Source organism: [Lactobacillus] rogosae, assembly GCA_900112995.1.
In the GTDB taxonomy this organism is placed as follows: domain Bacteria; phylum Bacillota; class Clostridia; order Lachnospirales; family Lachnospiraceae; genus Lachnospira; species Lachnospira rogosae.
On record FONU01000003.1, the window covers coordinates 57,672 to 115,342 of the forward strand.

Annotated in this window: 51 protein-coding genes, 2 pseudogenes and 1 riboswitch (2 of these 54 cut by a window edge); of the genes and pseudogenes, 48 read left to right on the forward strand and 5 right to left on the reverse strand. The window is 36.3% G+C overall.

The window, feature by feature from the left end; translation table 11 throughout:
- The 10 genes and pseudogenes from BM157_RS00265 to BM157_RS00300 all read left to right on the forward strand — a co-directional run.
- Window positions 1-1,582, forward strand: the 3' portion of a protein-coding gene (locus BM157_RS00265; protein ID WP_022502910.1) for an ATP-binding protein. Its footprint begins 77 nt before the window's first position; the window shows 1,582 of its 1,659 coding nt (coding positions 78-1,659); its start codon lies beyond the left edge, outside the window; it ends in the stop codon at window positions 1,580-1,582.
- A 136-nt stretch (window positions 1,583-1,718) separates the two neighbouring features.
- Window positions 1,719-2,420, forward strand: a pseudogene (locus tag BM157_RS13165) (amino acid ABC transporter substrate-binding protein); the annotation flags it as partial.
- Window positions 2,421-2,573: 153 nt separating this feature from the next.
- Window positions 2,574-3,203, forward strand: a pseudogene (locus tag BM157_RS13170) (amino acid ABC transporter permease); the annotation flags it as partial.
- A gap of 15 nt (window positions 3,204-3,218) precedes the next feature.
- A complete protein-coding gene (locus tag BM157_RS00275; RefSeq protein WP_090139467.1) occupies window positions 3,219-3,983 on the forward strand; it encodes an amino acid ABC transporter ATP-binding protein in 765 nt (254 codons plus the stop codon).
- Between the two features lie 43 nt (window positions 3,984-4,026).
- Complete coding sequence (locus BM157_RS00280) at window positions 4,027-4,929, forward strand: LysR family transcriptional regulator (RefSeq protein ID WP_055175564.1); 903 nt, start codon at window positions 4,027-4,029, stop codon at window positions 4,927-4,929.
- Between the two features lie 137 nt (window positions 4,930-5,066).
- Window positions 5,067-5,807, forward strand: coding sequence for a CpsB/CapC family capsule biosynthesis tyrosine phosphatase (locus BM157_RS00285; RefSeq protein ID WP_022502906.1), 741 nt, complete (start codon window positions 5,067-5,069; stop codon window positions 5,805-5,807).
- 284 nt (window positions 5,808-6,091) lie between these two features.
- On the forward strand, window positions 6,092-7,030 hold the full coding sequence (cysK, locus tag BM157_RS00290) for a cysteine synthase A (protein WP_022502905.1): 939 nt from the start codon (window positions 6,092-6,094) through the stop codon (window positions 7,028-7,030).
- 253 nt (window positions 7,031-7,283) lie between these two features.
- Complete coding sequence (locus BM157_RS12840; RefSeq protein WP_055175558.1) at window positions 7,284-7,577, forward strand: ion transporter; 294 nt, start codon at window positions 7,284-7,286, stop codon at window positions 7,575-7,577.
- A 167-nt stretch (window positions 7,578-7,744) separates the two neighbouring features.
- Window positions 7,745-7,864 (forward strand): hypothetical protein, encoded by a 120-nt coding sequence (locus BM157_RS13175; protein WP_349191425.1) that lies wholly within the window; start codon window positions 7,745-7,747, stop codon window positions 7,862-7,864.
- 103 nt (window positions 7,865-7,967) lie between these two features.
- Window positions 7,968-8,663: a hypothetical protein gene (locus BM157_RS00300; protein ID WP_022502903.1), complete on the forward strand. Its 696-nt coding sequence runs from the start codon at window positions 7,968-7,970 to the stop codon at window positions 8,661-8,663.
- 265 nt (window positions 8,664-8,928) lie between these two features.
- Here the strand turns inward: BM157_RS00300 and BM157_RS00305 are convergent, their stop codons facing one another.
- Window positions 8,929-10,296, reverse strand: coding sequence for an MATE family efflux transporter (locus BM157_RS00305; protein ID WP_055175553.1), 1,368 nt, complete (start codon window positions 10,294-10,296; stop codon window positions 8,929-8,931).
- Window positions 10,297-10,789: 493 nt separating this feature from the next.
- On the opposite strand from BM157_RS00305, the gene BM157_RS12845 reads away from it, so the two are divergent.
- The 3 genes from BM157_RS12845 to BM157_RS00315 all read left to right on the forward strand — a co-directional run bounded on the left by BM157_RS12845 (window position 10,790) and on the right by BM157_RS00315 (window position 13,269).
- Window positions 10,790-10,936, forward strand: a complete 147-nt coding sequence (locus tag BM157_RS12845) for a hypothetical protein (protein ID WP_156331050.1) — start codon at window positions 10,790-10,792, stop codon at window positions 10,934-10,936.
- Window positions 10,937-11,332: 396 nt separating this feature from the next.
- Window positions 11,333-12,307 carry an SGNH/GDSL hydrolase family protein gene (locus tag BM157_RS00310; RefSeq protein ID WP_147581232.1) on the forward strand — a complete coding sequence of 325 codons (975 nt, stop codon included), beginning with the start codon at window positions 11,333-11,335 and terminating at the stop codon, window positions 12,305-12,307.
- A 17-nt stretch (window positions 12,308-12,324) separates the two neighbouring features.
- Window positions 12,325-13,269, forward strand: a complete 945-nt coding sequence (locus tag BM157_RS00315) for a M15 family metallopeptidase (RefSeq protein WP_022502900.1) — start codon at window positions 12,325-12,327, stop codon at window positions 13,267-13,269.
- A gap of 94 nt (window positions 13,270-13,363) precedes the next feature.
- Here the strand turns inward: BM157_RS00315 and BM157_RS00320 are convergent, their stop codons facing one another.
- Window positions 13,364-14,242, reverse strand: coding sequence for a LysR family transcriptional regulator (locus BM157_RS00320; protein ID WP_070101782.1), 879 nt, complete (start codon window positions 14,240-14,242; stop codon window positions 13,364-13,366).
- Between the two features lie 110 nt (window positions 14,243-14,352).
- On the opposite strand from BM157_RS00320, the gene BM157_RS00325 reads away from it, so the two are divergent.
- Window positions 14,353-14,928, forward strand: a complete 576-nt coding sequence (locus BM157_RS00325; RefSeq protein ID WP_022502898.1) for a chromate transporter — start codon at window positions 14,353-14,355, stop codon at window positions 14,926-14,928.
- Window positions 14,925-15,488: a chromate transporter gene (locus BM157_RS00330; RefSeq protein ID WP_022502897.1), complete on the forward strand. Its 564-nt coding sequence runs from the start codon at window positions 14,925-14,927 to the stop codon at window positions 15,486-15,488. The genes BM157_RS00325 and BM157_RS00330 overlap by 4 nt, the downstream gene beginning before the upstream one ends.
- Before the next feature lie 8 nt (window positions 15,489-15,496).
- Here the strand turns inward: BM157_RS00330 and BM157_RS00335 are convergent, their stop codons facing one another.
- Window positions 15,497-16,516 (reverse strand): DUF5050 domain-containing protein, encoded by a 1,020-nt coding sequence (locus BM157_RS00335; protein ID WP_022502896.1) that lies wholly within the window; start codon window positions 16,514-16,516, stop codon window positions 15,497-15,499.
- A gap of 135 nt (window positions 16,517-16,651) precedes the next feature.
- Here BM157_RS00335 and pheA point away from each other — a divergent pair, with 135 nt between their 5' ends.
- The 22 genes from pheA to BM157_RS00445 all read left to right on the forward strand — a co-directional run bounded on the left by pheA (window position 16,652) and on the right by BM157_RS00445 (window position 43,781).
- The gene (gene pheA / locus BM157_RS00340) at window positions 16,652-17,779 is read left to right on the forward strand and encodes a prephenate dehydratase (RefSeq protein ID WP_022502895.1); all 1,128 of its coding nucleotides are present in this window, start codon (window positions 16,652-16,654) and stop codon (window positions 17,777-17,779) included.
- Window positions 17,780-17,876: 97 nt separating this feature from the next.
- A riboswitch (ZMP/ZTP riboswitch) is annotated at window positions 17,877-18,007 on the forward strand.
- A gap of 175 nt (window positions 18,008-18,182) precedes the next feature.
- Window positions 18,183-18,896, forward strand: coding sequence for an IMP cyclohydrolase (locus BM157_RS00345; protein WP_022502894.1), 714 nt, complete (start codon window positions 18,183-18,185; stop codon window positions 18,894-18,896).
- 83 nt (window positions 18,897-18,979) lie between these two features.
- Complete coding sequence (locus tag BM157_RS00350) at window positions 18,980-20,161, forward strand: phosphoribosylaminoimidazolecarboxamide formyltransferase (RefSeq protein ID WP_055306431.1); 1,182 nt, start codon at window positions 18,980-18,982, stop codon at window positions 20,159-20,161.
- A 276-nt stretch (window positions 20,162-20,437) separates the two neighbouring features.
- A complete protein-coding gene (locus tag BM157_RS00355; protein ID WP_090139469.1) occupies window positions 20,438-22,327 on the forward strand; it encodes an OPT family oligopeptide transporter in 1,890 nt (629 codons plus the stop codon).
- A 13-nt stretch (window positions 22,328-22,340) separates the two neighbouring features.
- Window positions 22,341-22,706, forward strand: coding sequence for a PqqD family protein (locus tag BM157_RS00360; RefSeq protein ID WP_090139471.1), 366 nt, complete (start codon window positions 22,341-22,343; stop codon window positions 22,704-22,706).
- A gap of 201 nt (window positions 22,707-22,907) precedes the next feature.
- Window positions 22,908-23,816 (forward strand): quinolinate synthase NadA, encoded by a 909-nt coding sequence (gene nadA / locus BM157_RS00365; protein ID WP_090139473.1) that lies wholly within the window; start codon window positions 22,908-22,910, stop codon window positions 23,814-23,816.
- Between the two features lie 76 nt (window positions 23,817-23,892).
- On the forward strand, window positions 23,893-25,203 hold the full coding sequence (locus BM157_RS00370) for an L-aspartate oxidase (RefSeq protein ID WP_090139475.1): 1,311 nt from the start codon (window positions 23,893-23,895) through the stop codon (window positions 25,201-25,203).
- Window positions 25,204-25,315: 112 nt separating this feature from the next.
- Window positions 25,316-26,173 (forward strand): carboxylating nicotinate-nucleotide diphosphorylase, encoded by an 858-nt coding sequence (nadC, locus tag BM157_RS00375; RefSeq protein WP_090139478.1) that lies wholly within the window; start codon window positions 25,316-25,318, stop codon window positions 26,171-26,173.
- A gap of 19 nt (window positions 26,174-26,192) precedes the next feature.
- Entirely contained in the window at window positions 26,193-26,741 is a 549-nt protein-coding gene (locus BM157_RS00380; RefSeq protein ID WP_090139480.1) for a transcription repressor NadR, read from the forward strand.
- Between the two features lie 83 nt (window positions 26,742-26,824).
- Window positions 26,825-27,649, forward strand: coding sequence for a Cof-type HAD-IIB family hydrolase (locus BM157_RS00385; RefSeq protein ID WP_090139482.1), 825 nt, complete (start codon window positions 26,825-26,827; stop codon window positions 27,647-27,649).
- A 330-nt stretch (window positions 27,650-27,979) separates the two neighbouring features.
- The gene (gene gltX / locus BM157_RS00390; RefSeq protein ID WP_022502885.1) at window positions 27,980-29,635 is read left to right on the forward strand and encodes a glutamate--tRNA ligase; all 1,656 of its coding nucleotides are present in this window, start codon (window positions 27,980-27,982) and stop codon (window positions 29,633-29,635) included.
- Between the two features lie 120 nt (window positions 29,636-29,755).
- Window positions 29,756-30,238, forward strand: coding sequence for a preQ(1) synthase (queF, locus tag BM157_RS00395; protein WP_318255699.1), 483 nt, complete (start codon window positions 29,756-29,758; stop codon window positions 30,236-30,238).
- A gap of 305 nt (window positions 30,239-30,543) precedes the next feature.
- Entirely contained in the window at window positions 30,544-32,679 is a 2,136-nt protein-coding gene (locus BM157_RS00400; RefSeq protein ID WP_022502883.1) for a methyl-accepting chemotaxis protein, read from the forward strand.
- A gap of 209 nt (window positions 32,680-32,888) precedes the next feature.
- Window positions 32,889-33,578, forward strand: coding sequence for a PAQR family membrane homeostasis protein TrhA (gene trhA / locus BM157_RS00405; protein ID WP_055306436.1), 690 nt, complete (start codon window positions 32,889-32,891; stop codon window positions 33,576-33,578).
- A gap of 129 nt (window positions 33,579-33,707) precedes the next feature.
- Window positions 33,708-34,469, forward strand: coding sequence for a formate/nitrite transporter family protein (locus BM157_RS00410; RefSeq protein WP_022502881.1), 762 nt, complete (start codon window positions 33,708-33,710; stop codon window positions 34,467-34,469).
- 49 nt (window positions 34,470-34,518) lie between these two features.
- On the forward strand, window positions 34,519-36,255 hold the full coding sequence (locus tag BM157_RS00415; RefSeq protein ID WP_055175529.1) for an ABC transporter ATP-binding protein: 1,737 nt from the start codon (window positions 34,519-34,521) through the stop codon (window positions 36,253-36,255).
- Between the two features lie 102 nt (window positions 36,256-36,357).
- On the forward strand, window positions 36,358-36,861 hold the full coding sequence (locus BM157_RS00420; protein ID WP_022502879.1) for an NUDIX hydrolase: 504 nt from the start codon (window positions 36,358-36,360) through the stop codon (window positions 36,859-36,861).
- A 149-nt stretch (window positions 36,862-37,010) separates the two neighbouring features.
- Entirely contained in the window at window positions 37,011-38,741 is a 1,731-nt protein-coding gene (locus BM157_RS00425; protein WP_318255700.1) for an ABC transporter ATP-binding protein, read from the forward strand.
- A gap of 1 nt (window position 38,742) precedes the next feature.
- A complete protein-coding gene (locus tag BM157_RS00430; RefSeq protein WP_022502877.1) occupies window positions 38,743-40,560 on the forward strand; it encodes an ABC transporter ATP-binding protein in 1,818 nt (605 codons plus the stop codon).
- Window positions 40,561-40,640: 80 nt separating this feature from the next.
- Window positions 40,641-42,191: a cardiolipin synthase gene (gene cls / locus BM157_RS00435; RefSeq protein ID WP_022502876.1), complete on the forward strand. Its 1,551-nt coding sequence runs from the start codon at window positions 40,641-40,643 to the stop codon at window positions 42,189-42,191.
- Window positions 42,192-42,316: 125 nt separating this feature from the next.
- Window positions 42,317-43,186 (forward strand): NUDIX domain-containing protein, encoded by an 870-nt coding sequence (locus tag BM157_RS00440; protein WP_090139483.1) that lies wholly within the window; start codon window positions 42,317-42,319, stop codon window positions 43,184-43,186.
- Window positions 43,187-43,217: 31 nt separating this feature from the next.
- Window positions 43,218-43,781: a nitroreductase family protein gene (locus BM157_RS00445; protein ID WP_055175524.1), complete on the forward strand. Its 564-nt coding sequence runs from the start codon at window positions 43,218-43,220 to the stop codon at window positions 43,779-43,781.
- A gap of 323 nt (window positions 43,782-44,104) precedes the next feature.
- Here the strand turns inward: BM157_RS00445 and BM157_RS00450 are convergent, their stop codons facing one another.
- Complete coding sequence (locus BM157_RS00450; protein ID WP_090139485.1) at window positions 44,105-45,433, reverse strand: MATE family efflux transporter; 1,329 nt, start codon at window positions 45,431-45,433, stop codon at window positions 44,105-44,107.
- Between the two features lie 143 nt (window positions 45,434-45,576).
- Here BM157_RS00450 and thiE point away from each other — a divergent pair, with 143 nt between their 5' ends.
- The 11 genes from thiE to BM157_RS00500 all read left to right on the forward strand — a co-directional run bounded on the left by thiE (window position 45,577) and on the right by BM157_RS00500 (window position 57,064).
- Entirely contained in the window at window positions 45,577-46,836 is a 1,260-nt protein-coding gene (gene thiE / locus BM157_RS00455; protein ID WP_022502872.1) for a thiamine phosphate synthase, read from the forward strand.
- A gap of 22 nt (window positions 46,837-46,858) precedes the next feature.
- A complete protein-coding gene (gene mnmA, locus BM157_RS00460) occupies window positions 46,859-47,926 on the forward strand; it encodes a tRNA 2-thiouridine(34) synthase MnmA (protein ID WP_090139487.1) in 1,068 nt (355 codons plus the stop codon).
- Window positions 47,926-48,075, forward strand: coding sequence for a hypothetical protein (locus BM157_RS12850; RefSeq protein WP_022502870.1), 150 nt, complete (start codon window positions 47,926-47,928; stop codon window positions 48,073-48,075). The genes mnmA and BM157_RS12850 overlap by 1 nt, the downstream gene beginning before the upstream one ends.
- A 112-nt stretch (window positions 48,076-48,187) precedes the next feature.
- Window positions 48,188-49,375: a cysteine desulfurase NifS gene (nifS, locus tag BM157_RS00465; RefSeq protein ID WP_022502869.1), complete on the forward strand. Its 1,188-nt coding sequence runs from the start codon at window positions 48,188-48,190 to the stop codon at window positions 49,373-49,375.
- A 358-nt stretch (window positions 49,376-49,733) separates the two neighbouring features.
- The gene (locus tag BM157_RS00470) at window positions 49,734-50,099 is read left to right on the forward strand and encodes a CidA/LrgA family protein (protein WP_022502868.1); all 366 of its coding nucleotides are present in this window, start codon (window positions 49,734-49,736) and stop codon (window positions 50,097-50,099) included.
- A complete protein-coding gene (locus BM157_RS00475; protein ID WP_022502867.1) occupies window positions 50,092-50,784 on the forward strand; it encodes an LrgB family protein in 693 nt (230 codons plus the stop codon). The genes BM157_RS00470 and BM157_RS00475 overlap by 8 nt, the downstream gene beginning before the upstream one ends.
- Before the next feature lie 99 nt (window positions 50,785-50,883).
- Window positions 50,884-51,456, forward strand: a complete 573-nt coding sequence (locus BM157_RS00480; protein WP_090139489.1) for a cytidylate kinase-like family protein — start codon at window positions 50,884-50,886, stop codon at window positions 51,454-51,456.
- A gap of 176 nt (window positions 51,457-51,632) precedes the next feature.
- On the forward strand, window positions 51,633-53,225 hold the full coding sequence (locus BM157_RS00485; RefSeq protein WP_022502865.1) for a potassium/proton antiporter: 1,593 nt from the start codon (window positions 51,633-51,635) through the stop codon (window positions 53,223-53,225).
- Window positions 53,226-53,249: 24 nt separating this feature from the next.
- Window positions 53,250-53,921 (forward strand): YoaK family protein, encoded by a 672-nt coding sequence (locus BM157_RS00490; protein ID WP_022502864.1) that lies wholly within the window; start codon window positions 53,250-53,252, stop codon window positions 53,919-53,921.
- A gap of 10 nt (window positions 53,922-53,931) precedes the next feature.
- The gene (locus BM157_RS00495; protein ID WP_090139491.1) at window positions 53,932-55,761 is read left to right on the forward strand and encodes an ATP-dependent helicase; all 1,830 of its coding nucleotides are present in this window, start codon (window positions 53,932-53,934) and stop codon (window positions 55,759-55,761) included.
- Window positions 55,762-55,876: 115 nt separating this feature from the next.
- Complete coding sequence (locus BM157_RS00500) at window positions 55,877-57,064, forward strand: AI-2E family transporter (protein WP_090139493.1); 1,188 nt, start codon at window positions 55,877-55,879, stop codon at window positions 57,062-57,064.
- A gap of 168 nt (window positions 57,065-57,232) precedes the next feature.
- Here the strand turns inward: BM157_RS00500 and BM157_RS00505 are convergent, their stop codons facing one another.
- Window positions 57,233-57,671 carry the 3' portion of an L-lactate dehydrogenase gene (locus BM157_RS00505; protein WP_172678507.1) on the reverse strand. It continues 506 nt past the right edge of the window, so only the last 439 of its 945 coding nucleotides appear in the window; its start codon lies beyond the right edge, outside the window; its stop codon occupies window positions 57,233-57,235.

The following is a 57,671-nucleotide window of genomic DNA, read 5'->3' on the forward strand; positions in this document are numbered from 1 at the left end:
TCAGGCATATTACGAGGTGTACTATGTCAATCTTTCTGATAATACCTGCAAAAGAATATATCCGTGGTATATCGAGGATAATGAGTTTATAGATTATACTAACGAGGTCAACCGTAGAATATCAGGTAATATCATATGTAATAATTCGGAGGAAGATGTGTCAACGCTTCTTGCAGTTGATAATCTTAAATGTGAATTAAAACATAAAGATAAGACAGAGTACAGATACAAAAGACAGGTAACCAATGGAGTATTCAGGTGGTGTCTTGTAAGTGTTGTCGTTGAGAAGCGAAAAAATGGTGAGCCTGTAAGTGTTATTCTTATGATAAGGGACATAGAAGATGTTATAAAGAAAGAGATTGAACAACAGCTTCTTATAGAAGAAGCACTTGCACAGGCTGAAAGTGCTAGCAGGGCAAAGGGAAAGTTCCTTTCTGATATGTCGCACGAAATCAGGACACCTATGAATGTGATTCTTGGATATGCCTCAATTGCACAGAATAATATGGATAATCGGGATCAGGATAAGGTTAAGGATTGCCTTGAAAAGATTAAAGAAGCTGGAAATCATCTGATTGGTATTATTAATGATGTGCTTGAGGTGTCAAGGATAGAGCAGGGAAAGATTAATATAGAAAATGAAGAAAGCGACATTTATGAGCTTATGACAGATTTCTATAATCTTGTAGAAATTCAGGCGGCAGTAAAGAAACAAAAGATGACAATTGATCTAGAGGGTATAACTGATAAATATGTGTATATGGATTGGACGAGAATAAGCCAGGTGCTTATTAATCTTATTAACAATGCAATCAAATATACGCCGGTTGGCGGACATATAGATGTTATTGTGAAAGAAGACTGCAATAATAATATAGGGGATAATATACATAATTATATTATTATAGTGAAGGATAATGGCAGGGGAATAGATGAAAAGGATATGCCATCATTATTTGATTTGTATACAAGGGGAGCATACGATAATGATATATCAGTAGAGGGAACAGGGCTTGGACTGTCTATATCCAAGCAGATAATTGAACTTATGAATGGAACAATAGATGTTGACAGTAAGTTAGGCGAAGGTACAACATTTACAGTAAAGTTACCGCTTCAATATGTTGTCAGGACACAGGCCGATAAAAATATAACTGACAACGGGACAGATAATAATATAATAGAGAATGATCAGAGCCTGTCAGATATAAAGGTAATGGTTGTTGATGATAATCAGTATAACAGGGAAATTGCCTGCGAGCTTTTACGGGAAAATGGTGCTCATATAATTGAGTGTGCCAGTGGAAGTGAAGCTGTAGATTATATAAAATATAAAAAAGGTATTGTGGATATTATTCTTATGGACGTGTGTATGCCAGATATGGATGGTTTTGAGGCTACACGTTTAATAAGACAGTTAGAAAAAGACAGATGGCAGGATATTCCGATTGTAGCAATGACAGCTAATGCATTTGATGAGGACAGGAAGAAGGCACTGGAGCACGGAATGAATGGACATATAGCCAAACCATTCGATATAGATACATTTGCAGAAACAGTATTAGAATATGTAAAATATTAAGTTGACATAAGTGCATAAGTAGGGTACGATTTAGTGTATTAAAGTAATAAAATATTCACGTATTAGAGAAGTGAATTGCAAGAACAGAATGGAGATTAATATGAGGAACTGTACCAACACGCAATTATTAAGGAAAATGCTTATTGTACTTTTATTATGCTCTTTTATAGCAGGTACATTTACTGCCTGTTCAGATAAGAAGCAGTCAGACGGCAAGACAACATTTACAGTGGGTTTTGATGCGGAATTTCCACCTTATGGTTACAAAGATGAGAGTGGAGAATATGTTGGATTTGACTTATCTTTAGCAGAAGAAGTATGCAGACGTAATGGCTGGGAACTTGTCAAACAGCCAATCGACTGGGATTCTAAAGATATGGAACTTTCATCTGGAAGCATAGATTGTATATGGAATGGATTTACTATGGACGGAAGGGAGTCCGATTATACATGGACAACTCCATATATTGATAATTCACAGGTTGTAATAGTAAAGTCAGATTCAAGCATTAATTCATTATCAGACTTAGCAGGAAAAGTTGTTGTTGTGCAGTCAGACTCATCTGCACTTGCAGCATTTACCGGTGAAGATGCAGAACCGGAAAATGTTGCACTTGCTAAAAGCTTTGCCTCATTACAGCAGGTTGGTGATTATAATGGTGCATTTATGAATCTTGAGGCTGGTTCAGTTGATGCGATATGTATGGATATGGGTGTTGCCAATTATGAACTTAATGCAAGAGGCGGCAGATTCAGAATGTTGTCACAGCATGTATCTAATGAACAGTATGGAATAGGCTTTAAACTTGGCAATACAGAATTAAGAGATAAAGTACAATCAACACTTCTTGATATGCTTGATGATGGAACATTTCTTTCGATAGCTGAAGAATGGGGACTTGAGGAAAGCATATGCTTAAGTGCTGATAATGTTGTAAATGATAGTGATTTAGCTGTTGATAAAGGTAATTTCTTTGTTGAACTTGGAAGCGTTGTATCCAAGCTTGCAGAAGGTATGCTTGCATCACTTGCAATATTCGTACTTACACTTGTATTCTCACTTCCACTAGGACTTTTACTTATGTTTGTAAGATTGTCAAAGGTAAATGTAATAAGATGGATTGCAAAGATATACATATCAATAATGAGAGGAACACCCCTTATGTTACAGCTTTTAGTTGTGTTCTTTGGTCCATATTATGTATTTGGAATTTCGCTTTCTTACAGTTATAGATTTTATGCGGTAATTATAGGATTTGCACTTAATTATGCGGCATATTTTGCAGAGATATTCAGATCGGGAATTCAGGCGATACCAGCAGGACAGAGTGAAGCTGCAACAGTTCTTGGTTACACAAGGGCACAGACATTTGTAAGAATTATACTTCCCCAGATGACAAGAATTGTGCTTCCACCAGTTACTAATGAAGTAATAACTCTTGTAAAAGATACATCTTTAGCATTTGCACTTGCGTATACAGAAATGTTCACGCTCGCTAAGCAGATTGCGGCGGCAAGTGCAAGCATAATGCCATTATTTATTGCAGGAGCATTTTATTATATATTCAACTTTATAGTTGCCTGGATAATGGAATATATAGAAAAGAAAATGCGTTATTAAACAGATGGAGGCAGTATGAGCAGTACAAGTTTACTTGAAATGAAACATGTAAAAAAGACATTTGGAAGTCTAGAAGTGTTAAAGGATATATCAATAGAAGTTAATGAGGGAGAGGTTGTTGCAATAATCGGACCATCAGGTTCTGGTAAATCAACATTTTTAAGATGTGCAACTCTCCTAGAGAATATGGATGAGGGAACATTGTCATATTGTGGTGAGAGTGCAACGCTTAATGAGTCAGGTGCAGCACAGTACGTAGACAAGAAGAAGTTACACAGCATAAGAAATAATTTTGGACTTGTATTCCAGAATTTCAACCTTTTCCCACATTTTTCAGTGCTTAAAAATGTAATTGATGCACCAATTAATGTGCAGAAACGTGATAAAGCTGAGGTGACTGCCGAGGCACGCGAGCTTTTAAAGAAGGTTGGACTTGAGAATAAAGAAGACAGCTACCCAGGCCAGTTATCAGGCGGACAACAGCAGAGAGTTGCTATTGCGAGGGCACTTGCTATGAATCCAAAGATGCTGTTCTTTGATGAGCCAACATCTGCACTTGACCCAGAGATAACAGCAGGAATTCTTAAGCTTTTAAGAGAACTTGCCAATGAAAAGATGACAATGGTTATAGTTACACACGAGATAGATTTTGCCAGAAATGTAGCTGACAGAGTTATATTTATGGATGGTGGCGTAATAGTCGAAGAGGGTAAGCCGCAAGACGTTATAGATAACCCTAAGAGTGAAAGAACTAAAGCCTTCCTTCAGAAAATGGCATAAAAGGAATGGTATAAAAAGAATAGCATAATATGGAGATTAAGGTATGACATTAAACCAGTTAAAATATGCGATAATTGTTGCAGAGTCAGAGTCTTTTAATGAAGCAGCCAAGAAGCTTTTTATATCACAGCCAAGTCTTTCAACTTCAATACATTCCTTAGAGGAGGAGATTGGAGTACAGATATTCAGACGTTCACAGAATGGTATTGCAGTAACACCTGATGGCAAGGAATTTATCGGTTATGCAAGACAGGTTATGGAGCAGTATGAGCTTTTAGATGCAAGATACATCACTAAATCAGAAGTCAAGAAAAGATTCAGTGTGTCAATGCAGCATTATTCTTTTGCGGTTAATGCTTTTGTGCATATGGTTAAGCAGTATGGTATGGACGAATATGAGTTTGCTGTACACGAAACCAAGACACACGAGGTTATAGAAGATGTGAAGAATGGCAAAAGTGAAATTGGCATACTGTACATTAACAGCTTTAATAAAAATGTGCTTGAGAAAATCTTCAATGATAATTATCTTGAGTTCCATAAGCTGTTAGAATGTGAAATATATGTATATATGTACAAGGGACACCCGCTTGCTGGTAAAAAGCTTATTAAGCTTGAGGAGTTAAAAGATTATCCGTGTCTTTCATTTGACCAGGGGGATTATAATTCATTTTATTATGCAGAAGAAGTATTAAGCACATATGAATATAAGCAGCTTATTAAGGCTAATGACAGGGCAACTATGCTTAATCTTATGGTTGGACTTAATGGATATACGCTGTGTTCAGGAATTATATGTGAGGAGCTTAATGGTGATGAATATTGTGCAGTAAAGCTTGATGCTAAGGAAGTTATGGATATTGGTTATATTTCAAGAAAAGGAATTGCGTTAAGTACGATAGGGCAGCAGTATCTTGAAGAAATATCCAAGTATAAAGCGTTGTAAATATAGGGCTTCGTGAATGTAAGAACTGGTAATTATAAAGTTTATATAAGCTTTGTAATAGTTTGATTGACAGATGATATGTATATTTTATATAATAAAATATAAGAACGTATGGTTGGAAAGTGAGCGGGTTTTATATGAGAAAGATGAGTGAAGAACCTGTATGTACAGGTTTTACAGATATACATAATCATATTTTATTTGGAGTTGATGATGGTTCGCCGGATATAAAGACAAGTATGGAAATGTTGCGAATGGCATATGAAGATGGTATAAGAGATGTCATATTGACACCACATTTTCATCCTAAGAGAGGTATGGCACATTACAGCAAGATAGTAGAGCATTATGAGATACTTGCTGACGAGGCGGCTAAGACATTTCCTGATATGGGGGTATATCTTGGCAGGGAAGTGTATTTCAGGTCAGAGATATTAGACGATCTGGATAAGCTTGATGAAAAGACAATGTGCGGAACTGACACAATTCTTATAGAGTTCTCCTCAGGGGTTGAGCAGGACAAGGTAAGAGGAGCTGTACTTGATGTTATAATGGCTGGCTATCACCCAATTGTGGCACATGTTGAAAGATATGTGTGTACGGTTAAGGATTGGGACTATATATATGAGTTAAAGAGAATGGGTGCTGACATACAGATTAACGCAGACTCAGTTACCGGCGATAATGGCTGGGCAGTACAGAGATGTACTAAGGCACTTCTTAAAGACCATATTGTAGATTATATTGCATCTGATGCACACGATTTGAAGTCAAGAACACCTCAGTTATCAAAGTGCTATAAGTATGTTGTGAAAAAATATGGCGTGGAATATGCTGACAAGATAATGAAGGCAGATGTAACGAAGAAATTCGGTTGATATATATGATATATATTAATAAGTTATATAAAGATAATAAGATAGAAGTCTGGAATACGGCAATGTTATTAAATTAATGACACTGGCTGTGGTACAGGCTTCTTTTTAATTTAATTATTATGGATATATGGAAGGATAATACGGGGCATAATAAAAATTATAAGAATTTAAAAATTAGTGGTTGACAGATTACTAATCAGAGGATATAATGCAATCATAAAACACATTAAACATATAGGTTTATAGGAAAACAATAATAAAACATTTTCAGGAGGATTAATAATATGAGTAATTATGTAGAGAGTGCAGCAGAATTAGTAGGAAAGACACCATTACTTAAGCTTAATGGATATTCTAAGAAGGCAGGGGTTACAGAGGCTAACATATTTGGTAAGCTTGAATATCTCAACCCAGCAGGTTCTGTAAAGGACAGAATTGCATTAGCAATGATTAAGGATGCAGAAGATAAGGGATTATTAAAGCCTGGTGCAACAATCATCGAGCCAACAAGTGGTAATACAGGTATTGGTATTGCCTCAGTTGCAGCAGCTAAGGGCTATAGAGCAATTCTTACACTTCCAGATACAATGTCAGTAGAAAGAAGGAATCTTTTAAAGGCTTATGGTGCTGAACTTGTTCTTACAGAAGGTGCTAAGGGTATGAAGGGTGCTATTGCAAAGGCAGAAGAACTTAACAAGGAAATCGAAGGCTCTATCATCTTAGGACAGTTTGATAATCCGGCTAACCCAGCAGCTCACAAGGCTACAACAGGTCCAGAAATCTGGGAACAGCTTGATGGTAAGGTAGATATATTCGTAGCTGGTGTTGGTACAGGCGGAACAGTTACAGGTGTTGGTGAATACCTTAAGTCACAGAATCCAGATGTTAAGATTGTAGCAGTTGAGCCAGCAACAAGTCCGGTTCTTTCAAAGGGAACAGCAGGTGCTCATAAGATTCAGGGTATCGGTGCAGGATTTGTTCCTACAGTTCTTGATACAAAGATATATGACGAAATAATTGCAATTGATAATGATGATGCATTTGCAGAAGGCAGAGCATTCGCAGTAAGTGAAGGTGTACTTGTTGGTATTTCTTCAGGTGCAGCTTTAAAGGCAGCTACAATTCTTGCACAAAGACCAGAGAACAAGGGTAAGAATATCGTTGCATTACTCCCAGACTCAGGTGATAGATATTTATCAACAGCATTATTTGCTAATAACTAATCGCTTGTTGTGTGATGTGAATAACAGGACTAGTGGCTGGTATTCACATCATCATAATAATATACATTTCTCCTTATAAATTTTAATACCGGTGTCAGTTAATAGCTGGCACCGGTATTTTATTGTGTGTTTATTATGTAATATATGTTACAATATATAACAAATGTTACAGCAGATAACAGCAATTAATAATCATCAGTCAGTCAAACTGTAAGCGTATGAACTGATTATGAATACAGGCGGCGGGATTTGTATGAAGAACAATATATTTAACATAATTCAGATTGGGGATAAGAGCAACCGCATAAGCAGGGCTTTTGATATATTTATAACGATAACAATATTTTCTAATATTATAGTGACATTTTTGCAGACCTTTGATGAGCTTGCATTTATGGGTGGATTTTTTAAATGGGTTGAGTATATAACTTTATTTATATTCTGCGTGGAATATATTCTTAGGATATGGACGGCGGATCTGCTTTATCCTGAATGTAAAGGAGTAACTGCAAGGTTTAAGTTGGAAGAATTATGGCGATATGCATAGCCTATCTTGGAGTTGGTGCGGTGGCTATACCAACAGGTATTATTAGTGCAGGTTTTGTTGAATAGTATCAGAGAAAAAGCAGCATTTCTGATATTAAAAATGCAGATATAAAAGAGATAGCAGAGATAAAGATTGATAAGACACAGGCAGGAAAGACAGTAGAGGAGATTGAAGAAACAGATTTTGTGTCAATATATCTTATATTTAGAGATGATTTATCGATTCTTCCACAGAAGGATACTATGCTTAAGCTGAATGATATAATTATAATTCGCGATGGGAATTAGGAATATTTTCTAAACATATTGTTATGCGTGCCGATATATAAAATATGGATATCCACGGAGGGAATTATATATCCTGGTGCGATTGCACGGAAAGGAAGATAAAGTGAATATTTCTACACAATCTACTACTCTTCTTGATATGTTAAATAGTAGTAGTTCAACAGGCAAGTCAAAGAGTGCCGCAGATTCTTATATTGATGTTCTTATCCAGAATAACAACTTAAGATATCAGCAGAAGATGAAAGAAGTTCTTGGATATGATACATCAAGTTCTTCTAAGGATGCACAGTATGAGAAGGTTGCATCTTCAGCATCTAATCTTAACAGTGTAATAAGTTCATTATCTAACGAATCGCTCTGGAATGAAGATTCAAGTGATTATTCTAAAGATAAGGTATATGATACTGTTAATAATTTTGTAAGTGCTTATAATACACTTATTACTAACATTAATACAGTTGGAAGCACAATTGAGAATACTTACAAGACTAAGCTTGATAAGCTTGTAACAGACAATAAGGAGGCACTTGCGGCAGTAGGTATTACTGTTGATGATAATGGCAAGCTTTCAGTTGACACTGATAAGTTAAAGAGTGCAGATATGTCTGAATTAAAGAAGATGTTAGGAAGTGAGTCTGAATTAATGAAGGGAATTAAAGAACAATCAGGTTCAGTTAATAATATTGTATCAGAAGCATTAAGCATACAGAAAAGCCTGTCAGGTCTTTATAATTCTTCATCTTCAAGTGTTGATGTGTCAGATTTATTATATGGAACATCTTACGATTCGAAGGGGTAATATAAAGTTAATATTTTTGAGGTGAGTGTTGGAAATAGAGCAGCATAATCTCAGAATATGAATTAATTGAAATTAGAATACTATTCTTAATAAAGCAGGACTGCTATGTATATGTCACCTTACTGTTAAGTAGGGGGCATATATATGGCAGTCCTGCTGTTTTATGGTAAGCACTTACGTTTTATGACTATTGGTTTTATATTAATTATGTATTAATTATATAAATTTATGTCTGATTTAGTCAATTAATAGTATTACTATAACATTAATCAGCCACAGATGTATCATCTTTAGCTACAAAATATTTCTTATAAGCTACTATGAATAATACTATAGATAAAGCTGTTGCAATATAGTCAGTTATAGGCTGTGTCATAGCAAGGTTAACAGGCGTGTTGTTCACAATGCTTGTTGTAATCAGTATCGGAAAATAGATTATTCCCTGACGGCTTACTGAAAGTATAAGTGATGGTATCGCAGCACCCATTGACTGTATTGCATTGATGAATACGAATAGTATTCCAAGCACAGGCCCAGACATTATGTATATTCTTGAAAATGCAAATGCATATCCAAATGCTTCCTCATCATCAAGAAATGCTTTTGCAAGAGGAGCTGCACCAAGATAACATATGAGTGTCATTATAATACTTAAGCATATTGCAAAACATAAAGAGAATTTTAAAACTGAGCGGTAACGCTTGCTATTTCCAGCACCGAAACAGTAGCCGAGCAGAGGCTGGATACCAGTTCCAACACCAATAAGAAGCATAACTGCAATCATATTAACTTTCATAGCAACACCAAGACCGGCAAGTTGTAAATCACCATGTTTTGCCATAAATGAATTGATCATAATATTGGAGAAGCTCATAAGTATGCTGTTAAGTGAAGCTGGAATTCCGATTGAAAGCACACCGAGAGTAATTATCTTTTTAGCGGAATAATCTTTAGGTTTAATCGATAATATCGACCGCTTGGAAGTAAGGTGGATAATATAAAATACGGTTGAGAAAATGTTACCAAGAACTGTGGCAACAGCTGCACCTGCAACATACCATTTAAAACCAATAATCATAACAGGGTCAAGTACAATGTTAATCATATTACCGATAATCATTCCGGTCATAGCGACTGTAGCGTGACCTTCAGAACGAATGATATTACTAAAGGAATTGCTTACAATAAGAAATGGTATTCCAATGGCAACGATTGAAAGATATTGTGAAGCGTATCCTATTGTAGCATCACTTGCACCGATAAGACGGCATACGGGAACTGAAAATATTGTCATAATTATCATAGCAATAACGCCAATTGCTGCACCTGTCCAAAAACAGAATGCTGAAATATGTTTGGCCATATCACGTTTTCCTTCGCCAAGCATTCGGCTTATCATAGAAGTACCACCAATTCCAAATAACATACCGACAGCCATGAATATAATAAATGCTGGTGTAGCAATGGAAACAGCGGCAACCATAAGTGGGTCTTTAGTCTGACCAATAAAAAATGTATCCGCAAGATTGTATACAAGAACCATAAGCATACTTATTATAGATGGAATTACGTTAGTAAGTACGGCTTTAGGTACTGGAGCATCGCGGAAAATCTGTTGTGTTTTATCTTGCATAAGTAGGGTCCTTTCTTTACATAATATTTTTAAAAGGGGGATAAATAACAATGTTATAGACATGGACGATTGGGGTGGGCTGATATAAGCAACGAAGACCCGTTTGCACTGAGTGTCGCTCGCAGCGGTACTAAGCTGCCAGTTGGCACTGCCAGCTAAGGACCGGCGGCTCCCCATCGTCTTCTTATGCTTATATCAGCCCACACCAATCTGACAGTGGCACTTGGTTGCGATGGGGTAACCTTGGTGATATCATTAAAGGTAGCGGTGCGGTATTGTGAGATATGCACAGTTGTGGCGATGAGCTTTGTGGGTGGTGCTATATCGACCTTTATTATTTATAAAATGGTATTTATCGACCTTTTTGGTGGGTGATTTTTGGGTTAAATCGGTCTGGAGGACTGATTTAATTGGGGGTTTTTAATAGATTTGATATAACTTATGTAACTTTATTATGATATACTTAAATATAGTTGTAGTCAAGAGCAGCGTTGTGAGTGGAGAGGAAAGATACGGGGGATATGTTAGGAAAGGGATTGGGACTATGGAATTAGAAGTTGATGAAATGTTAGTGGAGCTTAGGCAAAATGCGGAGTACACAGATAATTACGATATAGCTAGTGACAACCATTTAGTATAGATAGGTATGTCTAAAATCGAAAGCAGTAACAGAAACTACTGTCGAAAATATATAGTGAAAATAACAGATATGTGCTATCATTTAAACATATAAAACTGACACAAATTTATAGAACACCAGTTGTGTGAGGGCTTAATATTGCAAGCTGGGTACTTTTGAAACCGCCGGCACTTAGCGGCTGTATTTTAGCCGCTTATGTGTCCGTTACGGTTTCAAGTAGCGAAAGCGTGTCCAGCGGTAATATTAAGCCCTCACACAATGTCCGTGCGACAAAATCTATGAAAGTCCACAGCGAAACTATGAAGATAAGCAATAAATATGTCAGTTCAATTAAAAACAAACAAGCAGATGTATAAGTCGTGTAAAGTAATTACAAAGAGGAAGAAAGGCAGAATTATGAATATTTATTTAGCCGGCGATTCAATCGTCCAGAATTACACAGAAGAAGAATTTATAGCAGGTTGGGGACAATACCTTAAATATTATGTAACTCCTGATACTAAAGTATTTAATTGCGCCAAGGGAGGCAGAAGTTCAAGGTTATTTCTCAATGAAGGAAGATTTGATAAAATAGATGAAAGTATACAGGCAGGAGATTACCTTTTGATAGAATTCTGCCACAATGATGATAGTTCTAAAGGTTACAGCACTATGTTTAACCGTATGACAGAGCTTGGAATACCTGATGAGGACGGAAGATATCCGGTTATACCGGGCGAGAGAGTGCCTAAAGATTATATTCCTAAAGAATATATAGATGCTTTAATGAAAGATGACTCAATAGCTGATAAGGAAGCAGTGCTTGCAAGCGTTAAGGCATTTAATAACACTTACCCTAATGATACATATTATCCATATTCACCTAATGGTGAGAAGGGCAGCTTCAAATGGTTCATAAAGCAGTATATTGATATGGCAAGAGAACATAATGCTGTTCCAGTGCTTGTAACAGCACCGGCAAGAACAGCATTTAACAAGGACGGAACAATTAAAGATGGTCCGGGACTTCACGGCGGTGATAATTTCTGCTATATAAGGGCAATGAAGCAGATAGGAGAGGAAACACATACTCCCGTGATAGATTTATTTAGTTATACGGTAAAGCTTTTTGAGAGTATAGGCGAAGCTGATATTCACAAGTATACATCTATCAAAAAGGGTATCAATAAGGGCAAGTGGCCAGAGGATTTTGTTAATGAACTTGCTAAGAAAGACACTGTATCAGAGAATACACATTTTAATAAATATGGTGCGTGGCTTATAACAAAGGGTCTTGTCAATTTAATAAAAGAGTGTGATAATGAGCAGGTTACAGCATTAAAAAATGTTATTGTGAATTCAGATTATAAAGTTGCATCTCCATTAATATAATGATAACAGGAGGACATATGAGAAAGAAAAGATTAACAAGAAAACAGAGGATTATGAGAAAAAGAATTACAATTGCCGCGTGTATAGCCGTAGTAGTTGTTGTGATTATTGTAGCAGTAGTATTATTATTAAATGCTAACAGGAAAAAGTCAACGGATACTAATGATAATACAATAGTTACAACAAGCGATAGCAGTAATAACACAGAGTCTAAGGCAGGTGATAGTATTAATTCATCTAATAACAGCACAGATACAGCGAGTAAATCTGATGCTTCAAATGTTAATAGTTCAGATGATAAGAGCACAGAGAGCCAGCAGACAGATGATAAAAAAGGGTCATCAACAGGAGATGGCGTAACTAAGACATCTAAGGGATTTACTATTGATAACAGAAATGGAGCAACATATATAGATGGTTACTTAATAGCCAATAAGACATATGCACTTCCAAGTACATTTATTCCAGAAAATCCAGAAGTACCTGTAACAGAGGCAAGAAGTAATAAGAGCCTTGACAAGGATTTAATGACGGCTTTCAGAAAAATGCAGGCAGATGCGACAGCAAAAGGACTTAATATCTATATTGCGAGTGGTTACCGTTCATATGATTATCAGGTGGGTCTTTACAATAGATATGTAGCCAACGATGGAAAAGCTGCGGCAGATACTTATTCATCAAGACCGGGTAATTCAGAACATCAGACGGGTCTATGCTTTGATTTGAATTCGATTGAAGACAGCTTTCAGTATACAAGCGAAGGTAAATGGGTTAATGATAACTGTTATAAATATGGTTTCTGCATAAGATTTCCAAAGGGAAAGGATGCTTATACAGGTTACCAGTATGAATCATGGCATTTAAGATATGTTGGAACTGAATTAGCAGAGAAGCTTTATAATAATGGTGACTGGATTTCATTAGAAGAATATTTCGGAATAACAAGCGAATATCCTGATTAATAAATATAAAATAATAAGAGAGCCATAGTTTAAATGAAACTGTGGCTCTTATTGTTATTTTTATATTATATTGTACTATGGCAATGAATAACTATTATACATATTCTTTGCACAGATTAATAAACTGTTTGATAGATGGAGTCAAAAATTTATCTTTATGGTAAATAATATAGAAATTTCTACTGAAAATTAAATCCTGTACATTTACTGTAGAAATTAATCCTTGTTTTAATGATGGAATAATCATTCTATTTGGTAAAACAGAAATACCTAGTCCGTTGATGGTGGCGTTGATTAGTGCTGTTGTACTCATAGCTTCCCATACTGGAATAATATGAATGCCAGCTTGTGTAGTAACACGATCAAAAACTTCACGTGTTCCGCTTCCTTTTTCACGTAATAGAAAACGCTGCTTTTGAAATACTTCTATGGGTATATTCTGCCCATCTTTCCATCCTTTATTAGTATCGCAAATAACACTTAAATAGTCTTGCATATAGGCTTCAGATACGATGTTAGAATTATGCGATATACCTTCAATTAACGCACAATCTAACTCGTTTGCAAGTATTTTTTGCTCCAGTCGTTCAGATTGTTCGATAGTTACTCTTACATCTATTTCTGGACATACTTCATAGAAAGACTTTACATAATTTGGTAAAAATTGAGAGCCAATTGTTATGCTTGCTCCTATGCGAATGATGCCTTTGGAATCCCAGTCGCGAAATCCAGTTTCCATATCTGAAAATAAGTCGGATATGTGTATTGCATATTGAAGAAAATGTTGTCCAGCACTAGTGATTTGGAGTCTTCGCCCTATGCGGTCAAAAAGCTGTACCCCATAATATTGTTCTATTTCTTTGATGGCAAGGCTTACAGCTGGCTGTGTTATATGTAAAGCAGATGCAGCTTTTGTAGAATTATATCCATTTTCACATACAGCACGAAAAATTATCATATGTCGTAGTGTCATTATAAACTCCTTATATCAAATTACTTATTATTTATGTAAGATTATATTATTTCAATTATTAGGAATCAAGTGATATAGTATTAAAAAATAGGAAGGATGGAATTCTAGAGATGAGCATCTGGTATAAGTATAGAAAATTGTTTTTATCAACTTTTGAATTAAGTGCGTGTACATTTGGAGGAGGATTTGTAATAATTCCTTTAATGAGGAAAAAGTTTGTTGAGGAACTAGGCTGGATAGAGGAAGAAGAGATGCTGGATTTAACAGCAATTGCACAAGCTTCGCCAGGTGCGATAGCAGTAAATGCTTCAATTATGTTGGGGTATCATATAGCAGGCATTCCAGGAGCTATACTTGCGGTATTGGGAACAGTATTGCCCCCATTAATAATCATTTCAATAATTTCGATGTTCTATCAGGCATTTCGTAATAATGTTATTGTTAGTATGGCAATGAGAGGGATGCTTTGCGGAGTTGCTGCTGTGATTTGCGATGTTGTAATAAATATGGCAAAGAGTATATTTCAAAAAAAACGACCGCTACCAATTATAATAATGTTGGCTTCATTTATAGCTGTACGTTACTTATCTATAAATATCATTATAGTTATTTTTGTCTGTGGTTGTATTGGAACATTAGATATATGGATTAAAAATATGAAACGGAAAGCAGGTAATAAGCAATGATATATCTTGAATTGTTCTGGAGCTTTTTTAAAATTGGATTGTTAAGTATTGGTGGTGGGTATGCTGCTATGCCAATAATACAAAATCAGGTGATTGATATTCACCATTGGCTTACAATGACACAGTTTACTGATATTATAACTATTGCTGAAATGACACCAGGTCCAATAGCAATTAACTCTGCTTCATTTGTGGGAATTCAGGTCGCTGGATTTTGTGGTGCTGTTATTGCAACTGTTGGCTGTGTATTTCCATCCTGCATCATTGTAATGGTGCTTGCTTACATGTATTATCGTTATCGTGGACTCGATATGGTACAGGGCATTCTTTCAGGGCTACGACCGGCTGTAATAGCAATGATTGCATCAGCAGGTATTTCATTGTTAATTATGGCGTTTTATGGACAAAGCACGCTTCCTAATAATCTTACATCTTTGGATGTTGTAGCTTTGATAATTTTTGCTATTGATATTTTTATCTTAAGAAAATGGAAGTCTAATCCTCTTTGGGTTATGTTATGCTCTGGCATCGTAGGAATTGTTCTATATTTACTTGTTTAATAGATAAATTAATTAATTGAAATCTCTTCAATAGTTGTTATTGGTGCAGTTGTAGGTATTCTGTAAAGTGTTGACTGATCTTCATAATATGAGAAGAAGGTATACCTGGAAGTACAGTGAATACCTGATATTTCGCCAACGGCTACATATTCTAACTGAGTCCCGTCAACATTCATTCTGTAAAGACCGGCATTGTCACCGCCCTCAACGTGGAAGAATATTTTATTACCATATACGTTGTAGTTAATTACTTTGCCATTTTCAGGTGCATATAAAAGCTCGAGTGTCTTATTTGACATATTAAGTCTTACAAGTGAATACTGTTTGTCAAGGTCTATATAATAAGCGTAATTATTATCAATCAATGTAAGGTAAGAATTGCTGTCGTAGTAATTAACAATCTGACAGGTCTTAGTATCCATAGAAAGTATATGGTGACGTCCGTTAGGGTCTGAGAAGTAAAGCTTTCCATTATATATACTTGTTGGAGAATAAGGCGTGTCAGATATTATAGAATTATTCTTGCCATCAATGTCTACTTTATAAAATGTAAGGGCTGTTGTGTCATCATAATGCTGGTAAAATACAGTGTTACCACTAAGACTTGCTGCACCGGAACGGTCATTATATAAAATTTTTGAATGGCTTCCGTCTAAATCACATCTGTAAAGACCAAAAAGCTGGCCTCTGAATACCATTCCGATAGTACTTTTATTAAAATTATTCTTTACATAGTATATGTAATTGCCACATACGTTAAGGTAGGCAACGCTGTCATCATTTATTTTGGAAATGTTCGTACAGTCAGAATTCATAACATATAATTTGTTGTAATCGTCAGGGTTGGCAAAATATATTTTGTCATTATATTCGCAGAATAGCCCTCCATTGATAAGATTGCCTGCTGTGTTGCCAATAGCATTGTCGTTGTTATGTACTGTCTGGTTCTTCTTAAAATAAAAAAATCCGCCAACACCAGCAGCTGCAATTACTAAGACAACAATAATTATTGTAATGGTCTTTTTCATATTGTAATCTCCATTCTGTAGTATTTTATATAATTAATCAGTATTATTAATAGTTGTTAATTATTTACTTACATATTACAAAAAATATGATACAATATCAATGGTTTAAAGCAATAAAGATTACGAGGTTGAAAAATGTTAGATTTGAATGTAATAAGAGAGCAGATTGACGGTATTGATAAACAGCTTGTCGATTTGTTTGAACAGAGAATGAAGCTTACAAAGGAAGTTGCAGAGTACAAAATCCAGACAGGAAAGAAAGTTCTTGATACACAGAGAGAACGTGCGAAGATTGAAGCTGTTACAAAGCTTGTTAAAAATGAGGCTAATGTCCATGCCATTGATGACTTATTTTCACAGATTATGGCTAATTCAAGAAAAGGACAGTATCAGCTTCTTGAAGCTATGGGTCAGACTTTAAGAGAACCTTATGAGGCTATAGAAAGCATTAATAAAGAGGGTGTTAAGATTGTATATCAGGGAGTTCCGGGTGCATACACACAGGAAGCTGCCTGCAATTTCTTTGGGGAGGACTGTGATAATTATGGTGTTCCTACCTGGAGAGACGTTATGGAAGCAGTTAAGAATAAGGAAGCTGATTATGGTGTGCTTCCAATTGAGAATTCTACAACGGGAAGTGTTGTAGGTGTATATGATTTATTACAGGAATATGATAACTACATAATTGCTGAGACATTTGTTAATATAGATCACGTTCTTGTAGGACTTAAGGGAACAGATATTAATAAGGTTACAACTGTATATTCGCACCCACAGGGAATTATGCAGTGCGACCATTTCCTTAATACACACAAGGATTGGCAGAGAATTCATCAGGCTAATACAGCTATGGCGGCTAAGATGCTATTATCAGAAAATGATCACACGCACGTTGCAATATCTAGTAAGAAAGCTGCACAGATATATGGTCTTGAAGTATTAGAAACAGGTATTGCTGACTTATCTAACAATACAACCAGATTTGTAATAATAACTAATGCAAGACGTTTCTTAAAAAATGCTAACAAGACAAGTATAGTATTCGAGACAGCCAATGAGGCAGGAACACTTTATAATCTTTTAAGCCACATAATATATAATGGGCTTAATATGTATAAAATCGAGTCAAGACCAGCAGATAAGCAGTGGGATTATAAGTTCTTTGTGGATTTCGAGGGTAATATTGATGATCCCCGCGTTATGAATGCGTTAAGAGGAATACAGGAAGAAGCTAAGTCAATCAAGCTTCTGGGTAACTACTAAAAATATCTGTAGTGTAATAATAATATTAATTGTTATAGCATAAAAACTATATTTAAAATAATGTTGAAAAATGCCGCAACTTAGTGTATCTTAAAACTATGAGCTGTACGACTGGCGGAAAGCATATTATACAGAACTTTTAATTGGTTAAAGTTATGGAATATGTGTGGGATTACCCACAGGGAGTACAGTATATATGATTATCAGCCGACCGCCTGGGCAGCCCCTTAAAAGGTTACCCAGATAAGGTCGGCTTTTTTGTATAAATTATACAAAAGGCACTTTGTGCCGATTATGCACACTTGCACGAAGATGTAGCTTGCCAAAGGCGACTGCACATAGTGTGGTATGTGCTTTGTACATTTTTTACAGACTGTATGAAAAACAGAAATGGAGGATTATTATGCAGATTACAACACTTGAAAAGGAATTATCGGGTTGTTCTTATCCGGGAAGAGGAATTGTTATCGGAAGATCAGCAGACGGAACAAAGGCTGTTACAGCATATTTTATTATGGGAAGAAGTGCTAACAGCCGTAACAGAGTATTCGTTGAGGACAAGGAAGGAATAAGAACAGAGGCGTTTGACCCAAGTAAGCTTGAAGATCCAAGCCTTATAATATATGCTCCAGTACGTGTTCTTGGAAAGAAGACAATCGTTACTAATGGTGACCAGACAGATACGGTATATGACCTTATGAGTACAGGAAAGACATTTGAAGAATCATTAAGAACAAGGGAATTTGAACCAGATGCTCCTAACTTTACTCCTAGAATATCAGGTCTTATGACAGTCGATAACGGTGAATATGATTATGCAATGTCAATATTAAAGAGCCACAACGGCAATCCTAACCAGTGTGACAGATTTACATTTACATATGATGCACCAATTGCAGGAGAGGGACATTTTATTCATACATATATGAATGATGGTTCACCACTTCCAAGCTTTGAGGGAGAACCTGTATTAGTCAGAATAGAAGGCAATATTGATACATTTACTAATATGGTATGGGAAAATCTTAATGAAGATAATAAAGTATCACTTTTTGTAAGATTTATTGATATCAAGACAGGTGAATATGAAACAAGAATTATCAATAAGAATAAATAATAAGAACTACTAACTAAGAACTATTAATATAATAAATAATTAAGAATTAATAATAGGAATTAATAAATGAATGGAGAATAGTTATGAACGAATTTCAGTTAAAATATGGCTGCAACCCTAATCAGAAGCCATCAAGAATATTTATGGAAGACGGAAGCGGGCTTCCAGTAGAAATCCTTAACGGAAGACCAGGTTATATCAATTTCTTAGATGCATTCAATGGCTATCAGCTTGTTAAGGAATTAAAGGAAGCAACAGGACTTCCAGCTGCAACTTCATTTAAGCATGTATCACCAGCAGGTGCGGCAGTAGGACTTCCTCTTAGTGAAGTAGAGAAGAAGATATACTGGGTAGATGAGAATATCGGAGAGCTTTCACCACTCGCCTGTGCTTATGCAAGAGCAAGAGGTGCAGACAGAATGTCATCATTTGGTGATTTCATATCATTATCAGATGAGTGTGATGCTTCAACAGCAAAGCTTATCCAGCACGAAGTATCAGATGGTATTATCGCTCCTGGTTTCACAGATGAAGCTTTAGAGATACTTAAGGGCAAGAAGAAGGGTAATTACAATATAATTAAGATTGACCCTTCATATCGTCCAGCACCAGTTGAGAGAAAGCAGGTATATGGTGTTACATTTGAGCAGGGACGTAATGAGTTCAAGATTAATGAAGCACTTCTTGAAAATGTTGTTACAGAGAATAAAGAAATTCCAAAGCAGGCAAAGATTGATTTAATAATTGCCCTTATTACATTAAAGTATACACAGTCTAACTCAGTATGCTATGCAAAGAATGGACAGGCAATCGGTATCGGAGCTGGACAGCAGTCAAGAATTCACTGTACAAGACTTGCAGGACAGAAGGCTGACAACTGGTATCTTCGTCAGAACCCTAAGGTATTAGAACTTCCATTTAAGGAAGGTGTAGGCAGAGCTGACAGAGATAATGCAATTGATCTTTACATTGGTGATGAATATATGGATATTCTTGAAGATGGAGCATGGGAGAGAGTATTTACAGAGAAGCCAGAAGCGTTTACTAAGGAAGAAAAGAGAGCATGGCTTGATGGCAACACAAATGTTGCACTCGGTTCAGATGCGTTCTTCCCATTTGGCGATAATATTGAGAGAGCATATAAGAGCGGTGTTAAGTATATTGCACAGCCAGGTGGTTCAATAAGAGATGATAATGTTATTGAAACCTGCAACAAGAGAGGCATTGCAATGTGCTTTACAGGAATGAGATTATTCCACCACTAATTAAAAGTATTTTTGATAAAAGATATCCGCGATATAAAATGAGCAATTAATTATTTTCTGGAATTAGTTTATTCCATTTTCTGGAATATTTAATAAAAATTTAAAGAGTATATAATTGGTACTTTATTTTTTCAATTTAATGTGATAAAATACTAAAGATTAAAAGAGGTGACAGCTGTCATTGAAGTTGTCATCTCTATTTTTTTTGATGATTTATTGTATTATATCGTCTGGCAATAATTCATCAATGATTTTTATACTTTTAGGAGGTTTTTTATGAAAGACGAGCAGTTTAAGCCGTATATACCTGCGGATAAGATTACTCCAGAATTCACAGTAACATCTGTTATTATGGGTATGCTTCTTGCTGTAGTATTCGGTGCTGCTAATGCTTACCTTGGTTTAAGGGTAGGTATGACTGTTTCAGCATCAATCCCAGCAGCCGTTATTTCTATGGGTGTTATACGTGTCATCATGAAAAAAGATTCTATCCTTGAGAGCAATATGGTTCAGACAATCGGCTCTGCGGGTGAATCGTTAGCAGCAGGTGCTATTTTTACATTGCCTGTATTATTCTTATGGGCTAAAGATGGAATTATGGATTCTCCATCACTTCTTACAATAATGTTAATATCTCTTTGCGGTGGTATTCTTGGTGTTCTATTTATGGTTCCACTTAGAAATGCACTTATCGTTAAAGAACACGGAACACTTCCTTATCCAGAAGGAACAGCTTGTGCTGAAGTATTACTTGCTGGTGAAGAAGGTGGAGCAAGTGCCAAGTCTGTATTTGCAGGTATGGGATTTGCAGCATTATTTAAGTTCATTACTGATGGAATTAAGGTTATTCCTAGTGTTATTACAGCACCTATTAAGTCGCTTAAGACAGAACTTTCAGCAGAAGTATATCCGGCATTACTTGGTGTAGGTTACATATGTGGACCTAAGATTGCATCATATATGTTTGCTGGTGGTATATTAGGCTGGTTCGTACTTATTCCGGCTATTGTAACATTTGGTGGTTCAACAATACTTTATCCAGGTACAATCTCTATTGCTGATTTATATGCAACAAAGGGAGCAAGTGCAATCTGGAGTAATTACATCAAATATATCGGTGCTGGTGCCGTCGCAACAGGTGGTATTATAAGTCTTATTAAGTCATTACCACTTATTGTAAAAACATTCTCAGATGCTATCAAGGGAATGAAAGGTGATAAGAACACAGGTAAGCTTCGTACAGAACAGGATATTGATATGAAGGCTATTGCAATTGGTATTGTTGTTACAATTGCTATCTGGCTTATTCCAGATATTCCTGTTACAATTCTTGGTGCTATTCTTATAGTAATATTTGGTTTCTTCTTCGCAACAGTATCTTCTCGTATGGTTGGTATTGTAGGAAGCAGTAACAACCCTGTATCAGGTATGGCTATTGCTACACTTTTATTTGCTACATTATGCCTTAAGGTTACAGGTGATGTAGGTGTTCATGGTATGAAGGGTGCTATCGGTATCGGTTCTGTAATCTGTATTATCGCAGCTATGGCTGGTGATACATCACAGGATTTAAAGACTGGTTATATCCTTGGTGCTACACCTAAGAAGCAGCAGATTGGTGAACTTTTAGGTGCAGTTATTGCAGCATTAACAATCGGTGGCGTTCTTGTTCTTCTTGACAGTGCATGGGGCTTTGGTACAACAGAACTTGCAGCTCCTCAGGCTACTCTTATGAAGACAATCGTAGAAGGTGTTATGCAAGGAAATCTTCCTTGGGCACTTGTGTTCATCGGTGTATTTATTGCATTAGTAATTGAAATACTTGGTATTTCAGTTCTTCCAGTAGCAATTGGTTTATACCTTCCATTAGAGCTTTCAGCAACAATTATGATTGGTGGACTTATCCGTCACTTTGTTGACAAGAAGTCTAAAGATAAGGATAAGGACAACGAAGCAAGTGGTGGAATTCTTTTCTGCTCAGGACTTATTGCTGGTGAAGGTCTTGTAGGTATTCTTCTTGCTATATTTGCAGTAGTTGGACTTGCAGATCCAATTGATTTATCAGGAAGCATTTCACTTGGAACAATCGGTTCTATTGTGTTAATGGTTATTATGGTTCTTTTAATATTAAAGAATGCAGTATGGACTAAGAGCAAAGAAAAGTAGAGTGTGAACGAATATGAAGACAAAATCTAAGAAGGCAAAGGCAGAAAGTGCTAATTACCTTGATTATGTGCCAATGCATAATGAGGATAAATATCCTTTTCAAACAGACGATAATGGTGCAGTAACAATAATGGTTGAGAATAAAGGTGTGTTTAATAAAATAGCACAGGTTGTATTCAAAAAGCCAAGAATATCAAAGATTCATCTTGATGAAATGGGTAATTTCATATGGCCATATATAGATGGTGCAAGAACGATATATGATATATCTGAGCTTGTGCACGAGCATTTTGGTGATAAAGCTGAGCCTTTGTATAAAAGACTTGTACAATATTTTAAGACACTTGAAAGTTATGGTTTTATAACATTCAATAAGTAAATACTTAGTTTAGATAAAAGGGCGTAGCAGCGGATAGCTGTTACGTCTTTTTTTAGTGCTTTTATCGTGTATAAGCATATATCTTTTATCAGTTTTACTGGAATATTACAAAATTTACCGAAAAACTTTACAACTGTCTTGTCAGCTGTAAAGTTTTGTAGTATACTTTGTGAAATTATAACGATTTCTGGAGGAATACATATGTCTATCGTAAGCGATATTGAAAAGTTAAAGAAAGAGAAGAACGCAGTAATACTTGCACATTATTATGTTGATGAAGATGTTCAGGACGTTGCAGATTATATAGGTGACTCGTTTTATTTAAGCAAGGTGGCTACTAAGGTGAGTCAGGACAGAATTATATTTGCTGGTGTTGAATTTATGGGAGAAAGTGCGAAAATCCTTAATCCTAAGAAAAGAGTGTTTATGCCGGATATGAATGCAGACTGTCCTATGGCACATATGGCTGACAAAGATGAGATACTTGCTTTAAGAGAAAAGTATGATGACATTGCGGTTGTCTGTTATATTAATTCAACTGCTGAATTAAAGAAATATTCAGATGTATGTGTAACATCATCTAATGCAGTTAAGATTGTTAAAAATCTTCCTAATAAAAATATATTTTTTATACCAGATAGAAATCTTGGAAGCTATGTTGCGAAACAATGTCCGGATAAGAATTTTATATTTAATAATGGCTGCTGCCCAAGACACGTTGTCATTACTAAAGATATGGTGTTAAAGGCTAAAGAATTACACCCAGAGGCTAGATTTGCAGCCCATCCTGAATGTACAGAAGATGTACTGGCACTTGCAGATTATGTTGGAAGCACGTCAGGAATTATTGATTATGTTGTTGATACTGATGCAGATGAATATATTATCGGAACAGTTGATGGTGTGTTCAATGAGATAAGAAAGAAGGCACCAGACAAGAAGCTTTATACAGTTAAGCCTGACCAGGTATGCGTGAATATGAAAAAAGTTACGCTGGATAAGGTGTTAGATGTTCTTGAAAATGATACTAATGAGGTATTCGTTGATGAAGAACTTGCACAGTGTGCATTAAAGCCGCTTAATAAAATGCTTGAGCTGGCAGCAAAATAATATGATTAATATTAAAATACATTGCAGATAAATGGTATATAACAAACTGGTATAATTAAAGAAATGGAGTAAAATTATGGAAACAGATGTATTAATAGTAGGCTGCGGCTGTTCAGGTCTTTATTGTGCACTCAATCTTCCGAGAGATAAGCGAATTCTTATGATAACAAGCAGTGATGCAGAAAGCAGTGATTCATATCTTGCACAGGGGGGAATGTGTATGTTAAAGGATGATAGTGATTATGACAGTTATTTTGAGGATACACTTAAAGCAGGACATTATGAGAATGATAAGAAATCAGTAGAGATAATGATTCGTTCGTCAAGAGATGTTGTCAAGGATTTAATTGAGACAGGTGCTGATTTTAAGAAAGATGAGCAGGGCAATCTTGCATACACTAAAGAGGGAGCACACAGCAGTAACAGAATAATATTCCATGAGGACGTTACAGGAAAAGAGATAACAAGTCATCTGCTTGAAAGAGTAAGGGAGCTTCCTAATGTAACATTATTAGAGAATACAAGGATGTTAGACATTATAAGCTATAATAATGAATGTGTTGGTGCAGTTATAAGAAAATCAGATAACAGCCTTATGACAGTTAAGGCAGATGTCACTGTTCTTGCAACAGGCGGAATAGGTGGTCTTTATAGACATTCAACTAATTTCAGACATCTTACAGGCGACTCGATTGCAATTGCTGTTAAGCATAATGTTGAAATAAAGGATATTAACTATGTCCAGATTCATCCAACAACATTTTATTCTAAAGATGAGAAGGACAGAAGCTTTCTTATATCTGAGTCAGTAAGAGGCGAGGGTGCAAAGCTTTATGACAAGAATGGCGAAAGATTTGTTAATGAACTTCTGCCAAGGGATTTACTTACACAGGCTATATATGAGCAGATGAAAAAGGACGGAACAGATCACGTCTGGGAAGATTTAAGGACGATTCCAGAAGCTGAGCTGAAATCGCATTTTCCTAATATAGTTGAGCATTGCAGACAGCAGGGGTATGATGTAACTAAAGAATGCATACCAGTTGTACCGGCACAGCATTATTTTATGGGTGGCATAAAGGTTGATTATGAGAGCAGGACATCTATGGACAGATTATATGCAATAGGTGAAACAGCCTGCAATGGTGTTCACGGAAGAAACAGGCTTGCGAGCAATTCGCTTCTTGAAAGCCTTGTATTTGCCAAGAGAGCAGCTCATAATATGATAGATAGCGAATTAGCTGATAAACTTAATGCATCGGCCGATGCCTATGTTACTAATATGAAGCTTACGGATTATGAAGATGAAAATGCTTTGAATGAATTATATGCAAAGCTTGTAAAAGATAAAATAGATGAAGCAGATGCAGGAAAGCAGACAGCATAAAAAGAAAAATATGGTATAATATGACTACTTCGTAGTCACTTAGAAGTTTCTTCGAAACTTCGGATGCGTGGAAAAGCAACGCAGAAAATATGGTATAATCAGGAGAATAAATATGTTTGATAATGTTACTTTAAAATTAAATGCAGATCCATTAATAATCAGTGCGTTAAAGGAAGATATAACAAGTGAAGATGTGTCGACTAACAGTGTTATGCCAGAACCTAAGAAGGGCGAGGTACAGCTTATATGCAAGCAGGATGGAATCATATGCGGACTTCCGATATTTGCAAGGGTATTCACACTTCTTGATGAGAATACAGTTGTTGATTTAAAAGTAAAAGATGGAGATAAAGTTACTAAGGGAGAGCTTCTTGCAGTTGTAACAGGTGACATAAAAGTGTTATTATGTGGGGAGAGAACAGCACTTAATTACTTACAGAGAATGAGTGGAATTGCTACATATACTAATGAAGTTGCCCAGTGTCTTGAAGGAACAGGTATTAAGCTTCTGGATACAAGAAAGACAACACCTAATAATAGATTATTTGAAAAGTATGCAGTAAGAGTCGGTGGCGGTAATAACCACAGATACAATCTTACAGATGGCGTGCTTCTTAAGGATAATCATATAGGAGCGGCTGGCGGAGTAGCTAAGGCTGTTAAAATGGCAAAGGAATATGCACCATTTGTAAGAAAAATAGAAATTGAGGTTGAAAATCTTGATATGGTCCGTGAGGCTGTTGAAGCAGGAGCAGATATAATTATGCTTGATAATATGTCACACGATACTATGAAAGAAGCTCTTAATATAATTGACGGCAGGGCAGAGGTTGAAATATCTGGTAATATTACCAAAGAGAACCTTGAAAAGTTATCAGGACTTTCTGTTGATTATGTATCAAGCGGAGCACTTACACATTCAGCACCGATTATGGATATATCATTAAAAAATCTTCACCCAATTGAATAGATGAAAATGGAGAGATAGTATGAACGGAGAACAAAGACGTGAAAAAATAATAGATATTCTTAATAGTAGTAGTAAGCCTGTTTCGGGAGTTGCACTTGCCAGCATGCTTAATGTGAGCAGACAGGTAATTGTTCAGGATATAGCACTTATAAGAGCTTCTGATAATGAAATATCATCAACTAACAGGGGATATGTTATCCGTAAGAAGAATGAACATACAAGAATATTTAAGGTCGTTCATACAGAAGCAGATGTAGAAGCAGAGCTTAACAGTATTGTTGATATGGGTGGCTGGGTTAAAGATGTGTTCGTATATCACAAAGTATACGGAGTTATTAAGGCAGATCTTAATCTGCACTCAAGGCGTGATATTAAAGATTATATGGCAGAGATTGGAAATGGAAAGTCTAATCTGTTAATGAATGTCACATCAGGGTATCATTATCATACAGTGATAGCACCTGATGAGGACACGTTGGACATTATTCAGGAGAAGCTTGACAGGCTTGGTTTTCTTGCAAGATTACAGGAGTATGAACCTGTTGATTTCTGGAGCAGTAAAGCGTAAAATGTGAATTAGATACTTATTGATGAGTATTATAAGTAACGCAGACTGTATAATGATTAAGGTTATGTGGTTATGGAGGATATATGGTTAAACTTATTGCACTGGATTTGGACAGAACAACACTTACATCGGACGGACACTTATCGGAGGCTAACAAAAGAGCTTTAAGCGGGGCAATTAAAAGAGGTGTCCATGTATGTATTGCCAGCGGCAGGGCATTTGATACTCTTCCAGAGGAAGTGCTTAATGTACAGGGAATAGAGTATGCAATAACAAGCAATGGTGCAAGTGTATACAGGATTGCAGATAGAAAATGTATTAAGTCATATATACTAAAACCACAGTCCGTTGATAATGTCCTGTCGGTATGCAAGCAGTACCCTGTTACTTATGAGGCATTTATAAGAGGGTGTGCATATGCGGCAAAGGAGTATATTGACAATCCTGTAAAGTATGGTGCAACAGAAAATGCGATACAATATGTACGTTCCACAAGAATATTAAAAGAGAATATTATACAATTTATCAATGAGCATAGAAATGAACTTGATTGTATGGATATTGTCCTTGATGATGATATTTTAAAGCGTAAGATTATTGATGAACTTTATGAGTCTGACAAGGATATATATATTACAAGCTCAGTAAAACAGCTTATAGAAATATCCTATAAAGATGCTGGAAAGAGGTCAGGAGTACAATATCTTGCAGGACTTCTTGGCATAGACAGGAAAGATATTGCGGCATTTGGCGATGCGGATAATGATATTGATATGATACAATTCGCAGGCTACGGTGTTGTTATGGGTAATGCAACAGAACATTTAAAGAGCATTGCTGATTATGTGACTAAAAGCAATGATGAAGATGGTGTGGCATATGCTATAGAGAATATATTGTTGAATTAAAAAAGTTATGCTGATTTATGTGAATATTTAAATGCCTGTATTTTAATATATCTGTCGAACTATATATATTATATATGCTATATATGCTATATAGCATACAAAGTGTACATAGGAATATATTGTTATATGTCAATGACTATATTAAAAGTGTTGGTGATATGAAATTGATATATATATCAAACATAAGTTGATAAATATCATAAAAATGTGTAATATATAATATTGGCTGTTGCCGTAATGATATGTGAATGTATAAGCGCATTATAGCATTGTATATAATTATATAATACATAGAAGTTATATGAGAATATGCGCAGAAATGAGGATGAAATGGATAATCAGAAATTAGCAGATTTATTATTTCCGGAAGTAGTTAATACTCCTGAATATTATGAAGAGAAATTCCCATATAGAAAGCTTCCTAATAAGGCAGAAGTTACACGTATGGCACCAAGTCCAACAGGATTTATTCATCTGGGCAATCTCTATAGTGCACTTGCTGATGAGAGAATTGCACACAGAAATGGTGGCGTATTTTATCTTAGAATAGAAGATACAGATGAGAAAAGAAAAGTTGATGGTGCAGTAGAAACAATTATTAATGTATTAAGATATTTTGATATTGAATTTGATGAGGGTGCTGGCTTTGATGATACAGATCCAAGAAATGCTTATGGACCATATTTCCAGAGACAGAGAGTTGAAATATATCATACATATGCTAAGAGCCTTGTAGAAAGAGGACTTGCTTACCCATGCTTTTGTACAGAGGAGGAGCTTGATAAGGTAAGGGCAAAGCAGGAAGAAGATAAGGTTCTTACAGGTTATTATGGAGAATATGCGACTTGTCGTAACCTCTCTTATGAAGAGATAGAAGCTAATATTAAGGCTGGTAAGCCATATGTATTAAGACTTCGTTCACAGGGAAGCCCTGATAAGGAGATTACATTTGTTGATGCAATCAAGGGAGAGATTAAGCTTCCAGAGAATATACACGACATTGTGCTTTTAAAGAAAGATGGTATTCCAACATACCATTTTGCACATGCAATTGATGACCATCTTATGAGAACAACTACAGTTGTAAGAGGTGGTGAGTGGCTTGCATCAGCTCCTATACATTATGAGTTATTCCATTTATTGGGCTTTAAGATGCCGGCTTACGCACATACAGCACATCTTATGAAGTTTGATGAGGAGACAGGAGGCAAGAGAAAGTTATCTAAGAGAAAAGACCCAGAGCTTTCACTTGATTATTATAGGAAGGACGGATACCATCCATATACAATGAAGGTATATCTTCTTACGCTTCTTAATTCTAACTTTGAAGAGTGGCACGAGAAGTTCCCGGACAAGGATATCAATGAGTTCCCATTCTCAGTAGAGAAGATGAACCAGTCAGGTGCACTCTTTGATAAGGATAAGCTTCATAATATATGTAAGAATGAATTATCTAAGCTTTCAGAAGAAGAACTTTACGATTTCCTTTATGACTGGGCTAAGGAGAATGAACCAGAAAATGTAGAGAAATGGTTCGGCGATAGAGAAAAGATGTTACAAATTCTCCGCCTTTATATGGGTGTCGGTGCTAAGAGAAGAAGAAAAGATTTAATGTATGCAAAGCAGATATTTGAACTTATCTCTTATTTCTTTGACGGTGAGTCAGCAGAGGAAATGGACGAATTCAAGCTTGATGAAGATATGGTAAGTAAGATACTAAAGAGTTATCTTGCAAAGTATGACCATAATGATGATAATTCAGTATGGTTTAACAAGCTTAAGGAGATAGCAGATGAGCACGGCTTTGCTTCAGATATGAAGGCTTACAAGGCTAATCCAGAGAATTTCAAGGGAAATGTATCTGATATAGCTGAAGCTGTAAGGATTGCAGTTACAGGACGTGCCAATACACCTGACCTTTGGACAATAGTTCATATTATGGGTGAGGAGCAGATGACAGAAAGAATTAAGAAGCATATTAAGTAATTGTGCATAAGCAGTTTAATAAACTGGGGAATTGATATACAAAAAGAATATTATACAAGTAGATTAATATACCAAAGAATTAATATGTTGACAGAACAATATGCAGGAATGGAGATTAATATGTCTAGAGAAGATGAAGGACTTAAGCAGTTAGGCAATAAGACGAAGTATAGTATGGATTATGCACCAGGAGTGCTTGAAATATTTGAGAACAAACATCCGGACAATGATTATTTTGTAAAATTTAATTGTCCTGAGTTTACAAGTCTTTGTCCTATAACAGGCCAGCCTGATTTTGCAACAATATATATATCATATATTCCTGATAAGCTTATGGTTGAATCAAAGTCACTTAAATTATATCTGTTCAGTTTCAGAAATCATGGTGATTTCCATGAGGACTGTGTGAATATAATTATGAAGGATTTAATCAGGCTTATGCAGCCAAGATATATAGAAGTGTGGGGCAAGTTCACTCCACGAGGAGGAATATCAATTGACCCATATTGCAATTATGGCAAGGAAGGAACTGCATTTGAGGATATGGCAAAGCAGAGACTTTTATGGCACGATATGAATCCTGAAAAGGTTGATAACAGATGATGTAAAGCTGGAAGTATATGCTTAATATAGCGCAATTTTATTTAATTAATAAGTCTGCGTAATATTGGCATATACTTCCAGCTTGTTTCTTAATTATGTGTTTATTTCAAGTTTCAAGTTGCTTCAAAATGTATAAATTTGGGATTATTAACCTGCGATTTTAAAGATAATTTAACAATATTTAACAAATTTTAGTAAAACTTAATAAATGGATTGATATTGTAAATACATAGTGATAATATATATTTAAATATTTAAGATACGATCAATTGAATATTTAATGTGTAGAAGAACGGAGGAATAATATGAGCAAGGAACACACAAAGAAAAATGCTGCAGTCGAGGGGTTCAAAAATAAACAACTGACCTATAAGATTTCAGTAGCAGTGGGTATATTATTAGTTGCCTGCCTTACGGTTATGATTGCAATTAGTGCAACAATTGCAGCTAAGTTTATGAATAGTAGTATAAGTGGTGAGTTTGATGGAATTGCACAGCAGAATGGTGTATCAGTACAGGAGGTACTTGACAGAGCCTCAGATGTTGCTAATATTCTTCAGAATTATATTACGGAACGTTATGATGATTATGCTAAGACCGGATATACTGGAGAGACAGTTAAGAGTGAAGTATATGATGTACAGTTACAGAAGATGAACAAAGAGATTGAGCAGTTTATGATCAGCGTAGCCAATACATCTGTAACATCAAGTGAAAGCATTGCAGGTGTTGGTGTATTTTTTGAGCCTAATGCTTTTGACCCTGCTATTAAAGATTATACAATCTATGTAAGTGAATCAGATGCACAGAGTGGAAAGGTACAAAGCTATGGTGAGTATTCAAGCTATGGTTCAAAGGACTATTACAAGAATGCAGCAGCTTCACAGCAGAGCAGCTTTACAAGTCCATATAAGGATCAGGGCATCAATATGGTAAGTGCCTCTTTTCCAATTGTATATCATGGTAAGACACAGGGTGTAATTCTTGTAGATATTAATGTTGATACATTCAGCGGACTCCGTTCAACAGACGATAAGTACAATACAATGTATGTAGATGTACTTATGGGTGATGGTACATTTGTATATGACAGCGAATCAGATGAATATGTTGGAAAGAAGTTAAGCGATGTTTTACCAGCTAAAGAATATGCCAAGATACAAAAGGGCATTGATACAGGAAGCAGTTTCAGTGTAACAACTAAGAAGGATGATGGTTCTAAGGTTGAAAGATATTATGCACCTATTAAAGCTGTTAATCAGACCTGGTGGGCAGCAAGTGCATTAAATAAGACAGATCTTGAGCGTAATACGATTATTCTTGTAGTGTTTATGATTGTTATTTCGATTATAACTTTAGTAATTATAATTGTTATCAGCAATAAGCTTATTAAGAAGTACATTAAGCCTATAGATGATGTAGTTGCAGTAGCGGACCAGCTTGCGATGGGAGATTTCTCAGTTAATATTAAGAAGAATTATAATGATGAAATTGGTCAGCTTGCTGAGAAGTTTGATAATATGGCGGGAAGATTAAGTGCAATAATTAAAGACCTAACACGAGGTTTAAAAGAGATGGCAGGTGGTAACTTTAATATATCACCTAATGTAGAACACATCGGTGACTTTAAGGACATTGAAGTTGCTTTAGTAAAAGTTATAACAGATCTTTCATCAACTCTTTCAGAGATTAATGGTGTTGCAGATATGGTAGCTTCCAATGCAAGCCAGCTTTCAGATGGTGCACAGGCAATTACTGAGGGTGCAACGGATCAGGCAAGTTCAGTACAGGAATTACAGAGTACAATTGCTAATGTAGCTGATCAGGTTGATATGAATGCACATAATGCTAATAAGGCTAATGAAATGGCTAAAGCTGTTGGTGACCAGATTATTGAAAGTAATAATCAGGTACAGCAGATAGTTCACGCTATGGAAGTTATCACAGAGAATTCTAAGCATATCAGCAGTATTATTAATACAATTGATGAGATTGCCTCAAGTACTAACCTTCTTGCACTTAACGCTTCGATTGAAGCTGCAAGAGCAGGTGAAGAAGGAAGAGGCTTCGCAGTTGTTGCAACACAGGTTGGTAATCTTGCAGCACAGAGTGCAGATGCAGCTAAGAGCTCTGGTGAACTTATAGTTCAGGCAATTAATGCAGTTGAAGAGGGCAAGGGAATGGTTGATGATGCAGCTGCTAAGCTTATGGAGTCAGTTGAGAAGACTAAAGAACTTGTTGAGAATATCGAGCAGATTTCAGTTGCTTCAGAACAGCAGGCTGAATCATTAAAGCAGGTATCAGAAGCAGCAAGCCAGATAGCAGCTGTAGTAGAAGAGAATACAGCTATGGCTGAGGAAAGTTCTGCAAGCAGTGAGGAACTTGCTTCACAGGCGGACAGATTAAAAGAATTAGTTAGTGCATTTAAGCTTATGAAGTAATATAAAAAGCTGCCACTTTTAGCGGATTGACCGTTAAAAGTGGCTTTTTTTATGTCCTTGCACAGTATTTTTTTGATTAATTATGTGATTAGATATTGATTTCTATGATAAATGGTTATATTATATATATAACGTAGTAATCAATACTATGTAATATGAAGATAATTACAGCACATATTAAGAAAGCGTGTGCAGAAAAGAGGATTATTATGGAAAAGATTAAGAAAAATGTATCTAACATAAAGATAAAAGACCCAGGAAGTGCAATAACACATTTTATAGCAATGCTTATGGCGTTATTTGCTGCAACACCGCTTATAATTAAGGCATTGTCAGCACCTGATACAATACATGTTATTTCACTTTCAATATTTATAGGAACAATGATTTTGCTGTATGCTGCAAGTACAACTTATCATACAGTTAATGCAACACCTGGAATTAATAAAATATTAAAGAAGTTAGACCATTGTATGATATCGGTTATGATAGCGGGTTCCTATACTCCTGTATGCTTAGTTGTCCTTCATAACAAGACAGGATATGCACTGTTAGCACTAGTATGGGGAATTGCAATAGTTGGTATTATCTTTAAATTATGCTGGGTAACCTGTCCTAAGTGGATATCATCAGTTCTTTATATTGTTATGGGCTGGGCGTGTGTATTATCATTTACACAGATAATAAATGCACTTCCAACAGCGGCATTTGCGTGGTTGTTAGCAGGTGGAATAATATATACAATAGGTGGCGTCATATATGCACTTAAGCTTAAGGTGTTTAATGCCAGCCATAAGTATTTTGGTTCTCACGAGATATTTCATCTGTTTGTTATGGCAGGAAGCATATGCCACTTTATTATGATGTTTAATTATGTGGCTGTAATGCCTTTAAAGTAGTAAGTTCTTTTAAAAATACACACAAATTATGGAAATAGAATTTTATATGTGTTATCCTCTATAATCGGGTCTGTAACTATTGTTGCAGACCCGATTATAGGTTGTCAGACCAACGAACGGAGGATTAATATGTTATTTTCAGATGTCGATGCAATTGCTAAGGCAGCGTCGAATAAGGCAGAGTTATGCAACAACCATTTCGGGAAGTATTTTATGCGCTCTATTATGGCAGGCTTCTATATTGTTGTTGCAACAATTTTATCGAATGTGAGTGCGGCAGTACTGCTTCCAACTTATCCACAGTTTGGTAAGCTTTTAGGTGCATTTTTATTCTCAATTGCAATTGTACTCGTCGTATTTATGGGAGGAGAATTATTTACAGGTAATAATTTTGTTATGGCGATTGGCACATACAATAAGACGGTTTCAGTAAGAGATCTAATAAAAGTATGGGTTGTAAGCTATATAGGTAACTTTGCCGGTGCATTTATTCTTTCGGGTTTATTTGTATATAGTAAGGCTTCACACGCAATAATGGTTGATTATTATAACAGTTTTATATATTCTAAGATTTCAGCAGGTTCCATGGAACTTTTAGTAAGGGGGATTCTTTGTAATTTCCTTGTATGTATGGCAGTATTAGTTGGTACTAAGTTAAAGACAGAAAGCGGCAAGCTTATAATAATGTTCTGTATTATTATGGCGTTCGTAGTTGCTGGTTTTGAGCATTGTATTGCTAATATGAGTACATTTTCTATTGGATATATGTTACTTGGTGATATTGGCACAGCTTCTGTTATCAAGAGTATGATTATGGTGACAATCGGCAATATGCTTGGCGGAGCAGTGCTTCTTGGAGTGCCGGTACAGATTATGAAAGCAGAACACTAAAATTAAAGTCATTAGTAATGAATAAAGCATGAAAGGATTAGTGAGTTGTATGAAAGAAAATCTTAAAAAGCTTGCAAAATATTATAAGCCATATTTAGGCACATTTATTATAGATATGATTCTTGCGATGATGTCTGCGGCGGTGGCACTTGTCATACCGCTTGTTGTAAGATATATAACTTCCAAGGTTGCCTATATGCCGGCAGATGAAGCGTCTAAGGCAATATTTACAATAGTTGTGATATTATTCGTGCTTGTTCTTGTGCAGTGGGGGTGTAATTATTATATATCTAATTACGGACACGTTATGGGAGCTAAGATTGAATACGATATGAGGGCTGAGATTTTTAACCACTACCAGAAGCTTTCTTATTCATTCTATGATGACCAGAAGGTTGGACAGTTATTATCAAGAATAACTTCGGATTTATTCGATATAACAGAGCTTTTACACCACGGTCCTGAGAATATAACAATATCACTTATTAAGATTGTAGGTGCACTTGTTATATTAAGCACTATAGATGTAAGGCTTACGCTTACTGCATTTGTGCTTGTGCCTGTTATGCTTGTATTTGCATATTTCCTTAATAAGAAAATGAAGCGTGCATTTAAAAGAAACCGTATCCGTATAGGTGAGATTAATGCACAGATAGAAGATAATCTGTCAGGAATACGTGTTGTTAAATCATTTGCTAATGAGGATATAGAGTGCGGTAAGTTCAAAAAAGGCAATGATTTATTCTTAGAGTCAAAGAAAGACAGCTATCATTATATGGGAATGTACAATGCCGGACTTACAGCATTTACAACTATGATTAATGTAATTGTAATAGCAGTGGGCGGTATAGGAATAACAAGAGGCTGGGTTAATATTACAGACTTCGTAACATTTTTATTGTATATAAATATATTTACGGAGCCGGTAAAGGTACTTATTGATTTTACAGAACAGTTCCAGAACGGTTATTCCGGTTATGAAAGATTTCTTGAGATATTATCAGTTGAACCGGATATAAAGGAAAAGCCAGATGCAGTTGAACTTAAAGACGTTAAGGGTGAGATTACATTCGACAATGTATCTTTTAGATATAAGGACGGAATCGAGGAAGTATTATCAGGAATCAGCTTTAATGTTACACCAGGCAGATATGTGGCACTGGTAGGTCCGTCAGGAGCAGGAAAGACTACATTATGTTCGCTTATACCAAGATTTTATGAGGCGACAGAAGGAAGCATAAGAATTGATGGAAAAGACATTAAAGATGTTACTCTTAAGAGCTTAAGGGATAATATCGGGGTTGTCCAGCAGGACGTATATCTGTTTATGGGAAGCATTAAAGAGAATATACGATACGGAAAGCCAGATGCTACCGATGACGAAGTAATTGCAGCGGCAAAGCTTGCCAATGCACATGAATTTATAGAAGCATTTGAAAATGGATACGACACGGATATAGGACAAAGAGGTGTCAAGTTGTCAGGTGGACAGAAGCAGAGATTATCAATAGCAAGGGTATTTCTTAAAAATCCACCTATACTTATATTTGATGAGGCAACATCAGCACTTGATAATGAAAGTGAGCAGATTGTACAGGAGTCGTTAGAGAAGCTGGCTAAGAATAGAACTACATTTGTTATAGCCCACAGACTTACTACAATAGAAAATGCTGAGGAAATATTTATGCTTACAGATGAGGGGATTAAGGAAAGAGGAACTCACAAGGAGCTTATGGAGTTAGATGGTGAATATGCTCATATGGTTAAAATTCACTCAGCTAACTAGAAAAAGTATTGAAAATGTGTTATACTAATCATAGTTATAACGAAAATGTTAATCGCTGTATATTATTGTATGGCTGATTACAATATATGGAGGATGACGTATATGGAAATGTGGGATATATATGATGCCAACAAAGAAAAGACAGGCAGATTAATGAAAAAGAATGACTGGCAGCTTAAAGATGGAGAATATCATCTTACAGTGTTAGGTGTCATAGAACGTCCGGATGGAAAGTTCCTTATTACACAGCGTGTTATGACTAAGGCGTGGGCTCCTGGCTGGTGGGAAGTATCAGGCGGAGCGGCTCAGGCAGGTGAGGAGTCAATTGATGCAGTAAGACGTGAGGTTCGTGAAGAGACAGGAATTGACGTTACAGATGCCAGAGGTGGATATGTATTCACCTATAAAAGAGAGAATCCTGGCAAGGGCGACAATTATTTTGTAGATGTATACAAGTTCATTAAAGATGTTAAAGATGAGGACATACATATACAGACAGAGGAAGCCTTAGGGTATAAGTTCGTTACCAGAGAAGAGCTTAAACAGATAGCAGCAACAGGAGAATTCCTGCATTATGACAGTATTAAGCAGGTATTTGAAGATTAGATATTGGATTAAGTAAGAATTGCTGTTATTAAGTGAATATTTGTACTTGATTTATAAAATGTATTTATAATAGAAGAAGCACCAGCAGATTTATTCTGATGGTGCTTTTTAGCTATAAGAAGTAATAAAGCTTAAGAAAGGAATGTGGTATGCTTAAATATTTAAAAAAGTATTGGTTCTTTGCTCTGCTTGCACCTGTATTTATGATAGGTGAGGTTTCTATGGACTTGTTACAGCCGGAGCTTATGAGCAGAATAATTGATGACGGTGTATTGGGGCTTAACAATGGCGGGGTTGGCAATCTTAATACAGTAATTACCATCGGGCTTAAAATGATAGGATTTGTGGCACTTGGTGGTATCTGTGGCATTATGTCCGGTGTCTTTGCCAATCTTTGTGCACAGCAGTTTGGTAATGATGTAAGAAAAGCTGTCTTTAAGAGAATTATGGAATTCTCTTTTGAACAGACTGATAAATTCTCCACAGGTTCTTTAATTACAAGGGTTACGAATGATATAACACAGCTTCAGAATTTTGTAATGCAATGCCTGAGAGGTTTTGTGCGTACAAGTATGCTGTTTATCGGTGGTATAGCGTGTATGGTGTCACTTAATATGGAATTTGGAATAATAATTGCGTGTGCACTTCCGTTTGTTGCAGTATGTGTTGTATATTTCATAGCCAAAGCCAATCCTAAGTTCACAGTGTTACAGAAGAAGCTTGATAAGGTTAACAATGTAATGCAGGAAAATGTGTCTGGTGCAAGAGTTGTAAAGGCATATGTCAAGGAAGATTACGAGACAGAAAGATTTGAGAAAGCTAATAATGAGCTTGTTTCAACACAGCTTGATGTGCTTTTACTGCTTTCTTATATGACACCTATTATGAATATTATATTAAATCTTTCAGTTGTTGCGGTTATAAAGGTTGGTGGAATACAGGTAAGTGCAGGAAGTGCAACGCCTGGTAATGTAATGGCGGCGATTACATATTGTTCACAGGTGCTTAATGCGGTTATGCGTATGACGATGATATTTCAGACAGCTTCAAGGGGAATTGCCTCAAAGAAGCGTGTTATGGAGATAATTAACTGTGATCCGGCAATAAAGAGCGGTACATATAATAAAGAAACTGCCGTTAAGGGAAAAGTTGAATTTAAGAATGTGTCATTTGCATATCCAGGTATGGATAATGAAAATGTTATTGAGAACTTTAACCTTGTTATTAATCCGGGTGAAACTATCGGAATACTGGGTGCAACAGGCTGCGGCAAGTCAAGTCTTGTAAATCTCATACCACGTTTTTATGATGTGACTAAGGGGGAAGTACTTATAGATGATGTCAATGTTAAAGATTATGATTTGCAGGTTTTAAGGGATAAAGTGTCAATAGCATTACAGAAGCCGGAGATATTCAGCACTACAATAGCAGAAAATATTGCGTGGGGTGATGACAGTGCAGACATTGAAAAGATAAGACAAGCCGCTGACATAGCACAGGCAACAGAATTTATTGACAACAGGACAGATGGTATGGATACACAGGTAAGTCAGGGTGGACACAGTCTTTCAGGAGGCCAGAAGCAGAGAGTTGCCATAAGCCGTGCAGTGCTTAAGAATTCAGAGATACTTATATTTGATGATGCTACAAGTGCACTTGATTTAAAGACAGAGGCTGATCTTTATTCAGAGCTGTCGGTAAAGAAATATGATGTAACCAGGATTATAATTGCCCAGAGAATTGCTTCTGTAAAGAATGCAGATAGAATTGTTGTAATGGATAATGGCAGATTAGCAGATGTTGGAAGCCATAGTGAGCTTATAAAGACAAGTGAGATATATAAAGATATTTATGAGTCACAGCTGAAAGGAAATGAATAGAATGGAGCAGAGCAGACAGGCACAGATGAATAATTATAAAGCCTTTGGCAGAAGACCTGGCAACCGCAATCTTACTGTTGAGAAGGCTAAGGACAAGAAGGGTACTTTAAAAAGACTGATAGCATATTTTGCGGCTGAGAAAGCTATGATTATAGGGCTTCTGGCGGCTGTTATCGTTGTAGTAATATGTTCGGTATATGCACCAAAGCTTCAGAGTAATGCAATTGATATTATAGCTTCTGGCAGATTTAAGGAATTAACTCCGATACTTATAACAATGGTGGTTGTATACATAATACATAGTATATGTACATTTTTACAGACCAAGATAAGTGCGGTATTAAGCCAGAATATCGTAAAGAAGATGAGAGAAGATTTATTCAGGCACATAGTTAATCTTCCTGTAAGATACCTTGACAGTAACAGCCACGGAGATATTATGAGCCGTATGACTAACGATATTGAGAATATATCAACAACAGTTTCGCAATCGTTAAGTTCGATGTTCTCAGGCGTATTAACGATTATTGGAACAGTTATAATGATGACTGTATTATGTCCACAGCTTGCACTGTTATCGTGCGTTACTGTAATTCTTACAGTGATTGCAACTAAGTTCTTATCTAAGGCCATGAAGAAGTTCTTTACGAAAAGACAGGTGCTTTTAGGTAATCTTAATGGAACGGTTGAGGAGATGGTTACAGGTTATAAGTCAGTTGTTGCATATAACAGGCAGGAAAATGTCATAAAAGACTTTAACAATGTGTCGGATGAACTTACAAGGGTTGGAATTATAGCAGAGATTCTTGGCGGTTCAATGGGACCAGTTATGAATGTAATCAATAATATAAGCTTTGTTATTATTGCGGCATTTGGCGGATATTTTGCCATTAACCATATTATATCTATCGGTGTTATATCTGCATTTATCGTATATGCGAAGCAGTTTGGAAGACCAATTGATGAGCTTGCACAGATATATGGACAGATACAGACAGCCATAGCGGGGGCAGAGAGAGTATTTGCAGTTATGGACGAACCGCTTGAAGATAAGAGTGGTGATAAGAATATGGATAAGCTTGAGGGCGTTATTAAGTTTAAAGATGTCAATTTCTCATATACCAAGGACAAGCAGGTGCTATATGACTTTAATCTTCAAGTTAAGGCAGGACAGAAGGTGGCACTTGTAGGCTCAACAGGAAGCGGAAAGACAACAGTTGTCAATCTTTTAATGAGATTTTATGACGTTGACAGCGGAGAGATATTAATAGATGATGTTAATATAAAGGACATAGATTGTGCCACACTCCGTAAGAACACAGCGATTGTATTGCAGGATACTGTATTATTTGCAGATACAATAAAGAATAATCTTAAGTATTCCAATGAAGCGGCAACTGATGAGCAGATGTATGCCGCTGCGGCTATGAGCAACTGCGATACTATGATTAATAAAATGCCATTAAAATACGATACAGAGCTTATGGCAGAGGGTGAGAATATATCACAGGGACAAAGACAGCTTTTATCAATAGCAAGAGCATTTCTTGCACAGCCTAAGATCCTTATATTGGACGAGGCGACATCTAACGTGGATACAAGAACTGAAAAGCATATTCAGGATGCAATGCTTAAGCTTATGGAGAACAGGACAAGTCTTATAATAGCTCATAGATTGTCTACAATACAGGATGCTGACATAATTGTTGTTATGGATGAGGGACATATAGTTGAAGCAGGCAATCATAAAGAACTTCTTAACAAAATGGGAAGATATTATAAATTATATATGACACAGTTTGCAGGACAGACAATATAGGTGTATAATTATCTATTACATAAGATTTGTGATGATGCACAGATTGAATTATAGATAATATATGCAGGAATGGTGATGGTATGCGTACAGAGAAAAAATCAAGCATAAAAAATAGTGCAACAAGGTTGATACTGATAGGGCTTCTTGTTCTTATACAGACTGGCTGGATGATATTTTTAATGATGAAGCTGAATACATATTCAACTGCCATAACATTGCTTCTTACATTTATAGCAATGTTTATTGCCCTTAAAATATTTGGAACACACGTTAATGCGGCACAGAAAATGCCCTGGCTTATCGTAATAACTGCAGTTCCGTTTTTTGGAATATGTATATATCTGCTATTTGGACGTTCTATTGTAACTAAAGGTGTTAGACGTTCATTTAATAATATTGAAACGAATGTGCTTACCCTCTTAAAGCAGGATAATGACATAATAGATGATATAGCCAGCAAGGACAAGGGCGTAGCTAACCAGTGCAGATATATAAGCAATACAGCAAGATATCCTGTATACAGCAATACAGATGTAAAATATTATCCAACTACTGATGTAAGCTTTGAGGCACAGCTTGTTGAACTTGAAAAGGCAGAGCATTTTATATTTATGGAATATCACGCTATTGAAGATGCTGAAAGCTTTGCAAGGCTTAAGCATATCCTTGAAAATAAGGCACAGAGCGGTGTGGAGGTAAGAATATTCTATGACGATTTAGGAAGTATTTTTTTCCTTAATAAAGAGTTCATAAAACAGATGAGGCAGAAGGGCATACAGTGCCGTGTATTCAATCCACTTAAAGTTATTGTAAATATGTTTATGAATAACAGGGATCACAGGAAGATAACCGTTATTGACGGCAAGGTAGGCTTTACAGGTGGATATAATCTTGCAGATGAGTATTTTAATATAACGCACCCATATGGTTACTGGAAGGACACAGGAATTAAGCTTCAGGGTGATGCGGTAAAGAGTCTCACAGCAAGCTTTCTTACTATGTGGAATGCCATAGAACATACTGATAATGATTATAATAAATATCTTGATGCGACAGATGGTACATATAAGGCAGTTATGAAAGACTGTTATGTACAGCCATATTCAGATAATCCATTAGGACAGGACAGAATTGGTGAGGACGTGTACCTTAATATTCTAAAAAATGCCAAGGACTATGTGTATATCACAACTCCGTATCTTATTATCACTGATGAGATGGAAAGAGAGTTAAGGCTTGCGGTTAAGAGAGGTGTTGATGTAAGAATTGTCACACCGGGAATACCAGATAAGAAGCTTGTATACAGAATTACAAGGTCTTATTATGAGCCACTGTGTTCGGCTGGCGTGAGAATATATGAGTATACACCAGGATTCTGTCACGCTAAGCAGTGGGTATGTGATGATGAAGTATCTGTTGTTGGCACAATCAATATGGACTACAGAAGCTTATATCTTCATTTTGAAAATGCAGTATTTATATATAATAAAGCGACGGCATTAAGTGTAAAGCAGGATATGTTAAATAACTTTGAGGCAGGACACGAAGTGACAGCTGATTATACTAAAGATGTTATTAAGCCATTAAGACTTGGGGTATGTATGTTAAGAATGATATCGCCTTTATTGTAAAATACTTGCAACAAATGTAAAATAATATATAATATTAGTGGCAAATTACATTTATCATTATAAGTGGTTAGATAATAAGTAAGAACAACATTTTGTGTCTATTGTTAGTACCTGGAGGAGGAACAGTGAGAGAAGAATTAGTAGCCGTAAAAGTAGACCACCCATTGGGAAGTACAGACGAGGATAACCCCTCGGTTGTGTATCCGATTAATGTCGGATACGTTATCAATGATAAGGATCTGGAATTCAAACCGGTAACAGATGACCAGAGAGTGTATCTTGTAGGTGTTGATGTTGCTGTTGATGAATATTCAGGTGTTCTTATTGCAGTTGCAAGAAGGAGAGATGATTCAGGAACAGTGTGGGTCGTTGCACCTGAGAACATATTATATACCAAACAGCAGATAGAAGAAATGATATATTTTAAGGAGCAGTATTATGACAGCTTCATTGAAATGGTCGATGAGGAGATGTGGGACGCTTATGATGCCAATGAGAATAAGTTAGGTTTTGAAGTTCGCAGAAGTATGGCAAAGTCACTTCCAGAAGGCGTGTACCACATAGTTGTTATGGTGTATACAGTTACAAAGACAGGAAAGGTGCTTACAACGCAGAGGTCGCGTAACAAGACGAATTCTTTAAAATGGGAAGTTACAGGAGGTTCTATTATCAGCGGTGAAACACCTAGGACAGGAGCGGTAAGGGAACTTCTGGAAGAAACGGGAATTAAGAAATTGCCAGAGGATTTAATTGAACTTTATAGGTATACTGATGATGCAAGACATTGTATATATTATGGTTATCTTAATGTATGTGACGATGAGGAACACGTTAAATTACAGCAGGGTGAAACTATGGACTATATGTATATGCCATATGAGGAATTCATTGATTTCATAATGTCAGAGAGGTTCATTCCGTCAGAACAGAGGCGTTTTAAGCTTCATAGTGAGCATATAGTAAAGCAGATTAAGCAGGCTTGTATGGTACAGTAATAAATTTAATATAATCAGAAGGGAGAGTCATATGTCATTTAAGGAACTTGTATTAAAGAACCGTTCATATAGACGTTTTTTTGAGAATAAGAAAATAGAAAAGGACGAGCTTGTAAATCTTGTTGATATAGCAAGAAATACAGCTTCAGGTGCTAACAACCAGCCTTTAAGATATAAGGTTGTGTGTGATGAGGAAAGCAATAAAAAAGTGTTTGACACATTAAAATGGGCAGGTGCGCTTCCAGACTGGGATGGTCCTGTTGAGGGTGAAAGACCAGCAGGCTACATAATAATATGCAGTGCTTCAAGCGTATCAGCACCAAGAGATGAGGGAATAGCGGCACAGACAATACTTCTTGCCGCCAATGAGGTTAATCTTGGAGGCTGTATGTTTGCAAGTGTTAATATTCCTAAGCTTAACGAAGAACTTTCAATTCCAGAGGGTATGACAGCAAGACTTGTTATTGCATTGGGATATCCTAAGGAACAGGTTGTTATTGATGAAGTATCTGAGGGAGCGAATCTTAAGTATTACAGAGATGACAATCAGGTTCATCACGTACCTAAGTTAAAGTTAGAAAATGTATTATTATAAATTATAAGGAGAATGCAGAGTTTAAGCCTTTGCTTGGATTAACAGGAAACAGGCTTACATTCTGTGAATAGTTATAAAGAAACAGGCGGGATATTAAATCCCGCCTGTTTCTTTGCTTAGTGAATAATTGTTACTATAACTGAGTAATCAGTATAATTTAATCTTTTGTTGCTAATTCCAAAAAGATATTATTATTCTATCACTGTAAATACTATAAATCAAGTTCAATTAATCTGTAGTTGCGACAAGATGTCTGTATTATTGAGTTCAAATTTTAATCAAAATTTTATCATTTTTTATTCATAGTTTATATTCAGTGAAGCCTATTTTGCAATGGACCTGTAATTCCTTATAAGCAGCGGAAGTTCAGCAATAAGCATACCAATCCAGCCGGCAAGGTATGATAATGGGAGGGCTTCAATTCCTATGCCCATTACAAGAACGAGTGGGATAGCGGCTATAACACGTACGCCCATATTGATAAAGCTGCTTAAAAGTGTAATCTTTAAATCGCCAATTCCACGGAAATATCCCTGTATGCCGTTAGTAGCGGCTGGGAGTATATACATAAATGAGATAAGGCGCAGATACTTAACACCATGCAGAATAACTTCTTCATCTTTAACAAACAGAAGCATAAGTGGTCGTGCAAGTATAAAGCACACGGCAAAAAGAATAATTCCATATATGAATTCAAGCATCATACCACATTTAAAGCCTTCTTTCATACGTTTTTTTTCATTAGCACCTTTGTTCTGAGCCATAAGTGCAGTCATAGCGTGGCCGATATTCTGCTCAGGAGTATACGCAAAATCATCAATTCTGTTGACAACAGCAAATGCAGCGGCTACGGACACGCCCATAGTGTTGACGATTGCCTGAATGCCAATCTTTCCTAACTGGACAGTTGCCTGCTGCATAGCGGATACCCAGCCGTAGCTTATTGTCTTTTTAAGAAGTGAATTGTCAAATACAAGCCATTTTCTGCCTAGCCTTAATATCTCGACACGCTTTTGTATGTATATAATACAGAATACACAGCACATCATTTCGCTTATTACAGTTGATATTGCACAGCCGTTGCTTCCCATTTTAAGGACAATTACAAAGAATAAATCTCCGAAAATATTAAGCAGTGAGCTTGCAATAAGGAAGTATAAAGGAGTCTGGCTGTCGCCTAATGCCCTTAATGTGCTTGAAAAGAAATTATATAAAAATGTAAATATCAATCCTAAAAATATAATTCTCATATAAGAAACAGTTAAATCCATAATAGATGGGTCAACCTGTAACAATTTAAGAATAGGTCTTGAAAAGATAATGCAGCACAGGCTTAATATTGCAGAGAATACAGTGCCTGAAAGCATTGTTGTGCTTATCTGTCTTTGAAGCTTGTTGTAATCTTTAGCTCCGAATTGTGTACCCATAAGTATGCTCGCACCCATACACAGACCATTTAAGAATAAAATCATAAGAGTCATTACAGGGTTGCATATACCAACAGCCGCAAGGGCTTCTTTACCTACGAATTGTCCTACAATAATACTGTCGACAGCGTTATATGTAAGCTGGAATAAGTTACCGAGGACTAACGGTATTGTAAATCCAACAAGGAGAGGCATAATTTTACCTTTTGTTAAATCTTTAGTCATAATTAATCTCCTATCCTGCCCATAACAGGGCTTGTTAAGTTTATGATATTTTGCTAAAGATTTATTATAAGACAGTTGCTTTAAATTGAAAAGAATTATATTATACTAATGTAAAAAAAGTGTACGCAGAAATGGAGATTATTATGAAAGTTACCCGTGAAGATATGCAGCTTTACGCCGTTACAGATACGCAATGGCTTAATGGCAGGGATTTCTATGAAGAAATTGAGAAAGTCCTTGCGGCAGGAGCTACATTTTTGCAGTTAAGAGAAAAGGATTCGACACACGAGGAGATTGTAAAAAAAGCATTGGCAATTAAACCGATAGCAAGAAGATATGGTGTGCCATTTGTTATAGATGATGATATATACGCGGCGTTAGAGGCAGATGTTGACGGAGTTCATATAGGACAAAGTGATGCAAGCTACGAAACAGCAAGAGAGCTTCTAGGACCTGACAAGATAATAGGAATGACAGTAAAGACACCAGAGCAGGCGGCAAATGCGGCAAGACTTGGTGCTGATTATGTTGGAATGGGAGCTGTATTTCATACAAGCACGAAGAAAGATGCCAAAGATTTAAGCAGGGATAATCTTCTTAAGCTTACAGCTATGCTTGATATGCCGATAGTTGCAATTGGAGGCATTAATTATGACAACTGTGATTATTTAAAGGATACAGGCGTGGACGGAATTGCTGTTGTATCGGCGATATTTGCAAGTGATGACTGCTCGGAGGCGACAAGAAAGCTTTATAAGAAGACAAGAAAGCTGTTTAATTATAATAAGAACATAATATTTGATATGGATGGAACACTTGTTGACTCTATGCCGTTCTGGAAGAATAGTGCAAGGGAATATGCCATTTTAAGAGGTGCTAAGCTTCCAAAGAATTTTGATGAGATAACAGGAGTTATGGACCTTTCGGAATATGCGGCTTATCTGCAAAATGTTCTTGGGATTGATACATCGCTAGAACAGATAACAGAGGCAGCAGTTGATATTATGAATAAGCATTATGCAAGTGATATTCCTGCAAAGAAGGGAATGATAAAGCTTATAAGAAGAGAATATGAGGCTGGAAGCAAGCTTGTAATATTCAGTGCTTCCGATACTTCCAGTGTGGAAATTCTTCTTAAAAGGTTAGAAATATATGAATGTTTTGAGGGAATATACACAGTATATGATGTCGGCATAGGAAAGAGTGATAAGGAAAGCTATAAAAAGGTTGCCAGGTCAGCAGGAATGGATATATCTGATACGTGGGTGTATGAGGATATTCTAAGAGGCGTTCGGGCGGCACATAATGCTGGATTGAAAGTGTGTGCTGTATATGATAAAGACTCGGCAGATGACTGGGATGAGATATGCAGTATTGCAGATAAATGTATAATAACCGGATAATATGGATTGAAATGGAGAATATATGAAGAAGAAAGTTGTTGTAGGTATGTCAGGAGGTGTTGACTCATCTGTTGCCGCATATCTTTTAAAAGAGCAGGGTTATGACGTTATTGGCGTTACAATGCAGATATGGCAGGACGATGCAGTAGAGACAACAGAGAATGGCTGTTGTGGAATATCTGCTGTAGATGATGCAAGACGCGTGGCTGGACAGCTTGATATACCTTATTATGTAATGAATTTTAAGAATGAATTTAAGAAAAGTGTAATTGATTATTTTGTTGATGAATACAAGAGGGGAAGAACTCCTAATCCTTGTATCGCCTGCAACAGATATGTCAAATGGGAATCGCTTCTTAAAAGAAGCCTTGATATAGGTGCTGATTATATAGCAACTGGACATTATGCAAGAATAAGCCAGCTTGATAATGGCAGATATGCAATTAAGAACTCAGTAACAGCAAAGAAAGACCAGACATATGCACTTTATAATCTTACACAGAGCCAGCTTGCACACACTCTTATGCCAGTTGGAGATTATACTAAAGATGAGATAAGAAAGATTGCGGCAGATAATTATCTTATGGTTGCAAATAAGCCGGACAGTATGGAGATATGTTTTGTTCCTGATAATGATTATGCAGGATATATAGAAAGAACTACTGATTATAAGTCAGTTCCGGGCAATTTCGTTGATGTTGATGGTAATGTAATCGGAAAGCATAATGGAATTATCCACTATACTGTTGGACAGAGAAAAGGGCTTGGACTTGCTATGGGACATCCTGTATTTGTAGTTGCAGTAAGACCTGATACCAATGAAGTTGTTATTGGTGAGAATAAAGATGTATTTACTGATACATTGTATGCTGGGAATCTTAATTTTATGGCAATTGAAGCCCTTAAAGAGCCAATGAGAGCAAGAGGAAAGATACGCTACAGCCATGAGGGTGCAGACTGTACAATAAGAATGATTGATGATAACACGCTTGAGTGTAAGTTTGATAAGCCACAAAGGGCAGTTACACCAGGACAGGCACTTGTATTATATGATGGTGAATATGTTCTTGGTGGAGGAACTATCATATAATGAGCACAAAAGAAAAGGAAGCGGCTGCGAAGCAGACATTTACTTTTCTTGTGCCATTAACGAACGAACAGTCGTGCGAAGCAGGACGAGAGAGTGCGATAGCACGGGTTCGTGAGTATAGGGTAGATATAATAACGTTAAAGAAATAAAGAAAAGGAAGCGGCTGTAAAATTTTCTTGACAATTACTATGTCTGCTTTATAATATTTCATATTGGATAGATAGGTTGATATTCAGAAACAAAATGCGGAGGATAATAATAATGAGTAAGTTTATTTATATGGATAATGCGGCTACAACAGCAGTAAGACAGGAAGTTGTTGATGCTATGGTGCCTTATTTTACAGAATCATACGCTAATCCATCAAGTGTATATAGTTTTGCACAGAAGACTAAGAATGATATGGAAGAAGCAAGAGAAACTATAGCTTCTATTCTCGGTGCGGCTAAGCCTAATGAAATATATTTTACAGGTGGCGGAAGCGAGTCTGATAACTGGGCATTAAAGGCAGCAGCAGAGGCATTTAAGTCAAAGGGTAATCACATTATTACAACTAAGATTGAACATCATGCAATTCTTCATACTTGCGAATGGCTTGAAAAGCACGGATATGAAGTGACATATCTTGATGTTGATGAATACGGAAAGGTTGACCCTATAGAATTCGAAGCGGCAATTAAAGATACAACAATACTTGCAAGCATAATGTTTGCTAATAATGAAATCGGTACAGTTGAGCCAATCAAGGAACTAGGTGCAATTGCACATTCTAAGGGAGTGATATTCCACACAGATGCTGTACAGGCATTTGCACATATTCCTATTAATGTACAGGAAATGAATATTGATATGTTAAGCGCAAGCGGACATAAGTTCCACGGTCCTAAGGGAATTGGTTTCTTATATGTAAGCAACAAGGTTAAGATTGGTTCATTTATTCACGGTGGTTCACAGGAGAGAAGCAGAAGAGCAGGAACTCACAATGTACCAGGTATTATCGGAATGGCTAAGGCGGCAAGCATTGCCAATACTAATATGTCAGAGAATATTAAGAATATCTCAGCAATAAGAGATCACATTATTGACAGAGTGTTAGCAGAAATTCCATATTCAAGAGTTAATGGTGACAGAACAGACAGACTTCCTGGAAATGTTCATTTCTGTTTCAGATTTATTGAGGGTGAATCAATGCTTATTATGCTTGATCAGAAGGGAATATGTGGTTCATCAGGTTCAGCCTGCACATCAGGTTCACTTGACCCATCACATGTTCTTCTTGCAATCGGACTTCCTCACGAGATAGCACACGGTTCATTAAGACTTTCACTTGGTGAAGATGCAACAATCGAAGATGCTGATTATGTTGTAGATGAATTAAAGGGTATCGTAGAAAGATTAAGAAGCATGTCTCCTTTATACGAAGATTTCGTAAAAGAGCAGGGAAAATAATAATATAATGTGTATGGTTTAATGTATACTTGTTGCAGCTGCAGTTGTCAGGATAATCTGATAGCTGCGGCTTTTTTATGTAATAGGAAATTCCAATAGAATTCCCTATTACATAAAAGGCACTATATGCCGATTATGCACACTCGCACGAAGATGTATTTTATCGCAAGCGACCGTGCTCGGTGCAGGAATGTGTTTTTACATATTCTTTTTTATATGTGTTATTGTATTTTTTGTGTATTTCTGGCGGATACACTTGATATATATAACGAGGCAGAGATATAATAGTTGGCGAATTTGTGCACTGGACCGTTCAAATATATATGAAATAAGAGCACAAAAGAAAAGAGGTTTATTTATGAAGTATCTTAAACAGTTTTTGATTATTCTTGTAATCTCGTTAGTGGGTGAATTGATGAATAAGTTCATACCACTTCCAGTACCGGCAAGTATCTATGGTATGGTTATCTTATTTGCTGGTCTTCTTACAGGATTGATTAAGCTTGACGCAGTTAAGGAAGCAGGACGATTTCTTATAGAAATTATGCCTGTAATGTTTATTCCTGCAGGAGTAGGTCTTATATCATCATGGCTTAATTTAAAGCCGATATTAGTTCCGATATGCATAATAACAGTTGCAACAATATTTACTGTTATGGGTGTAAGCGGACACGTTACACAGTTTATTGTAAGACGTACTAAGAGAGGGGATAATAATGAATAGTTTTTTTCTTGATTCAGCATTTGCGGGAGTAGCAATAAGTCTTATCGCATATATGGCAGGAACATTTCTTAAAAAGAAGTTAAAGCTGGGATTGTTTAATCCACTGCTTATATCTATAATTGTAACTATGGTTGTATTAATAATTGGTAAAGTTGATTATGAAAGCTATAATGCCGGTGCGAAGTATCTTAGCTGGCTTTTGACACCAGCCACGGTGTGTCTTGCCATTCCTCTTTATGAGCAGTTCGAGCTTTTAAAAAGTAATTGTGCGGCAATTATATTAGGAATAGCATCGGGAGTTGTCACAAGCCTTGTTACAGTGCTTGTATTATCGGTGGTTTTTGGACTTACCCACGAGCAATATGTAACATTGCTTCCAAAGTCAATTACAACTGCAATTGGTATGGGTGTATCAGAAGAACTTGGCGGATATGTAACGATTACAGTTGCAGTTATTGTTGTAACCGGAGTAATTGGCAATATATTAGCAGAATTTATATGTAAAGTATTCAGAATTACAGACCCGATAGCTAAAGGTGTTGCGATAGGAACATCTGCACACGCTGTAGGAACAGCTAAAGCTATTGAAATGGGAGAGATAGAAGGTGCTATGAGCAGTCTTTCAATTGCTGTTGCAGGTATACTTACAGTAGTTGGTGCAAGTGTATTTGCGAACTTCTTATAAAAGAATAAGAAGTTGTGACACACAGGTTTCAAAATATTGAAGATTATTTCTGTGTGTGAAAAAATTTTATATATATAATAATGAGAATGGAGGATAAATATGATTATTACAATTGCAAGACAGTGTGGATGTATGGGTGATGAGATAGGTCAGAGACTTGCTGATGAGTATGGACTTACATTTTATAATAAGGAACATATTGTTAAGCTTGCTAAGGAAAAAGGGATATATGATAAATTCCCTTATTTCTTCTCCGAGATACCGGTAAATGCTTTAATGCATTCTATAAGCAGTGACGAGAACAATGTACTGCTTAGCGAGGCAAGAAAAGCCCTTTATCCAATAATAGGTGACGGTGATTGTGTGATAATAGGCAGGGGAGCTAATTACGCATTTTCTGACAGACCAGACAAGGTAAGCGTATTCTTAAGCGGAGATAAGGCTGAGAGAATTAAGCATATAGCAGATGTCCATAATATTTCTGAAAGAAAGGCGAAGGTTGTTGTTAATGAAACTGACAGCAGGAGAGCAGAGTTTCATAAATATTGTTCTGATCAGGAATGGGGAAATGCGGCATATTACGATATGTGTATAGATGAAACAAGAATTGGTGCTGACGGAGTTGTCGGAATTATAAAAGAATATATAAACAATTGTATGTTTGACAAATAATTGCCAGACTGATATTATAGGAACATATTATCTTTGACACAATAGATAAAAATATACTAAATAAACAGATTAGTTCGGAAAGTGTGAATGAAGAAGTAAGATAACAGAGTGATAAGTCCTTCATATCTAAAGAAGTGTATACAGCTTATGAGGGCAGGCGTTAAAAGGGAGATTGTATGACATTAGAAATAATATTAGTAGCATTGGTGCTTATTATGTGTATTGCGGCAGACAAGTTTTCGGGAAGGTTCGGCATGCCTGCACTTATACTTTTTATAGGTATAGGTATGTTATTTGGATGCGATGGAATAGCTGGAATTGAATTTGACAATTTTACTATGACAGAATATATATGTAATATTGCACTTGGGTTTATTATGTTTTATGGTGGTTTTAATACTAAATGGAAGACTGCCAGACCTGTTGCTGTTAAAGCTGTTCTATTGTCTACCTGTGGCGTAATTCTTACAGCGGCATTTACAATGCTGTTCTGTTATTTTGTATTGAGATTTCCAATAGCGGAAAGCTTTCTTGTTGGAGCAGTTCTGTCAGCAACAGATGCGGCGAGTGTATTTGCAATATTAAGACGTAAGAAGCTTAATTTAAAAGATGGTGTTGCTTCGCTTTTAGAGATAGAGAGTGGTAGTAATGACCCTATTGCTTATATGCTTACTGTTATAGGAATATATATTCTTAATGGTGATAATCTTATAAAAGTTCCATACGTTATATTTGCACAGATTGTATATGGTGTGCTTATTGGCATAGGTCTTGCGGTGGCTGCCATATATGTTCTTACCAGGACGGATATAATTGTAAATGGACTTGATACTATATTTATTCTTGCTGTTGTGCTTTTAGGCTTAGGACTTTCACAGTTAGTCGGCGGCAATGAATTCTTATGTATATATCTTTTTGGCATTCTGCTTGGTAACAGCAGGATACGCAATAAAGGTAATATTGTTCCATTTTTTGATGGTGTAACAACACTGGCACAGATAGTTATATTCTTTATGCTTGGATTGTTATCCTACCCTCACAGATTTTTAACAATTATACCAATATCTATAGCAATTGCGGTATTTCTTACATTTATAGCGAGACCGGCCGTAGTATTTGCGATACTTAAGCCGTTCAAATGCTCGGTACGTCAGTGCCTTTTAGTGTCGTGGGCAGGTCTTAGGGGAGCATCTTCAATAGTGTTCTCTATAGTGATTATGGCGGGCGGAAGCGTTATGTCAAAGGATTTGTTTAATATAGTGTTTATGATATCACTTCTGTCAGTTGCAATTCAGGGAACGCTTCTTCCAGCAGTCTCAAGACGGTTGGATATGATTGATGAAACATCAGATGTACGTAAGACATTCAATGATTATCAAGAAGAATCATCAATTACGCTTATGCGTATGTTCATACCTAAAGGTCATAATTGGGAGAATAAGCTTATAAGTGAAGTACATATGCCGACAGGTGCAATTGCACTTATGATAAAAAGAGGCAGGGAAACAATTATTACAAGAGGCAATACTAAGATATGCGGCGGGGATAATCTGATACTCAGTATTCCCGCATATGAGAATGGTGATAATGATTCGCTTGAGGAGATTAACATAACTTCGGATAATAACTGGTGCAATAGAACAATACGCCAGTTGGATCTTCCAGAAAATCTTATAATTGCCCTTGTAAAAAGAGGAGAAGAGAATATAATACCTATTGGCGATACACTTATACAGAATGGTGATGTTGTAGTGATATATCGCAGATAATACAGGAAAGAGGTTGGTATTATTATGATAACCAAGAAACAAATCCAGATGTCAGAAACATTTCTGAATAGTGCAGTTCTTGCGGTGTCAGGTGGATTTCAGGATGCTTATACATATTTCACAAGAGATAAAGTATTCTCTAATGCACAGACAGGAAATGTTGTCCTTATGAGTCAGAATTTTATGACAGGAAATATAGTCGGTGGAATTAAGTATCTGTTTCCTTTCTTAGCATTCGGACTTGGAGTGTTTGTGACAGAACAGATTAATGCCAGATACAAGATGGCAAAGAAAATCCATTGGAGACAGTTAGTTCTTCTAATAGAAATTATAATACTTACAATTGTAGGTTTTATACCAGAGACTTTTAATATGGTGGCAACAATTATGGTGTCATTTTCGTGTGCTATGCAGGTTCAGGCATTCAGAAAAGTCAACGGCTTTGCATATGCAAGCACAATGTGCATAGGTAATTTAAGAAGTGGTACAGATGCACTTTCTGTATTCGTAAGAGAAAGAAAAAAAGAGCAGTTATTTAAAGCAATTCATTATTTTGGAATTATATTTTTCTTTGCACTTGGTGCAGGAATAGGCGGTAATTTATCAGAAACATTTGGAATACATACAATATGGGTATCATCAGTTATACTTATGGTAAGTATGGTGCTTATGTGGTATGAAAAGTTCAGAATTTAGGAGAATTTGATTGAAATATAGTAAAGAACAGCAGGAAGCCATTAACACAATTGATGGACAGGTGTGTATCATATCTGTTGCAGGTTCAGGAAAGACATCGGTTATAGTGGCAAGGGCTAATAATATAATTAAATCAGGTGTCAGACCATATAGAATACTGGTACTTACATTTTCCAAGGCTGCGGCAGTGCAGATGGCAGACAGGTATAAAATGCAGTATGGCAGTGATGGCATAAGATTTTCAACTATACATTCCCTGTGTTATTCGGTACTTGCAAGAGCATATAATCTGAAGGCTGAAGATATATTATCGGAAGCCGGAAGATTAAAGTTCTTTACTGAATTTCACAGACAGCTTTTATATAAGAGAGTATCAGGGGTTCCTGATGATTTTGATGAGTATTATAGAAAATGTAATGAATACATAAATAGTATGGCGGTCGGTACGGCTGACATTCAGGACAGTAAAAGCAGTTCTAAGGCATATCTTGAGATAACTTTTTCCCAGTATAAGGAATTTAAAAAGAATAATAAGAAGCTTGATTTTGACGATATGATATTATATTGTCACAAATGCTTAAGCTCTAATAAGCAGGAGCTGGAATACTGGCAGGGAATATTTGACTATATAATGGTTGATGAGTTTCAGGATACAGGCACATTGCAGGCAGAGATTATATATATGGTTGCTGATTTAAGGAAAAATGTGTGTGTAGTTGGAGATGATGACCAGTCAATATATGGTTTCAGAGGAGCTGACAGCTCAATATTTAAGGAATTCTCAAGAAAATATCCTGGGTCTGTACAGATAATTCTGGGTACTAATTACAGAAGTCTTCCATATATAATAGAAGGTGCTGACAAAGTAATAAGAAATAATGAAAACAGAATTGCCAAAAATATGTCAGCATACAGGCAGGGTGAGGGAAAAGTGCACATAAGACAGACCGCATCTTATGGCAGGCAGGCAGATATGGCAGTGTCACTTATTAATGACTATGTAAAGACAGGCGGACATTTAAGCGATATTGCAATACTTTACAGGGTGAAGAAAGAGGCCTCGGTGCTTGTCAATACATTAGAAACGATAGGTATGCCATTTTTTACAAGGGATAATGTGGATGATATTCATCTTGGCATATGTTTTTACGATATGCTTGCATATTACAGGCTTTCAAGAGGTGTGCCGGAACAGACGGATCTTAGACGGATAATTAACAGACCCAAAAGATATATAAGAAGCAACCTTGTGCACAATTGCGAATTTGACAGGAATAAAATATACGAAGCCTGTACAAAGAATGCCAGCAGACAGGATTGCTTAAGAATTAACGACACAATCAATGATATGTTTCTTGATTTCAGAAGTCTTTCGAGGATAGATAATCCGACACAGTTTATCAATTATATATACGATGATATGGGGTATGAAAATGACCTTTTTGAGTATGCAGAGTATACAGGACTTGACAGCGGGGATATCATTAACCAGTCAGAAGCTATGAAAAAGGAAGCACTGAAGTTTGATAATATGTCTGAATGGTACAGATATATAACTGACAGGGAATACAGGGTGAGAACGGATAAGAATGAAGGCGTGTATCTTAGCACATTTCACGGTGCTAAGGGACTTCAATGGAAGAAGGTTATAATAATATCAGCGAATGAACAGGTGACACCATATGCTTATATGGGGAAGGTTGATGATTATGAGGAAGAACGCAGGCTATTTTATGTTGCTATGACAAGGGCAGAAGACGAGCTTGATATTATCTATATAGATGGCGGGTCAAGACACCAGAAGAGGTCAAGATATGTGCAGGAGCTTATAACAGTATAAATTTTAAAGTGTAAATTAAGTGTAAATTATCCTGTAAAATATTGCATTATTGTATATTTTAAGCCATAATATATTACATTATCAGAAGTTCATATAATAATTGGGAGAAGTATTAATGGAAAAAAGAGAGAAGAATAAAAATATAATTGTATTGGGTATAGTTATGGCAATAAGTCTTTCTGTAGCACTTAATATAGGGAATATATTTGGTGGTATAGGAACATTTTTTAAGATTCTGAATCCAATAATTCTAGGTTGTATGCTTGCGGTTATATTTAATGTGCCAATGGAAGCATTGTCAAGACAGTTAGAGAAGCTGTCAAAGAAAGTAAAGTTCTTAAGAAAAGAAAAGGCACGCAACGGGATAAGCCTAGTTGTGACAATAGTTATAGTTGTGCTTGTATTCGCTGTTATAATGTGGTCTATTATTCCGGATTTGATAGAGTCGATTACTGGATTTATAAAGAATTTTGATAATAATGTAAATGTAGTGACTGATATTCTGGATAAATATGATGAACATCTTACGTTTATTAATGATTATGTTGAAAAGATTGACTGGAACAGCATACTTAAAAAGTCTGGAGAGGTTGCCGGAGCATTTTTCCAGAGCATATTTACGGGTATTCCACAGATAGGTTCATCTTTGTTTAATCTTAGTATATCTGTGATAATTGCAGTGTATGTGCTTATGGATAAAAGACGCCTGCTTTCACAGACAGAAAGGCTTTTAGAAGCTGTATTTGGAAAGAAGGTATCTTCTAAGGTTACAGGTGTTACTAACCTTTTTGCACAGACTTATGCAAGTTTCCTTACAGGACAGTGCGTTGAGGCTTGTATACTTGCCGTGCTTATGTTTATTACACTTAGCATATGCAGAATGCCATATGCCGGACTTATAAGCATAATGGCGGCAGTGTTCCAGTTCGTTCCATACATAGGAACATTTTTAGCGTGTGTTGTTGGTGCATTTCTTGTGCTATTCACCAATCCGGTACTTACTATATGGTTTGTAATCGTATTTCAGATTGTTCAGTTTATCGAGGGACAGTTCATATATCCAAGGGTTGTAGGAAGCTCTGTAGGACTTCCGGCACTCTTTACATTAATGGCGGTGTTCTTAGGCGGCAAGTTCTTCGGCCTTCTCGGGATGATATTCTTTATTCCGCTCACATCGGTTATATACCAGCTCCTTAGAGATATGGTAAACAACCGCTTATCGTCAGATAAGGCTGGCAACAACACAACACCAGAAACAGGGAATGCGGATACTTTGCAGGCAGATAGTGGTAGTGCAGAGTAGTTGTAACTCTGATTTTAAATCTTCATAAATAACGTTATAATTGATAAAAATGCGGTGGATTGTTCTGCTGTATGATTAATAACGGGGTAATAATTAACCTGCTGTAATATATGTATTATAATATACATTTATTACAGCAGGTTTTTAATAAAATCTGTTTATAATCTTTTAGATATAATCTTTTGCAATATCTTTAAGAATATTGGCAGAGTCTTTTAATTTTGTAAGCTCCTCATCATTCAATTCAATAGGAATTACCTTCTGTACGCCGGTTTCATCGACGACAGCAGGAATACTAAGGACAACATCATTAAGTCCGTATTCGCCTGTCATAAGGCTTGATACTGGAAGAATGGATTTCTCATTACGAACGATTGCCTCGCATATTCTTTTGACAGCCATTGCAATTCCGTAGTATGTGGCATGTTTTCTTTCAATAATTTCATAAGCACTGTTTCTGACATTTTCAAATATCTTCTTCATAGACTGCTCGTGGTTGAAGTGACCACGAAGCTCGCAGAAGTCATTAACCTTAAGACCGCCTATTCTTGCATTGCTCCAGGCAGCAAGCTCGCTGTCGCCGTGTTCACCAATAATAAATGCGTGA

What these genes read in the sequence shown, in the direction of transcription:
- gltX (WP_022502885.1), top strand. Translation starts at nt 27,980, where the DNA reads ATGGATAATCAGAAATTAGCAGATTTATTATTTCCGGAAGTAGTTAAT.
- BM157_RS00480 (WP_090139489.1), top strand. Translation starts at nt 50,884, where the DNA reads ATGATTATTACAATTGCAAGACAGTGTGGATGTATGGGTGATGAGATA.
- BM157_RS00370 (WP_090139475.1), top strand. Translation starts at nt 23,893, where the DNA reads ATGGAAACAGATGTATTAATAGTAGGCTGCGGCTGTTCAGGTCTTTAT.
- BM157_RS00420 (WP_022502879.1), top strand. Translation starts at nt 36,358, where the DNA reads ATGGAAATGTGGGATATATATGATGCCAACAAAGAAAAGACAGGCAGA.
- BM157_RS00450 (WP_090139485.1), bottom strand. Translation starts at nt 45,433, where the DNA reads ATGACTAAAGATTTAACAAAAGGTAAAATTATGCCTCTCCTTGTTGGA.
- BM157_RS00380 (WP_090139480.1), top strand. Translation starts at nt 26,193, where the DNA reads ATGAACGGAGAACAAAGACGTGAAAAAATAATAGATATTCTTAATAGT.
- BM157_RS00500 (WP_090139493.1), top strand. Translation starts at nt 55,877, where the DNA reads ATGGAAAAAAGAGAGAAGAATAAAAATATAATTGTATTGGGTATAGTT.
- BM157_RS12850 (WP_022502870.1), top strand. Translation starts at nt 47,926, where the DNA reads ATGAGCACAAAAGAAAAGGAAGCGGCTGCGAAGCAGACATTTACTTTT.
- BM157_RS00285 (WP_022502906.1), top strand. Translation starts at nt 5,067, where the DNA reads ATGAGAAAGATGAGTGAAGAACCTGTATGTACAGGTTTTACAGATATA.
- BM157_RS00445 (WP_055175524.1), top strand. Translation starts at nt 43,218, where the DNA reads ATGTCATTTAAGGAACTTGTATTAAAGAACCGTTCATATAGACGTTTT.
- BM157_RS00345 (WP_022502894.1), top strand. Translation starts at nt 18,183, where the DNA reads ATGCAGATTACAACACTTGAAAAGGAATTATCGGGTTGTTCTTATCCG.
- cysK (WP_022502905.1), top strand. Translation starts at nt 6,092, where the DNA reads ATGAGTAATTATGTAGAGAGTGCAGCAGAATTAGTAGGAAAGACACCA.
- BM157_RS00280 (WP_055175564.1), top strand. Translation starts at nt 4,027, where the DNA reads ATGACATTAAACCAGTTAAAATATGCGATAATTGTTGCAGAGTCAGAG.
- nadA (WP_090139473.1), top strand. Translation starts at nt 22,908, where the DNA reads ATGTCTATCGTAAGCGATATTGAAAAGTTAAAGAAAGAGAAGAACGCA.
- BM157_RS00415 (WP_055175529.1), top strand. Translation starts at nt 34,519, where the DNA reads ATGAAAGAAAATCTTAAAAAGCTTGCAAAATATTATAAGCCATATTTA.
- cls (WP_022502876.1), top strand. Translation starts at nt 40,641, where the DNA reads ATGCGTACAGAGAAAAAATCAAGCATAAAAAATAGTGCAACAAGGTTG.
- BM157_RS00310 (WP_147581232.1), top strand. Translation starts at nt 11,333, where the DNA reads ATGAATATTTATTTAGCCGGCGATTCAATCGTCCAGAATTACACAGAA.
- BM157_RS00305 (WP_055175553.1), bottom strand. Translation starts at nt 10,296, where the DNA reads ATGCAAGATAAAACACAACAGATTTTCCGCGATGCTCCAGTACCTAAA.
- nifS (WP_022502869.1), top strand. Translation starts at nt 48,188, where the DNA reads ATGAGTAAGTTTATTTATATGGATAATGCGGCTACAACAGCAGTAAGA.
- BM157_RS00425 (WP_318255700.1), top strand. Translation starts at nt 37,011, where the DNA reads ATGCTTAAATATTTAAAAAAGTATTGGTTCTTTGCTCTGCTTGCACCT.
- BM157_RS00325 (WP_022502898.1), top strand. Translation starts at nt 14,353, where the DNA reads ATGAGCATCTGGTATAAGTATAGAAAATTGTTTTTATCAACTTTTGAA.
- pheA (WP_022502895.1), top strand. Translation starts at nt 16,652, where the DNA reads ATGTTAGATTTGAATGTAATAAGAGAGCAGATTGACGGTATTGATAAA.
- BM157_RS00470 (WP_022502868.1), top strand. Translation starts at nt 49,734, where the DNA reads ATGAAGTATCTTAAACAGTTTTTGATTATTCTTGTAATCTCGTTAGTG.
- BM157_RS00315 (WP_022502900.1), top strand. Translation starts at nt 12,325, where the DNA reads ATGAGAAAGAAAAGATTAACAAGAAAACAGAGGATTATGAGAAAAAGA.
- BM157_RS00400 (WP_022502883.1), top strand. Translation starts at nt 30,544, where the DNA reads ATGAGCAAGGAACACACAAAGAAAAATGCTGCAGTCGAGGGGTTCAAA.
- thiE (WP_022502872.1), top strand. Translation starts at nt 45,577, where the DNA reads ATGAAAGTTACCCGTGAAGATATGCAGCTTTACGCCGTTACAGATACG.
- BM157_RS00360 (WP_090139471.1), top strand. Translation starts at nt 22,341, where the DNA reads ATGAAGACAAAATCTAAGAAGGCAAAGGCAGAAAGTGCTAATTACCTT.
- mnmA (WP_090139487.1), top strand. Translation starts at nt 46,859, where the DNA reads ATGAAGAAGAAAGTTGTTGTAGGTATGTCAGGAGGTGTTGACTCATCT.
- queF (WP_318255699.1), top strand. Translation starts at nt 29,756, where the DNA reads ATGTCTAGAGAAGATGAAGGACTTAAGCAGTTAGGCAATAAGACGAAG.
- BM157_RS00330 (WP_022502897.1), top strand. Translation starts at nt 14,925, where the DNA reads ATGATATATCTTGAATTGTTCTGGAGCTTTTTTAAAATTGGATTGTTA.
- BM157_RS00385 (WP_090139482.1), top strand. Translation starts at nt 26,825, where the DNA reads ATGGTTAAACTTATTGCACTGGATTTGGACAGAACAACACTTACATCG.
- BM157_RS00320 (WP_070101782.1), bottom strand. Translation starts at nt 14,242, where the DNA reads ATGACACTACGACATATGATAATTTTTCGTGCTGTATGTGAAAATGGA.
- BM157_RS00410 (WP_022502881.1), top strand. Translation starts at nt 33,708, where the DNA reads ATGTTATTTTCAGATGTCGATGCAATTGCTAAGGCAGCGTCGAATAAG.
- BM157_RS12840 (WP_055175558.1), top strand. Translation starts at nt 7,284, where the DNA reads ATGAAGAACAATATATTTAACATAATTCAGATTGGGGATAAGAGCAAC.
- BM157_RS00490 (WP_022502864.1), top strand. Translation starts at nt 53,250, where the DNA reads ATGATAACCAAGAAACAAATCCAGATGTCAGAAACATTTCTGAATAGT.
- BM157_RS00355 (WP_090139469.1), top strand. Translation starts at nt 20,438, where the DNA reads ATGAAAGACGAGCAGTTTAAGCCGTATATACCTGCGGATAAGATTACT.
- BM157_RS00485 (WP_022502865.1), top strand. Translation starts at nt 51,633, where the DNA reads ATGACATTAGAAATAATATTAGTAGCATTGGTGCTTATTATGTGTATT.
- nadC (WP_090139478.1), top strand. Translation starts at nt 25,316, where the DNA reads ATGTTTGATAATGTTACTTTAAAATTAAATGCAGATCCATTAATAATC.
- trhA (WP_055306436.1), top strand. Translation starts at nt 32,889, where the DNA reads ATGGAAAAGATTAAGAAAAATGTATCTAACATAAAGATAAAAGACCCA.
- BM157_RS00335 (WP_022502896.1), bottom strand. Translation starts at nt 16,516, where the DNA reads ATGAAAAAGACCATTACAATAATTATTGTTGTCTTAGTAATTGCAGCT.
- BM157_RS00475 (WP_022502867.1), top strand. Translation starts at nt 50,092, where the DNA reads ATGAATAGTTTTTTTCTTGATTCAGCATTTGCGGGAGTAGCAATAAGT.
- BM157_RS00275 (WP_090139467.1), top strand. Translation starts at nt 3,219, where the DNA reads ATGAGCAGTACAAGTTTACTTGAAATGAAACATGTAAAAAAGACATTT.
- BM157_RS00430 (WP_022502877.1), top strand. Translation starts at nt 38,743, where the DNA reads ATGGAGCAGAGCAGACAGGCACAGATGAATAATTATAAAGCCTTTGGC.
- BM157_RS00350 (WP_055306431.1), top strand. Translation starts at nt 18,980, where the DNA reads ATGAACGAATTTCAGTTAAAATATGGCTGCAACCCTAATCAGAAGCCA.